The 56,036-nt window shown below is 66.5% G+C and carries 54 protein-coding genes (1 of these 54 running past the window's edge); 9 read left to right on the top strand and 45 right to left on the bottom strand.

The genetic code is table 11. The annotated features are described in order from the left end of the window. The 4 genes in view from HMPREF3174_RS06825 to HMPREF3174_RS06810 are tightly spaced (at most 30 nt apart) and all read right to left on the bottom strand, a layout consistent with a single transcriptional unit that may run on beyond the window. Positions 1-536 carry the 5' portion of a phosphatidate cytidylyltransferase gene (locus HMPREF3174_RS06825; protein ID WP_062612061.1) on the bottom strand. It extends 349 nt beyond the left edge of the window, so only the first 536 of its 885 coding nucleotides appear in the window; the start codon lies at positions 534-536; its stop codon lies off the left edge, out of view. Beyond that, a complete protein-coding gene (gene frr, locus HMPREF3174_RS06820; RefSeq protein WP_062612059.1) occupies positions 536-1,093 on the bottom strand; it encodes a ribosome recycling factor in 558 nt (185 codons plus the stop codon). The genes HMPREF3174_RS06825 and frr overlap by 1 nt, the downstream gene beginning before the upstream one ends. Before the next feature lie 7 nt (positions 1,094-1,100). Further along, a complete protein-coding gene (pyrH, locus tag HMPREF3174_RS06815; RefSeq protein WP_068538427.1) occupies positions 1,101-1,823 on the bottom strand; it encodes a UMP kinase in 723 nt (240 codons plus the stop codon). A 30-nt stretch (positions 1,824-1,853) separates the two neighbouring features. Continuing rightward, a complete protein-coding gene (locus tag HMPREF3174_RS06810; RefSeq protein ID WP_062612055.1) occupies positions 1,854-2,234 on the bottom strand; it encodes an RNA-binding S4 domain-containing protein in 381 nt (126 codons plus the stop codon). A 128-nt stretch (positions 2,235-2,362) separates the two neighbouring features. On the opposite strand from HMPREF3174_RS06810, the gene HMPREF3174_RS06805 reads away from it, so the two are divergent. Further along, entirely contained in the window at positions 2,363-3,916 is a 1,554-nt protein-coding gene (locus tag HMPREF3174_RS06805; RefSeq protein WP_068538428.1) for an MFS transporter, read from the top strand. Positions 3,917-3,920: 4 nt separating this feature from the next. Here the strand turns inward: HMPREF3174_RS06805 and HMPREF3174_RS06800 are convergent, their stop codons facing one another. The 6 genes from HMPREF3174_RS06800 to rpsB form a co-directional block, all read right to left on the bottom strand. Beyond that, on the bottom strand, positions 3,921-4,208 hold the full coding sequence (locus HMPREF3174_RS06800; protein ID WP_062612050.1) for a ferredoxin family protein: 288 nt from the start codon (positions 4,206-4,208) through the stop codon (positions 3,921-3,923). Between the two features lie 9 nt (positions 4,209-4,217). Then, a complete protein-coding gene (locus tag HMPREF3174_RS06795; protein WP_068538429.1) occupies positions 4,218-5,507 on the bottom strand; it encodes an FAD-dependent oxidoreductase in 1,290 nt (429 codons plus the stop codon). A gap of 13 nt (positions 5,508-5,520) precedes the next feature. Continuing rightward, positions 5,521-6,375 (bottom strand): electron transfer flavoprotein subunit alpha/FixB family protein, encoded by an 855-nt coding sequence (locus tag HMPREF3174_RS06790; RefSeq protein ID WP_068538430.1) that lies wholly within the window; start codon positions 6,373-6,375, stop codon positions 5,521-5,523. Then, positions 6,376-7,146 carry an electron transfer flavoprotein subunit beta/FixA family protein gene (locus HMPREF3174_RS06785; RefSeq protein ID WP_246783077.1) on the bottom strand — a complete coding sequence of 257 codons (771 nt, stop codon included), beginning with the start codon at positions 7,144-7,146 and terminating at the stop codon, positions 6,376-6,378. A 129-nt stretch (positions 7,147-7,275) separates the two neighbouring features. Beyond that, the gene (gene tsf, locus HMPREF3174_RS06780; RefSeq protein ID WP_062612047.1) at positions 7,276-8,115 is read right to left on the bottom strand and encodes a translation elongation factor Ts; all 840 of its coding nucleotides are present in this window, start codon (positions 8,113-8,115) and stop codon (positions 7,276-7,278) included. 11 nt (positions 8,116-8,126) lie between these two features. After that, positions 8,127-8,960, bottom strand: coding sequence for a 30S ribosomal protein S2 (gene rpsB / locus HMPREF3174_RS06775; RefSeq protein WP_062612045.1), 834 nt, complete (start codon positions 8,958-8,960; stop codon positions 8,127-8,129). Between the two features lie 318 nt (positions 8,961-9,278). Here rpsB and HMPREF3174_RS06770 point away from each other — a divergent pair, with 318 nt between their 5' ends. Both HMPREF3174_RS06770 and HMPREF3174_RS06765 read left to right on the top strand, forming a co-directional pair. Continuing rightward, positions 9,279-9,977 (top strand): trimeric intracellular cation channel family protein, encoded by a 699-nt coding sequence (locus HMPREF3174_RS06770; protein WP_062612043.1) that lies wholly within the window; start codon positions 9,279-9,281, stop codon positions 9,975-9,977. 242 nt (positions 9,978-10,219) lie between these two features. Further along, positions 10,220-10,828 carry a M23 family metallopeptidase gene (locus HMPREF3174_RS06765; RefSeq protein WP_062612042.1) on the top strand — a complete coding sequence of 203 codons (609 nt, stop codon included), beginning with the start codon at positions 10,220-10,222 and terminating at the stop codon, positions 10,826-10,828. Positions 10,829-10,929: 101 nt separating this feature from the next. On the opposite strand, the gene HMPREF3174_RS06760 is transcribed toward HMPREF3174_RS06765, so the two are convergent. From HMPREF3174_RS06760 to rpsP, 12 genes are all read right to left on the bottom strand, one after another. Then, a complete protein-coding gene (locus tag HMPREF3174_RS06760; RefSeq protein WP_062612037.1) occupies positions 10,930-11,832 on the bottom strand; it encodes a tyrosine recombinase XerC in 903 nt (300 codons plus the stop codon). Then, positions 11,829-12,929, bottom strand: a complete 1,101-nt coding sequence (gene dprA, locus HMPREF3174_RS06755; protein ID WP_083297711.1) for a DNA-processing protein DprA — start codon at positions 12,927-12,929, stop codon at positions 11,829-11,831. Before dprA ends, HMPREF3174_RS06760 begins: the two co-directional genes overlap by 4 nt. Continuing rightward, entirely contained in the window at positions 12,926-14,446 is a 1,521-nt protein-coding gene (locus tag HMPREF3174_RS06750; protein WP_068538433.1) for a YifB family Mg chelatase-like AAA ATPase, read from the bottom strand. The genes dprA and HMPREF3174_RS06750 overlap by 4 nt, the downstream gene beginning before the upstream one ends. After that, a complete protein-coding gene (locus HMPREF3174_RS06745; protein WP_068538434.1) occupies positions 14,443-14,802 on the bottom strand; it encodes a YraN family protein in 360 nt (119 codons plus the stop codon). Before HMPREF3174_RS06745 ends, HMPREF3174_RS06750 begins: the two co-directional genes overlap by 4 nt. 107 nt (positions 14,803-14,909) lie before the next feature. Next, positions 14,910-15,221 carry a DUF2469 domain-containing protein gene (locus HMPREF3174_RS06740; protein WP_068538435.1) on the bottom strand — a complete coding sequence of 104 codons (312 nt, stop codon included), beginning with the start codon at positions 15,219-15,221 and terminating at the stop codon, positions 14,910-14,912. Then, complete coding sequence (locus HMPREF3174_RS06735; RefSeq protein ID WP_068538436.1) at positions 15,218-15,886, bottom strand: ribonuclease HII; 669 nt, start codon at positions 15,884-15,886, stop codon at positions 15,218-15,220. The genes HMPREF3174_RS06740 and HMPREF3174_RS06735 overlap by 4 nt, the downstream gene beginning before the upstream one ends. Beyond that, positions 15,873-16,637 (bottom strand): signal peptidase I, encoded by a 765-nt coding sequence (gene lepB / locus HMPREF3174_RS06730; RefSeq protein ID WP_062612023.1) that lies wholly within the window; start codon positions 16,635-16,637, stop codon positions 15,873-15,875. Before lepB ends, HMPREF3174_RS06735 begins: the two co-directional genes overlap by 14 nt. A gap of 148 nt (positions 16,638-16,785) precedes the next feature. After that, positions 16,786-17,136, bottom strand: a complete 351-nt coding sequence (gene rplS / locus HMPREF3174_RS06725) for a 50S ribosomal protein L19 (protein ID WP_068538437.1) — start codon at positions 17,134-17,136, stop codon at positions 16,786-16,788. A 119-nt stretch (positions 17,137-17,255) separates the two neighbouring features. Then, entirely contained in the window at positions 17,256-18,611 is a 1,356-nt protein-coding gene (gene trmD / locus HMPREF3174_RS06720) for a tRNA (guanosine(37)-N1)-methyltransferase TrmD (protein ID WP_070448281.1), read from the bottom strand. Positions 18,612-18,613: 2 nt separating this feature from the next. Beyond that, positions 18,614-19,153 (bottom strand): ribosome maturation factor RimM, encoded by a 540-nt coding sequence (rimM, locus tag HMPREF3174_RS06715; protein ID WP_062612018.1) that lies wholly within the window; start codon positions 19,151-19,153, stop codon positions 18,614-18,616. An 81-nt stretch (positions 19,154-19,234) separates the two neighbouring features. Further along, a complete protein-coding gene (locus HMPREF3174_RS06710) occupies positions 19,235-19,471 on the bottom strand; it encodes an RNA-binding protein (RefSeq protein WP_062612013.1) in 237 nt (78 codons plus the stop codon). After that, positions 19,471-19,935, bottom strand: coding sequence for a 30S ribosomal protein S16 (rpsP, locus tag HMPREF3174_RS06705; RefSeq protein ID WP_068538439.1), 465 nt, complete (start codon positions 19,933-19,935; stop codon positions 19,471-19,473). The genes HMPREF3174_RS06710 and rpsP overlap by 1 nt, the downstream gene beginning before the upstream one ends. Before the next feature lie 306 nt (positions 19,936-20,241). Between rpsP and HMPREF3174_RS06700 the strand changes: the two genes are divergently transcribed. Further along, the gene (locus HMPREF3174_RS06700; protein WP_062612006.1) at positions 20,242-21,186 is read left to right on the top strand and encodes a cation diffusion facilitator family transporter; all 945 of its coding nucleotides are present in this window, start codon (positions 20,242-20,244) and stop codon (positions 21,184-21,186) included. A 27-nt stretch (positions 21,187-21,213) separates the two neighbouring features. On the opposite strand, the gene HMPREF3174_RS06695 is transcribed toward HMPREF3174_RS06700, so the two are convergent. The 16 genes from HMPREF3174_RS06695 to HMPREF3174_RS06620 all read right to left on the bottom strand — a co-directional run bounded on the left by HMPREF3174_RS06695 (position 21,214) and on the right by HMPREF3174_RS06620 (position 41,670). Continuing rightward, on the bottom strand, positions 21,214-22,278 hold the full coding sequence (locus HMPREF3174_RS06695) for an amidohydrolase family protein (RefSeq protein WP_070448280.1): 1,065 nt from the start codon (positions 22,276-22,278) through the stop codon (positions 21,214-21,216). A gap of 13 nt (positions 22,279-22,291) precedes the next feature. Further along, on the bottom strand, positions 22,292-23,836 hold the full coding sequence (gene ffh / locus HMPREF3174_RS06690) for a signal recognition particle protein (RefSeq protein ID WP_062612004.1): 1,545 nt from the start codon (positions 23,834-23,836) through the stop codon (positions 22,292-22,294). 83 nt (positions 23,837-23,919) lie between these two features. Then, on the bottom strand, positions 23,920-25,125 hold the full coding sequence (gene ftsY, locus HMPREF3174_RS06685) for a signal recognition particle-docking protein FtsY (protein WP_070448279.1): 1,206 nt from the start codon (positions 25,123-25,125) through the stop codon (positions 23,920-23,922). Between the two features lie 145 nt (positions 25,126-25,270). Further along, positions 25,271-26,596 (bottom strand): amidohydrolase, encoded by a 1,326-nt coding sequence (locus HMPREF3174_RS06680; RefSeq protein ID WP_068538530.1) that lies wholly within the window; start codon positions 26,594-26,596, stop codon positions 25,271-25,273. A 53-nt stretch (positions 26,597-26,649) separates the two neighbouring features. Next, positions 26,650-27,180 carry a hypothetical protein gene (locus HMPREF3174_RS06675; RefSeq protein ID WP_143601951.1) on the bottom strand — a complete coding sequence of 177 codons (531 nt, stop codon included), beginning with the start codon at positions 27,178-27,180 and terminating at the stop codon, positions 26,650-26,652. 141 nt (positions 27,181-27,321) lie between these two features. Then, positions 27,322-30,897, bottom strand: a complete 3,576-nt coding sequence (smc, locus tag HMPREF3174_RS06670; protein WP_070448278.1) for a chromosome segregation protein SMC — start codon at positions 30,895-30,897, stop codon at positions 27,322-27,324. 30 nt (positions 30,898-30,927) lie between these two features. Beyond that, positions 30,928-31,794, bottom strand: coding sequence for a hypothetical protein (locus HMPREF3174_RS06665; protein ID WP_148132191.1), 867 nt, complete (start codon positions 31,792-31,794; stop codon positions 30,928-30,930). Next, positions 31,751-32,128, bottom strand: coding sequence for a hypothetical protein (locus tag HMPREF3174_RS06660; protein WP_148132190.1), 378 nt, complete (start codon positions 32,126-32,128; stop codon positions 31,751-31,753). The genes HMPREF3174_RS06665 and HMPREF3174_RS06660 overlap by 44 nt, the downstream gene beginning before the upstream one ends. Before the next feature lie 19 nt (positions 32,129-32,147). Further along, entirely contained in the window at positions 32,148-32,561 is a 414-nt protein-coding gene (gene ndk / locus HMPREF3174_RS06655; protein WP_062611992.1) for a nucleoside-diphosphate kinase, read from the bottom strand. A gap of 46 nt (positions 32,562-32,607) precedes the next feature. Then, positions 32,608-32,913 (bottom strand): hypothetical protein, encoded by a 306-nt coding sequence (locus HMPREF3174_RS09285; RefSeq protein WP_148132189.1) that lies wholly within the window; start codon positions 32,911-32,913, stop codon positions 32,608-32,610. A 281-nt stretch (positions 32,914-33,194) separates the two neighbouring features. After that, positions 33,195-34,343: an AAA family ATPase gene (locus tag HMPREF3174_RS06645; protein ID WP_062611988.1), complete on the bottom strand. Its 1,149-nt coding sequence runs from the start codon at positions 34,341-34,343 to the stop codon at positions 33,195-33,197. A gap of 56 nt (positions 34,344-34,399) precedes the next feature. Then, the gene (locus HMPREF3174_RS06640; protein ID WP_070448275.1) at positions 34,400-35,938 is read right to left on the bottom strand and encodes a bifunctional folylpolyglutamate synthase/dihydrofolate synthase; all 1,539 of its coding nucleotides are present in this window, start codon (positions 35,936-35,938) and stop codon (positions 34,400-34,402) included. Next, positions 35,935-39,135, bottom strand: a complete 3,201-nt coding sequence (gene ileS, locus HMPREF3174_RS06635; RefSeq protein WP_062611984.1) for an isoleucine--tRNA ligase — start codon at positions 39,133-39,135, stop codon at positions 35,935-35,937. The genes HMPREF3174_RS06640 and ileS overlap by 4 nt, the downstream gene beginning before the upstream one ends. A 347-nt stretch (positions 39,136-39,482) precedes the next feature. Continuing rightward, complete coding sequence (locus HMPREF3174_RS06630) at positions 39,483-40,217, bottom strand: SDR family NAD(P)-dependent oxidoreductase (RefSeq protein WP_246783076.1); 735 nt, start codon at positions 40,215-40,217, stop codon at positions 39,483-39,485. 87 nt (positions 40,218-40,304) lie between these two features. Further along, complete coding sequence (locus HMPREF3174_RS06625) at positions 40,305-40,574, bottom strand: hypothetical protein (RefSeq protein ID WP_062611981.1); 270 nt, start codon at positions 40,572-40,574, stop codon at positions 40,305-40,307. Between the two features lie 10 nt (positions 40,575-40,584). Next, positions 40,585-41,670: an alpha/beta hydrolase gene (locus HMPREF3174_RS06620; RefSeq protein ID WP_062611980.1), complete on the bottom strand. Its 1,086-nt coding sequence runs from the start codon at positions 41,668-41,670 to the stop codon at positions 40,585-40,587. 108 nt (positions 41,671-41,778) lie between these two features. Between HMPREF3174_RS06620 and proC the strand changes: the two genes are divergently transcribed. Next, a complete protein-coding gene (gene proC, locus HMPREF3174_RS06615; RefSeq protein WP_068538449.1) occupies positions 41,779-42,579 on the top strand; it encodes a pyrroline-5-carboxylate reductase in 801 nt (266 codons plus the stop codon). An 18-nt stretch (positions 42,580-42,597) separates the two neighbouring features. Here proC and HMPREF3174_RS06610 read toward each other — a convergent pair whose 3' ends face one another. Beyond that, positions 42,598-43,131: a coenzyme F420-0:L-glutamate ligase gene (locus HMPREF3174_RS06610; protein WP_062611978.1), complete on the bottom strand. Its 534-nt coding sequence runs from the start codon at positions 43,129-43,131 to the stop codon at positions 42,598-42,600. Between the two features lie 81 nt (positions 43,132-43,212). Here HMPREF3174_RS06610 and valS point away from each other — a divergent pair, with 81 nt between their 5' ends. Both valS and HMPREF3174_RS06600 read left to right on the top strand, forming a co-directional pair. Next, the gene (valS, locus tag HMPREF3174_RS06605) at positions 43,213-45,843 is read left to right on the top strand and encodes a valine--tRNA ligase (protein ID WP_062611975.1); all 2,631 of its coding nucleotides are present in this window, start codon (positions 43,213-43,215) and stop codon (positions 45,841-45,843) included. Between the two features lie 103 nt (positions 45,844-45,946). Next, on the top strand, positions 45,947-47,773 hold the full coding sequence (locus tag HMPREF3174_RS06600) for an AMP-dependent synthetase/ligase (protein WP_070445458.1): 1,827 nt from the start codon (positions 45,947-45,949) through the stop codon (positions 47,771-47,773). 70 nt (positions 47,774-47,843) lie between these two features. Here HMPREF3174_RS06600 and HMPREF3174_RS06595 read toward each other — a convergent pair whose 3' ends face one another. The 6 genes from HMPREF3174_RS06595 to HMPREF3174_RS06570 form a co-directional block, all read right to left on the bottom strand. Beyond that, the gene (locus tag HMPREF3174_RS06595; RefSeq protein WP_062611972.1) at positions 47,844-48,140 is read right to left on the bottom strand and encodes a chorismate mutase; all 297 of its coding nucleotides are present in this window, start codon (positions 48,138-48,140) and stop codon (positions 47,844-47,846) included. A gap of 23 nt (positions 48,141-48,163) precedes the next feature. Next, on the bottom strand, positions 48,164-49,429 hold the full coding sequence (gene clpX, locus HMPREF3174_RS06590; RefSeq protein WP_070448273.1) for an ATP-dependent Clp protease ATP-binding subunit ClpX: 1,266 nt from the start codon (positions 49,427-49,429) through the stop codon (positions 48,164-48,166). A gap of 124 nt (positions 49,430-49,553) precedes the next feature. Further along, a complete protein-coding gene (locus tag HMPREF3174_RS06585; RefSeq protein WP_070448272.1) occupies positions 49,554-50,225 on the bottom strand; it encodes an ATP-dependent Clp protease proteolytic subunit in 672 nt (223 codons plus the stop codon). 7 nt (positions 50,226-50,232) lie between these two features. Continuing rightward, positions 50,233-50,883: an ATP-dependent Clp protease proteolytic subunit gene (locus tag HMPREF3174_RS06580; RefSeq protein ID WP_371258050.1), complete on the bottom strand. Its 651-nt coding sequence runs from the start codon at positions 50,881-50,883 to the stop codon at positions 50,233-50,235. 157 nt (positions 50,884-51,040) lie between these two features. Then, positions 51,041-52,600, bottom strand: coding sequence for a trigger factor (gene tig / locus HMPREF3174_RS06575; RefSeq protein WP_062611967.1), 1,560 nt, complete (start codon positions 52,598-52,600; stop codon positions 51,041-51,043). Between the two features lie 163 nt (positions 52,601-52,763). Then, positions 52,764-53,717, bottom strand: a complete 954-nt coding sequence (locus HMPREF3174_RS06570; protein ID WP_068538454.1) for an aldo/keto reductase — start codon at positions 53,715-53,717, stop codon at positions 52,764-52,766. A 365-nt stretch (positions 53,718-54,082) separates the two neighbouring features. Here HMPREF3174_RS06570 and mgtE point away from each other — a divergent pair, with 365 nt between their 5' ends. Then, entirely contained in the window at positions 54,083-55,435 is a 1,353-nt protein-coding gene (mgtE, locus tag HMPREF3174_RS06565) for a magnesium transporter (RefSeq protein WP_068538455.1), read from the top strand. A 69-nt stretch (positions 55,436-55,504) separates the two neighbouring features. Continuing rightward, positions 55,505-55,858, top strand: a complete 354-nt coding sequence (locus HMPREF3174_RS06560) for an META domain-containing protein (RefSeq protein WP_062611962.1) — start codon at positions 55,505-55,507, stop codon at positions 55,856-55,858. Positions 55,859-56,036: the final 178 nt, after the last annotated feature.

Raw genomic sequence — 56,036 nt, 5'->3', positions numbered from 1 at the left:
CAGCCACCCGTGTCGTTCGCCACCGGCAACAGGATGAAGGCCGTAATCACCCAAGCCCCGTGCGGCATCGTCGCCATCGCCACCGCGAAGCTGCCCATGAGCCCGATCCAGCCCAGCGAGAAGCAGCCCGCGAGCGCGTCCGTCACGCCCGCGGCGCGCGCATACCCGTTGACCAGCAACGCTAGGACGCAGGTCACCATGTAGATGATGAGCGCGGCCTGAATCCCGTAGAACCAGGTGCCCACCGCCATCGCTGTCTGGCCCGCGATCAGAACGAGGAGCGGGATCTTGAAATTGCGCGCGAGCAGGGCGCCCGCCATCTCCCACTGCGCGATCCCGAGCGCCACCACTACCAGGCCCGCGAAGACCTCGATGCGGATGAAGATCGACGCCGCCACGAGGGCGAGCAGGATGAGCGCAGTGGGGATGGCCGCCTTGAGGTTGCGGCCGGCCCGAGAATGGGACTCCTCGGGTGGCTTGGGTGGACGCGGAGCAAGCCGCGAGAAAATCGCGGCTTGCGGCTGATCTGAGGGCATCAGATCTCCATGAGGTCTTTCTCTTTGCCCTCGAGCAGCGCGTCCACCTGGTCGGTGAAGCGCTTGGTCAGGGCCTCGAGCTCCTTCTCTGCGCGCTCGACCTCGTCCTCTCCGGCCTCGCCGTCCTTCTTGATCTTCTCCAGGACGTCCTTGGCCTTACGACGCGCGGAGCGCACCGAAATCTTCGACTCCTCGGCCTTCGTGCGGGCGAGCTTGACGTACTCCTTGCGGCGCTCCTCGGTGAGGGCCGGCAGGTTGATGCGCAGCACCTGCCCGTCGTCGGTGGGGTTGACGCCCAGGTCGGCGTCGCGAATCGCCTTCTCGATGTCCTTCATCGCAGTGCGATCGTAGGGGGTGATGATGACCGTGCGCGCCTCGGGCACGGTCACCGAGGCGATCTGCTGCATCTGCGTGGGCGAGCCATAGTAGTCGACGATGAGGGAGGTGAACAGTTCGGGGTTCGCGCGCCCGGAGCGGATCTTGGAAAACTCGTTACGCAGGGCGCCCAGAGCCTTCTCCATCATCTCTTCGCCTTCGAGCAGTGCATCTTCAATCATGGTGTCCTCAGTTCTTTGTTACGAGTGTTCCGATATTTTCGCCGCGCAGAGCACGGGTGACGTTTCCAGGTTCCACCATGCCAAAGACGCGCATTGTCATTCCATTATCTTGACACAGCGAGAATGCGGCCGCGTCAACCACACGCAGGCCCTTGCGAAGCGCGTCGTCGTAGGTGAGGTAATCGAGCTTGACGGCCTCCGGATCCGTGCGCGGGTCCGCGCTGTAAACGCCGTCCACTCCGTTCTTGCCCACGAGTAGTTCGTCGCAACGCAGTTCGAGGGCGCGCTGGGCCGAAACGGTGTCGGTAGAGAAGTAGGGCATGCCGGCGCCGGCCCCGAAGATCACCACGCGCCCCTTCTCCAGGTGGCGGATCGCTCGCAGCGGGATGTAGGCCTCCGCGACCTGCGCCATCGTGATCGCGGTCTGCACGCGGGAGGGAACGCCTGCGCTTTCAAGAAAGTCCTGGAGAGCCACGGCGTTGATGACCGTGCCGAGCATGCCCATGTAGTCGGCACGCGCGCGGTCCATCCCCGCCTCCTGCAGTTCAGCCCCGCGGAAGAAGTTTCCGCCACCGACAACGACGCCGACCTGCACCCCGTCGTTCACCGCCGCGGCGATCTCCCCCGCCACTCGCGTCAAGACCGAGGTGTCGAGTCCGACCTCCCCTCCTCCGAAGACCTCTCCGGAAAGTTTAAGCAGGACACGGCGTCGCCTTTGCGAGTCAGACATGGATGAACCTTTCGTCGGGTGATGACCAGTTTACCGCATTCGCCCGTAGTTCGAATCCCGCCCAAACAGCCGGTCCAGTTCGCGACGCTCGCGCTTGGTGGGCCGCCCGGCGCCGGGCTCGCGCGTGGCGATCGGCACGCAGACCTTGGGCCGGGGCAGGGTCAGGTCCGTGTAGGCTTCCCGGGCCACGGGCGCGCCCACGCGCTTGAGGAGCAGCTGCTTGACCTCGAGGATCCGGTCCCAGCCCTGCACGCGGTAGCGCACGACGTCACCCACCTTCACCTTCGTGGCCGCCTTGACCGGCTCGTCGTTGACCCGCACGTGGCCGGCCCGGCACGCGGCGGTGGCCGCCGAACGGGTCTTCGTTTGCCGCACGGCCCACAGCCACTGATCGATGCGCACGCTTTCCATGACAGACAGTGTAGTCGGTGTCGCGCACCACTCCTCGCCGGTGACCCACGCAACTGACCACCCGGGACCTTCCTCACTACGATCAAAACAGAGGTGCTTAGTGCGCCATTTTTGTTTGTGAGGAATCGATGGCAGAAAACGTCAGCAGGCAACCGAACCAACCCGATTCAAACCCCCGCCACATCCGCGTTCCCGGATCAGATCGGGTCTACGACCGCAACAAACTCCTCTTCGTTCTCCTCGTCCCACTCATGATGACCCTGTTGCAGGTCTCCTCCGTCAACAACATCCTCACCTCGATCGGCCACGCCATGAGCGCCTCCGACTCCCAGCTCCAGTGGGTGCTGTCGGGCTACGCGCTCGCCGTCGGCATCATCCTGGTGCCCGCCGGCCGCCTCGGTGACATGTTCGGCCGCTCCTCGGCCTTCGTGGCAGGATTTTCGCTCTTCACCCTGTCCTCGCTGCTCGTGGGCCTGGCCACCGACGCCACGATGCTCAACTTCATGCGCGTCCTCCAGGGTGCCGGCGCGGGCATCCTCTCACCCCAGACCACGGGCCTCATCCAGCGTTACTTCGTGGGCCAAGCCCGCGCGAAGGCCTTCGCCATGTTCGGCCTGGTCGTGTCGATGTCTGTGGCCGCCGGCCCGCTCATGTCCGGCGCACTCGTGGGGATCCTGGGCGAAGCGGCCGGCTGGCGCTGGTCATTCATCATCAACTTCCCCATCGGCATCATCGGCCTCATCCTGGCCTTCCTTTGGCTCCCGTTCGGCAAGGAGCGCCGCCACGTGGGCCCGCACCGCGCCGAGGCCCGCAGCGAGTACATCGAGATGCAAGAAGAGGAGGGCCGCTTCTACGAGCGCCCGAAGATCGACCTCGACTTCCTCGGCATGGTCCTCCTTGCGCTGGCCGTGGTCGGCATCATGCTGCCCTTCATGTCCACCGGCTGGGCGTTCGCCTGGGCGCTCCTTCCCGCCGGTGTCCTCCTGCTCGCGGCCTGGGTGGCCTGGGAGTCGTACTACAAGAAGATCGGGCGCGAGCCGATGGTTAACCTCGAGCTGTTTGGCATCTCCACGTTCTCCTGGGCCACGGCGATTACCGTCTTCCAGTTCCTTGGCATGACGTCGATCTTCGTAGTCCTGGCCCTCTTCCTCCAGCGCGGGCTTGACGTCTCAGCACTCGAGGTCGGCCTGGTCACGCTACCCAACGCGTTGGTCTCCGCCTATGCGGCAGTGTGGGCCGGCAAGCGGGTCCTCCTCAAGGGCCGGGCCGTGCAGGCCATCTCGCTCGCCCTCATGGTGATCGGTGTGCTCGGCATGATGGGCGTGATCTGGGCGATCGGGAAGGGCCTGCCCTTCTGGTGGCTCATGGTCCCCGTCAGCGTGCTCGGCTTCGGCCAGGGCGCGATCGGCTCGACCAACCAGACCCTGTCCATGCTCGACGTGCCCGCCGAGCACGGCGGCACCGCCGGCGGCATCGTTCAGACCGGTCAGCGCATCGCCACCGCAATCGGCATCGCAATGATCACCGCGGTCTTCTTCCAGGGCCAGCACGCTGGTAGCGGCGACACGGCGTGGTACAACGCGATCTACATCGCCTACGCGCTGGTGACCTTCATCCTGCTCATCGCCCTCGCCCTGGCCGTCATCTTCTGGCGCAAGGGCACGGCGGAAATCAAGGCGTAGGGGCTCAGCCCTCGCGGTACTCGATCCCCATCCCGCCCTCGGGGTAAACCCAGCTCAGGGCCCCGGGGGTGGCGACTGCGAGGCACGCCCCGCACTCCAGGCACGCGGCGAACTCGGCCGAGATCGTACCGTCGGCCTCCTCGCGATACACGTGCGCCGGGCAGACCGCGATGATCCGCTTGGCCGTGCCCGTGGAACGCACAAGCTCCTGGTCGATGACGATGTGGCTCTCGCCCGTGTGGTAGACGTTCTTGGCGAGGCGCTCGTTCACGCCGCCCGGATTGAAAGACATCCCTGCCTCCTAAAGCGCTCGCAGCGCACGATAGCCGGTCTTGACCAGGTCACCCACGCGGATCCCCGAGCCCTTGAACGCGTCAAGGGCCACCTTCGCCAGGTGCCGGCGCGGACTGAGATCGTGGTGGTAGGCGCCGTAGAAGACGTCCGCCAGCAGCTCGCCCGCCGGCCCGAACATCAGCTGATCATTGCCGAGAAATTCGGGGGCGTGGCGGTAGGTGTGCATGTCCTTGCCCACGAAGCTCGCCTCGTATTCATCCACGTAGGCCTGCAGGGCCAGGCGCGAGTAATCGCCCGCCTCGATGGCCGCGTGGACCGCCTTCGCGGCGGCCAGCGCCGATCCGGCCGCCAGGTCCATGCCGCGCACGGTCAGGCCCGTGTTGAGGGTGAAGCCGGCGGCGTCGCCGATGAGGACCAGGCCATCGTGAACGATCCCCTCCTGCATCGCCTGCCCGCCCTCGGCCACGAGGTGGCAACCGTACTCGAGCAGCTCCCCGCCCTCGAGGAAGGGCGCAAGGAACGGGTGGGCCAGCAGGTGGTCATGGATGTCGGTGGAGGCCAGACCCGAGTCGGTCAGCCGCTCGAGCATGAGGACCACGCCCATCGAGACCGAGTCCCTGTTGGTGTACATGAAGCCGCCGCCCGGCACGCCCATCGTGGCATCCCCCACGATCGCGTAGGAGGCGCCTTCGTTGCCTACGAGGTTGAAGCGCTCCCGAACGGCATCCTCGCCGATCTGGATAACGGACTTGATGCCGAGTCCCAGGTTCTTCGTGGGCTGCTTCGGACGCACGCCGGCGCCCTGGGCGAGGAAGGAGTTGACGCCGTCGGCGGCGATGACCACCTTCGCCGTCATCTCCTCGCCCGCGGCCTCGATGCCGCAAAAATGCGTGTCGCCGCGCATCAGCCTATCGACCTTGACGCCGCTAATAAGGCTGACGCCGGCCTCCTCGGCCTGCTGCGCAAGCCACGGGTCGAGGTGGGCGCGCAGCACGCTGACGGCATTGACGGGCTCGGCAAGGCGCTGGTCCCAGTAGTCAATATTGACCGCCGAGGTGGCGTTCAAGAAGCTCAGCGTGTTGCGCGTGATGACGCGCTCCACGGGGGCCTCCTGGGCGAAGCCGGGGAAGATCTCCTCCATCACGCGGCTGTAGAACACGCCGCCGGAAAGGTTCTTGGCCCCCGGCTCGGTGCCGCGCTCGACCAGCAGCACCTCGCGCCCCTCGCGGGCGAGCGCCGTGGCGGCCACGGTTCCGGCCACCCCCGCGCCCACAACGATGACGTCGAAATCCTCCATGTCGGCCCCTCCCCTACGCCTTGAGCGCCTCGATCATCTTCGGTAACACCTCGTACAAGTTGCCGACGATCCCGTAGTCGGCCAGCTCGAAAATCGCGGCCGTCTCGTCATTGTTGATGACCACGATCGTCTGCGCGCCGCCGATGCCGGCCGTGTGGTGGATCTGGCCGGAGATCCCCACCGGGATGTAAAGGTCCGGGGAGACCGAGTGGCCCGAGACCCCAAGATACGAATCGCGCTCGAACCAACCGTGGCCTTCAACGAGCGGGCGGGTGCACCCGACCTCGGCGCCCAGCGCGTCCGCGAGCTCGCGTGCGAGCGCCAGGTCCTCCTCGGCCACGAATCCGCGCCCGACCCCCACGATGCGGGTGGCCGCGCCCAAGTTCACCTGCGCGCCCTCGTGGATGTCTTCACTGGCCACGCTCACCGTGTAGCCCTCGCCAGCCACGGTTTCTCCCGCAACCTCGCCCGGCACCGCCTCGCCCTCGCTGACGAGGACCACGGCCGGGCCGGCGAACTCCACGGTCTCCTCGACCATGCCGCCGAAGCGGCTGACCGTGGCGGAGGTGGTCGACAGCTCGCTCACGTTGCGCAGCAGTGGCGCGCCCTTCGCGGCGCACAGCGCACCCGCCAACGAGCGGCCTGCGGGGTTGTTCACCACGAGAATGAGGTCGCCCGCCTGCGCGTCCACCGCGGCCACGACCGCCGGGGCCAGCGCCTCGGCCGGGGCGTCGCCCGTCTCGATCCGGATCACGCGGTCCACCCCGCCCACCGGGGCATCGCCGACGACGACACTGACCTTCTCCCCCTGGGCCAGCTCAACGAGCGTAGAAATCTCAGAAACGGTGGTCACAATCCAGGTAGTCATTTACAGCACCCCGTCCTCACGCAGGGCCGCCACAAGCTCGGCGGCCGTACCAAACATCTTGCCCTGGCGCACGCGCTTGTCCGGGCGCTTGCGGCCCACCACCTCGAGCGGGGCACCCGCGCTCTCCACGTCCGCGGCCGTCAGCACCTCCACGGGCTTCTTGCCGGCCGCGAGGATGTCCTTCATCGACGGCACGGCCGGGGTGGTTGCATCCGAGGTGGTGGCGACGACGGCCGGGCCGGTCAGGCGCAGCGTGCGGCTGCCGCCCTTGATCCGCTGGGTGAGAACGAAAGCATCGCCGTCGACCTCCACCTTCGCCACGTCGAGAATCGCCGGCCAGCCAAGGTACCCCGCGATGAGCGCGGGCGTGACTCCAGCCGCCTCATCCACCGAAGAATCGGCCGTGAGCACCAGCGAGACGTCACCCACCTTGCTCACCAACTGGGCCAGGGCGGCGCCGACCTGGGTGGCAGACCAGGCCGAGACGGCGTCGTCGGCAAGTATCAGCCCGCGGTCAAAGCCGCGCGACATAGCGTTCTTGCGCGCCATCGGGGAGGCAACCTGGGCAGAGCCCACCGAAATACCCACGAGCTGCGTGCCCGCGGCATCAGCGACCCGCCGGCCCATCTCCATCGCCACCGGATCCGACTCCGACACGGCGGCCTTCGCGCGCGTCCAGTCAACCGTGCCGTCGGCAAGCACCTTGGCATCTTGCGGATTAGGCGCGTACTTGTAGGCCACAACAATACTCAACGTCGTTCTCCCCTTCATCAAACCCTCATTATCGCGCGGGTCGCGCGCAGCCGCGCCCGGGGCACGGCTTTTCATCTGCGAGCAAATACTCGACTTAAGCCAGTGTGGGGTGCGATTACCTCGCACCCCACACCAGTGAACTAGCCCTTACTCCTGGCCAACGCGCACGCGCTTAAAGCCCGTGATCGTGGCGCCGGCGGCCTTGGCAACCTCGCCCACCGAGTGCTTCGGATCGCGAGCGTAGGGCTGGTCAAGCAGGCAGACCTGCTTGAAGTAGCCCTTAAGGCGGCCTTCGACGATCTTCGGAACAGCCTGCTCCGGCTTGCCCTCGGCGATCGTCAGCTCGGTGGCGATGCGGCGCTCGTTCTCGAGCTCCTCCTCCGGCACGTCGCCCTCAGCGAGGTAGGCCGGGGACATGGCGGCCACGTGGACGGCGACGTCGTGGGCGATCTCCTTGCCCGCGGCATCGGTGGCGACGATGACGGCCACCTGGGCCGGCAGGTCAACAGCCGTCTTGTGCATGTAGGCCTCGACGTGCTCGCCAGCGAGGTACTCAACCGCACCCACGCCCAGCTTCTCGCCGATGATGCCGATCATGTTGTCCACGGCGTCCTTGACAGTGCCCTCCGGGTGAGCGGCGGCCAGGACCTCATCGGTGGTCTTGGCACCAGCCTCGACGGCGGCGGCGAGGATGCCCTCGGCGAAAGCGATGAACTTCTCGTTCTTCGCCACGAAGTCCGTCTCAGCGTTGACCTCGACGATGAGGCCGAATTGGCCCTCGTCGTTCGTGCCGATGTGGGACAGGACCAGGCCGTTCGAGGCCGTGCGGCCCTCACGCTTGGCGGCGACCTTCAGGCCCTTGAGGCGAAGGATCTCCTCAGCCTTGGCGGTATCGCCCTCAGCCTCGGTCAGCGCCTTCTTGACATCCATCATGCCAGCGCCGGTCTTCTCACGAAGAGCCTTGATATCTGCAACGGTAATTGCCATGTTGATCTTCCTTAGGCGTTGTCGGTCTCAGCCGGGGCCTCAGCGGCCGGGGCCTCGGCGGGGGCTGCTTCAGCCTCGGCCGGAGCCTCAGCCTCGTCACCCTCGAGGAGCTCGCGCTCCCACTCGGGCATGGGGTCCTCATCCTTAGCGCCACCGCCACGGGCCACCAGGCCCTCAGCGACTGCGTCGGCGATCACGCGGGTCAGGATATCGATGGAGCGGATCGCGTCGTCGTTCCCCGGGATGCCGTAGTCGACGTCGTCGGGATCACAGTTCGTGTCGAGGATCGCACAGACGGACATGTTGAGCTTGTGGGCCTCAGCGACCGCCAGGTGCTCCTTGTTCGTGTCAACGATCCAGATGGCCGAGGGAACCTTGCCCATGTCGCGGATACCGCCGAGCGTGCGCTCCAGCTTCTCCTTCTCACGACGCATCATGAGCAGTTCCTTCTTCGTGCGACCAGAGCCGGCCACGTCGTCGAAGTCAACGAGCTCCAGCTCCTTGAGGCGCTGGATACGGGCGTTAACGGTGGAGAAGTTGGTCAGCATGCCGCCCAGCCAACGCTCGTTGACGTAGGGCATACCCACGCGCTCCGCCTGCTCGCGGATCGGGCGCTGGGCCTGACGCTTGGTGCCAACGAAGAGGATGTTGCCGCCGTGGGCCACGGTCTCCTTGACGAACTCGTAGGTGCGGTTGATGTCGTCAACCGTCTTACGAAGATCAATGATGTAGATGCCGTTACGATCGTTGAGGATGAAACGCTTCATCTTGGGGTTCCAGCGACGGGTCTGGTGCCCGAAGTGGACGCCGGCTTCAAGCAGCTGGCGCATGGAAACGACTGCCATGGTCGTCCTTTCTCACAGCGCGGGTGTGCCGCGCTTGGTTTTACGGTTCTTTGCCCACCACACCCTGTGGCAGGCCCTGGTGCCCCATTCCACGCTCCATCGGACCGATGCGCGGAAGGCCTTGCGGCGAGCGAGCACGCGTAGTCTGTCTTTCGACAGCCTTCCTAGTTTATCCAGGGCCCGCACAGTTCTCCAACACTAAAACTTGGCGCGCGCGGTGGCGTTGCCTACATCGCACCCGGGCCATGCCGGGCTGACATTTGGCGTCCCCGCGGGGCACAATGAATCGGATGGTCATTTCTTGCAGGGAGGTGCGGCATGGATCCTGAGGTTCTCTTCCGTATCGTGGACGTCGCGGGCGTCATCGCCTACGGGGTCATCGGCGCATCCCTTGCCCGCAAGCTCGAATACGACATCATCGGCTACCTCACCCTCGGCATCCTGACCGCGCTCGGCGGTGGCATGATCCGCGACTCCCTGCTTGGCGTGGGCTTCCCCGTGGCGCTGACCGACCCGTGGTACCTCGCCGGCGCGATCGGCGCCTCCGCCTTTGCCTACCTCGTGCCGCTGGATGGGCCGTGGGCGCGACGCGGTCTCACCCTCGCCGACGTCCTCGCTCTTGGCTGCTGGTCCGCCACCGGCGCCGCGAAGGGCATCTCCGCCGGGCTCGCCCCGATCCCCTCGATCTTCCTCGGGGTCATCACCGCCACCGCCGGCGGCGTGATGCGCGACGCGCTCGTGCGCCAGACCCCCGCTATCTTCGGCTCCAACCCCCTCTACGCCACCATCTCCATCGCCGCCGCCGGGATCATGGTGATCTTCCAGCAGCACGACATGTACGAGGTGGGGATGGGCCTAGCGATCCTCCTGTGCCTCATCTTCGGGCTCGCCGCCCGCCGCTTTAACTGGATCCTGCCCGTGCGGCAGATGAACCTGCTAGCCGATTCGCGGCGCATCCTGCGCCGCGAGCACGTGACCAACCTGCGCAAGTTTTCCCGACGCAAGGACTCCAAGTAGCGCCAACCACGCCGTGGCGCAAGCTTGCCGGTCGCTCCGACACAACTCGTGAATCTGGTGCCGCCCTGGCGGCGGTAGCGATCGTTAGCCGGTATTTTCACGAGTTTCGTCGGCCGCCCCAATCGGGACGAGTCCCTGAATTGGGAAGAGCGTGTTTCTCCACAGATTCCCTGCCGGGTGGCCCGACCACATCGGGCACATTATCGGCGTGGGGCTTTCGGCGATTTTGAGAGCCTGGTGGCATGAAGAAGTTTCTTGTTGCACTCGCTCTCGTCTCCCTCGGCGGCGTTGCCGCCCTCACCCTACCCTCAGGCCCTGCGCCTGCTGAGCTCTCGGAGAGTGTGGCGCCCTCGGCGAACTCGGCACTCTCGGCTGACTCGGTGGGCTTGGCCGGCACGGTAGACGCGGACAGCTTGGCTGGCTCGGTGGGCTTGGCCGGCTCGGCGCCCACGGTCGAGTATGCCTGGCCCTCGGGCGCCGAGGTGCCGGTGCTCCGGCCGTTTGCGCCCGGGCCAAACAACTGGGACGCTGGGCACCGGGGCGTGGACCTGGCGATCGCCGCCGGCCAACCCGTGTATGCGGCGGCGAGCGGCCGCGTCATCTACGCAGGCAAGCTCAATGACCGCGACCTAGTGTCGATCGGGCACGCCGACGGGATCCGCACCACCTATGAGCCCCTCTCCCCTGCAGTCACACGCGGGGACACGGTCACGCGCGGCCAGCTCATCGGGCACGTGACCGGCGAACACTGCGCACCCTCCTCGTGCCTGCACTGGGGAGCCAAGCGCGCAACGAGCGACTACCTCGACCCGCTATCGCTTCTATGGGGTCCGATCATGCTCGTCGAGTAGCACGCCCACCTGCCGTGAGCGCATCAGGCGAACTTGAGGCGCGGCGGTAGATTGCGGGCGCTCCCGGGGCGGGTGCGCCCGCCGTGTACGCACCCCTTCTGTTAGGCGCGCGGGTGGGCCTGGCCGAAGGCGGCGCGCAGGCGCTCGGCGCTCACATGGGTATAGCGCTGGGTTGTGCCGAGCGAGGAGTGGCCGAGGATCTCTTGGACGTTGCGCAGGTCCGATCCGCCGTCGAGCAGGTGGGTGGCCGCCGAGTGCCGCAGGGCGTGAGGCCCGATGTGCGGCAGGTCCGCAAGGTCGGTGAGCCGGTCGAGGACCGTACGTACCATGCGCGGGTCGATCCTGCGTCCTGCCTTGCCCACGAACACCGCTGGCGTCGGCCCCTTGAGGAACTGGGGGCGTAGCGCCAGCCATTCCGACAGCGCCTCGCGGGCGGGCCTACCGAAGGGGACGATGCGCTCCTTATCTCCCTTACCCACCACCCGCAGCGTCATGTCGGGCTGGATGCTGGACACGTCGAGGCCCACGAGCTCGCTGACACGGATCCCGGAGGCGTAGAGCAGCTCGACCATCGCCCAGTCCCGCACCGTGAGCTCGCCGTCCTCCGCCGCGCGATCCGCGGCGATATCGAGCAGGCGCTTGGCCTGGGCATGACTCAGCACCTGGGGTAGCTTGTTCTCCGCCTTCGGGGAGGTGAGCCGCTGGCCCGCGTCGGAGTCGATGTGCCCGTTCTTGTACAGCCACCGGGTGAAGCTACGGATCGCCGCCGAGTGGCGGGCCATCGAGGCCCTCGAGTGGCCCTCCTGCTGGAGGGAGGCAAGCCAGGAGCGCAGGTCGGCAAGCTCCACGAAGCGCAACGCTCCCGCCACGTCGTCCGAACTGGTGCCGAGGAAGTCGAGGAAGGAGCGTGCCTCGGCGGCATAGGCGGCCACGGTGTGCTCGGACAGCCCGCGCCGCACACCCAGCTCGCGCACGTAGTCGTCCAGAATCGTCTCGATGCTCATGACTTCACCTTAGTGCGCCGGTAGCGCCCGTCGCGCTCTTCCACACGCCCGGCAAGTACCAGCCGGCCGAGCGCCGCCAGGGTCTCGGGCAGGGCCATGCCCGCTGTCGCCGCGATCGACGCCGCGCCCTTACCGCGGACGAGGGGCACGGCATCGAAGGCGCGCTGCTCGCGCATGTCGAAGCCGTCGTCCACCCCGCCGGAGAAGAAGTCGGCGGCCAGTGGCTCTTGGACCCCGATTGGCCCCATGAGCTCGCGCAGGTGGCTCACACTGCCGATCGCAGTGGCGCCGTTGCGAAGCAACTCGATGCAGCCCTGGCTCTGCACGGAATCGATTGGGCCGGGGACAGCGCCGACCGGCCGGCCGATCGCGAGCGCGTGGCGCGCGGTTGACAGAGCACCGGAGCGCACGGGCGCCTCGACCACTACGGTGGCCTGGCCCAGCGCCGCGATGATGCGGTTGCGGGCCAGGAAACGGAAGCGCTGCGGGGCGGCCCCCAGCGGGGATTCGGACACGATCGCGCCGCCCGCCTCCAGGGTCTTAGCGAAGAGCGATTCGTGGGAGCGGGGGTAGACCCGGTCCGCGCCGCCCGCGCTGACAATAAGGGTGGGACGGCCGGCGATGAGGGCACCCTGGTGGGCGGCGGCATCGATGCCGAAGGCCCCGCCGGAGACCACGGTGGCCTCCTCGGAGATCTCGAAGGCGAAGTCGCGGGCCGTGCGCAGGCCGGTGGAGGTGGCCGCGCGTGAGCCGACGATCGCCACTGCCCGCGCCTCCAGCGCCGTTGGATTACCCTTGACCCACAGTAGGAGCGGCGCGTCGGCGCCCAGGTCGTTCAGTTGGCTCGGCCACCGCGAGTCCTCCGGCCCGATCACGCTCACCCCGGTCATCTCCAGCGCCCGCATGTGGAACGGCTCTTGGTGGGCAAGCCGGTGGCGCCAGCGCTCGATCTGCGCGCGCATGCCCGGCTCGAACTCCCCGTCGCGGATAGCCTCGAGTGCCCCGGCCGGGCCGAGGTTCTCGATGAGGGTATGGGCGATGGGGTCAGCTCCCTCGGTCATGCGCGACCATTCGATGCGCGCCTGCAAATCGTTCACGAGTCCATCCTTCCGCTCAACATGAAGGCCGCCGCCACGTCGTCGTCGGTGGGCCTGCCGTGCCCGGCGAGGTCGGCAATCGACCAGGCGAGGCGCAAAATCCTGTCATACCCGCGCAGCGAGAGCAGGCCCGAGGCCAGGCCCTTGTCGATCCGGGCCAGTGTCACGCCCTGGAGCGGGGTGTTGCGCCGCAGCCAGGAGCCGGGCACGTCGGCGTTACGCTCGAGTTCGAGGCCGGCCAGGCGGAAGGCCTGCCGCTCCCGGGCCTCGGCCACGGCGCTCTTCAGCTGCGCGCTCGAGGCGCTTCCGCCCCGGCGCAGGTCTGCCTTCGACGGGCGACGCAGGGTAACGTGGATGTCGATACGGTCGCGCACCGGGCCGCCTAGCGAGGCCTCATACAGCCGGATGTCGCGCGAAGTGCACGTGCACGCCGAGCCCGGGTCGAGCCTGCGCCCGCACCTGCAGGGGTTGGCCGCCGCAATGAGCTGGAAGCGTGCCGGGAAGCGCACGCTCGCCTTCGCCCGCGCCACGTCAATCCACCCCTCCTCGAGCGGCTGGCGCAGGGACTGGATCGCTCGCGGGGCAAACTCGGGAAACTCGTCCATGAAGAGCACGCCGCGGTGCGCGGCTGTGATCGCACCCGGCCGCGGCATCCGCGATCCCCCGCCCACCAAAGCCACCGTGGTGGCCGTGTGGTGGGGCGCGGCGAAAGGCGGATGGACGGGCAGGGACGTGACCCGCTCGCCCGTGAGGGAGGCGATCGCCGCCACCTCCAGCGCGTCAGCCTGGCTGAGGTCCGGGAGGATGCCGGGCATGCGGCGGGCGAGCATCGACTTACCCACCCCGGGCGGGCCGACCATGAGCATGTGATGCCCGCCCGCGGCCGCCACCTGGAGGGCGAGGATCGCCTCCTCCTGCCCGCATACGTCAGCCACGTCCGCCATCGCCTCCGGCACGTCAAGCACCTCGGCACTGAGCTGGGTTGGGGGCGGGACGACGACACCGGGCACCCCGCACATCTCGGCCACCTGGGCCAGGTGGTGCACGCCGATGACCTCCAGCCCGTCCACGAGCATCGCCTCGTCCTGGTTGGCCTGGGGCACGATCGCCACCTGCGCGTCCTTAGCCGCGAGCAGGGCGGGCAGGACCCCGCGCACCGGCCGCACCGAGCCGTCCAGGCCGAGTTCGCCCATGACAACCGCCTCGCGCCCGAAACCGAACCCGATCGAGCCGAGGATCGCCACCGCGATCGACAGGTCAAAGCCGGTACCCGATTTCATGACGTCGGCCGGCGATAGGTTGACCGTGAGGCGCCGATTGGGCCACGTGATCCCGATGGCGTGAAAGCCGGCCCGCAGGCGTTCGCGCGCCTCATTGACCGCCGCGTCGGGAAGCCCCACGATGTGGAAGCTCGGCAACCCGTTGAGCTGGACGGCCTCCACGAGGATTGGCACCGCCTGCACGCCCACCACCGACAGGGTGTTGGCCCGCCCCACCGTTCCTGCGATCGCTTTCATGACTCCACCCCCTTGAGGTGGGTCAGCTCATGCCTATCGCCGGCCAGATCCACCGTCACCACGTCCACGCCAATCTGCGTGCCGAACGAGCGGTGGTCAAGGAGCCACTGCAACAGCAGCCCTTTGATCCGATTGACCTTGAGCGCGGTCACCGCCTCTGCGGGCGTGCCCGCCCGGTGAGTACGCCGTGTCTTGACCTCAACCGCCACGATCGCGTTACGTTGCGGGTCGAAGCCCACGATGTCGATCTCGCCCCCGCGCGTACGCCAGTTGCGGGCGAGGATCGTCCAGCCCTGTTGCGTCAGATATGTTGCCGCGAGGTTCTCGCCCCACGCGCCTAATTCATTGTTCGTCATAGGACGATTTCAGCAGGAATCGCCGGCGCCTGATTTCGCAAAAGCCCCAAATGTGGGTAAAGCTCCCGCAAGGGAAAATGTGGATAATGTTTTTTCGCGAAATAACGCTATTCGAAGTCGAGCCCGCGCGAGAGATCGGGCTTGTTCAGCTCCTCCACGTTGACGTCCTTAAAGGTTACGATCCGCGCGCCGCGGATGAACCTCGAGGGGCGGAAGATGTCCCACACCCACGCGTCCGTGAGCGTCACCTCGAAAAAGACGTCACCGGCGGCCGAGGCGCGAACCTTGACATCGACGTCGTTGGCCAAATAGAAGCGCCGCTCGGTCTCCACCACAAACTGGAACAGGCTCGCCACGTCCCGGTACTCGCGGTAGAGCGCGAGTTCGGCGTCCGCTTCGTAGTTCTCCAGTTCGCTCATCGTCCCTGCTCCAATCCAGGTAGTTTCCAGCTCGTTCGGTGGTGCTCGCTCGCGCCGAGCGCTCCCAGGCCCGCGATGTGGGCCGGCGAGGAGTATCCCTTGTTTCGCTCCCAATCGTAGCCCGGATACTGCGCGCCGAGCCGGGTCATGATCTTATCGCGCTCCACCTTCGCGAGCACGCTCGCCGCGGCCACCACCGCGCAGCGCGCGTCGCCCTTGACCTCCATGTGCACAGGATAGGGCGGAAGTTGCGGCCCGATCGGCAACTCCGACGGCGACCACCAGTCGTGCGTGCCGTCCAAGATCACCGCCGAAATCGGCAGATCCAGCTGGGCGAGCGCCTCCCCGGCGGCATACCGCAGCGCGCCGATGATCCCCCACTGGTTGACGACGTCGGCGCCCGCGTGCCCCACCGCCGCGGCTTCCACCCACTCACGGACCTGGCCCACTGCGCGGGTCCGCGCTATCGGCGTCATGAGCTTCGAATCGCGCAGTCCCGCGGGGAAGTCATCGGGAGTACCCAGGGAGACGACCGCGATGCCCACCGTGGCCGGCCCGGCGAGCGCCCCGCGCCCCACCTCGTCAACCCCCGCCACGTAGCGACCGCCGCGCTCGCTCACCTCGCGCAACAGGGCGAGCTCGACCTCGCGATCAGGGACTATCAACGCCTGCGAACACCTCTCTGGCCGAGGGGATCTTACCCATCCGGTCGAGCGGATACATGGTCAGCCACGCTCGCCCCTCGATGTTCGAGATCGGCACGAAACCAAAGCCGGTGGCTTGCTGGTGGTAGCGCGAATCCTTCGAGCGGTCGCGGTTATCGCCCATGAGCCACACGTGCCCATCAGGAACCACCACGTCGAACTCCGTGTCCGACGGCGAGGATCCGGGCTTGATGTACGTCTCCGTAATCGGCTCGCCGTTGACCGTGATGAGGCCGTCATGACAGCACTCCACGTGATCGCCGGGCAGGCCAATGATGCGCTTGACCAGATGGTCGCCCACGTTCTGTGGGACCACGCCCACGAGTTCGCCCACACTGATGAGCACCTTCTGCACCCCAGAATAGTGCGGCTTCGCCGAGTCGGACAGCCAGTTGCCCGGGTCCACGAACACGACCACGTCACCCCGGTGGAGGTCTTCCTCCGAGTCCGCCAGCTTGTTGACCAGGATCCGATCCCCCGGAATAAGCGTGTTCTCCATCGACTCAGACGGGATGGCGAAGGCCTGCGCGAAGAAGGTCTTGATGATGACCGAGATGAGGAGAGCTACCGCGATGATCGTGGCAAATTCGAGCACGGTGGATCCCAGGCGCTTCTTGGCGCCCACTTCGCCCTTCTCGCTCCGACTCGGTTCAGCACGGTGCTCGGGCGGGTACGACGGCGGCATCGCGTCCGCCTGGTCAAGTTCCTCCATCGCGCTCCTCCTACTGACCACTACACTACGTCACCGGCCGGGCACGTTCGCCGCCGAGCCGGGGTGTCTCCACGTGACTTCGCCGACAGCGTTCGGGCTGTGGATAAAAAAGAAGCACCCTCGCGGGTGCTTCCAGCTTGCGACACCCTTAGGCGTCTGCACGCATCTCGCGGATCTTCGCGGCCTTGCCGTGACGATCGCGCAGGTAGTACAGCTTGGCGCGGCGAACGCGGCCACGGCTGACCACCTCGATTGAGTCAACGTTCGGGGAGTGCAGCGGGAAGCGACGCTCCACGCCAACACCGAAGGACACCTTGCGGACCGTGAAGGTCGCACCAATGCCGTTGCCGCCCTTGCGGTCGATGACAACGCCTTGGAAGACCTGGATACGGTGACGCTGGCCTTCCACAACCTTCACGTTGACCTTGACCGTGTCACCCGCGCGGAAGTCGGGGCGCTCGGTCAGCGATGCTTCGTTAATCTTGTCGATAATGTTCATTATCTTCTCAACCACCCTGCGCGCAGGTCAGAGTGCTTTCCGGGCTTTCGCCCGTTCGTCGGAAAGAACTTGCAGCCGGATCGTGCCCCCTGCGGCAGGCCGCGAATCCCATACAAGCCCTACAATTGTGGCACACGCGCCCGGATCGCCAAAGTGACATCCTTGTTGATCTGCTCACCCACAACGAATTCGCGCGCGCCCACAACCCTGAAGCCGGCCCGCTTGTAGGCCCGGATGGCACGTTTGTTGGCGGTGTTCGTCCCTAGCCAGACGTACGGCTCGCCACCCTCGGCCCGCCGCGCCACCTCGGCCAGGGCCTCGCGCATGAGGATGTCGAACACGCCCGTGCCGCGCCACGGCGTATCGACGTAGAGCTTGGACAGGTACACGAGCTCGCCCTCACGCGGGGTGTCCTCCAGCACGACGTCGACCGGCGCCCCCGCCTCGATCGCCTCGGCCTGGTCCTGTGCGCTCGCCGGGAAGAAGGCCATCGCGTAGCCGGCGAGCTTGCCACCCACGCGGGCCACGAGCACGAGGTAGCGCGGGTCGGCGACGTAGTTCGCGAACCGCTCCGAGCTCAGGTTTTCGGCCACGAAGGCCGCGATGTCGGCGTCGGCCATGCCGGGCGGGCAGGCGTGCGGGAAGAGCCGGCCGGCAAGGGCAGCGACCTCTCCCGCCTCCGCCGGCCCAGCCTCGTTCACGACTACGCGCTGCAGGCCCTCCCCGACCACCCAGCCGAGCCGGGTCAAGGTCGCGCGATCCCTCTTGCCCAAGCCAGCCACGTCGAGCGCGGCGATCATGTCCGGGCGCCGGGCGGCCGTGCGCTCGAGGGCGCGGTCGCGCCGCCAGCGAGCCACCTTCCCGTGGTCGCCGGAGGTGAGGACCTCGGGCACGTCCAGGCCGCGGAAGGAGGTGGGCCGGGTGTAGACCGGGTACTCGAGCAGGCCGGCCACCCCGTGCGATTCCTCGCGCAGCGACTCGGGGTTGCCCACCATCCCCGGCACGAGCCGCGAGACGGCCTCGACCAACGCAATCGCGGCCACCTCTCCCCCGTTGAGTACGTAGTCGCCGAGCGAATACTCGACCACCTCCATGCCCGCCGCACGGTAATGTTCGGCCACCCGGGCGTCGATCCCCTCGTACCGTCCGCACGCGATGACGATTTGGTCAGCCTCCGCCAGCTCCCAGCACGCCTGCTGCGTGAGCATCGCGCCCGAGGGCGTCGGGATCGCAAGTACGGCACGGCCGGGGCCCACGACGTCGTCGATCGCCTTGCCCCACACGTCCGGCTTCATCACCATGCCGGCGCCCCCGCCGAACGGCGAATCGTCCACGGTGCGGTGGACGTCGGCGGTCCAGGTGCGCAAGTCGTGCGCGGCGATATCGATAAGGCCGCGGCTGCGCGCCTTGCCGACAAGCGACAGGTCGAGCACGGAGAAGAACTCGGGGAAGACCGAGATGATGTCAAAGCGCACGCCTACCGCCCCTCGGTCTCCTCGGAGATCACGAGCTCGTCGGGCGAGAAGAGCCCGGGAGGGGCGTCGATGATCACGCAGTTATCCTCGAGGTCCACCTCGGTGACGATCTCCTTGACGAAGGGCACCCGGGTGATGATCCCGTCCGGCTCGCGCACCACCAGCAGGTCCTGAGCGGGCATCGGCTCGAGCCCGACCACGATGCCGAGCTCGTAGCCCTCCGGGTCGAGCACCTCCAGGCCCTTGAGCTCGTGCGGGAACCAGGCATCTTCTTCCGCCTCGTCCTCATCCGACTCGATGACCAGCTTCACCCCGCGCAGCGACTCGGCGCCCGTGCGGTCGGCGTACTCGGCGAAGCGCACGTACTGGGTGCCCTTGTATTCGCGCCGCGCGGTGATCGTCACCGGGCCCATGTCGGCCGGGTCGGTCTCCAGCGTGGTGCCCACGGCGAGCCGCCGCTCCGGATCGTCCGTGCGCACGTCCAACTTCACGTCACCCTTGAGGCCGTTCGCGGCACCAATGATCGCCACCGTCAACTGCATGACTCCCCCTTTTTCTCTTCCTTCAATCTTGCCTGGATAGCAAAGGACCCGCCACACCTGGCGGGTCCTTCACGGAAGTTATCACAGATCGGTTTCGATCACGTCAACGCGTACCGGGCCCTGCGTTGCAAGCGCGCCGATCACGGAGCGCAACGCCTTGGCCGTGCGGCCGTTGCGGCCGATCACACGCCCGAGGTCCTCGGGATTGACTCGGACTTCGAGGAGCTCACCGCGGCGGTTGTTGCGCGAGGTGACCTCGACGTCGTCCGGATTGTCCACGATTCCGCGAACGAGGTGTTCCAAGGCGTCAGCAAGCATTACGCTTCCTCAGCCTCTGCCGGAGCCACGTCAGCCTCGGCCTCAGCCTGTGCAGCCTCCGCTGCGGCGGCCGCCTCGGCCTCCTCGCGAGCCTTCGCCTTGTCGGCGCGGCGCTTCTCGGCCTCGGCCTGGACGGCCTTGGTGGCCTCCTCGCGCTGCGCGGCGATGTCCACAACCTCGGCGGTCTTCAGGGTGGAGCCACCCTCGAGACCCTTGGCTGCCTGCCAATCACCCGTGATCTTCAGCTGAGCCAGCACCGGCTCCGACGGCTGGGCGCCGACCGAGATCCAGTAACGAGCACGCTCCGAGTTGATGTCGATCACCGACGGCTCGGTGTTCGGGTTGTAGTAACCGATCTCCTCAATGACGCGGCCGTCACGCTTCTTGCGAGAATCGACGACGACGACGCGGTAGTGGGCCTCACGGATCTTGCCCATACGCTTCAAACGAATCTTGACTGCCACTTTAGCGGTCACTCCTAGTTCATGTTTGGTGGGTTCCAACCGGAAACGTGGGAAATCATGCGTCTGGTTTTTACCCGGACTGAGACGCCGCCAGGGTGAGAGGGACCCGGTGATGCCTGAGTACAACGAACCATGATGCCAGACTTTGCCCACTTTTTGCACTCCCTGCTCGCTTTCCGCTCGGTGGTAGTGGTCACGTGCCGGGTTTTCAGGAGCCCTAAACACGGCGTTTCATTGTAGCGAAGTGTGCGAAAGGTCCCTCAACTGTTAGTTCCCATCGCCGCTGGCAGGAACGACAATGGAGTCATGACCCAAGACACCCGCCACAGGGAGAACCTCGCGCCGTACGCGTGGCTCTCGATCGGCGTCGCTATCGTGACCATCGCGCTCAAAGCGGGAGCCTACCTCGCCACCGGCTCTGTCTCCCTCCTGTCGGACGCGATGGAGTCAGTGGTCAACCTTGTCGCGGCGGTCATCGCCCTCATTTCGCTCATGCTGGCCGCCAAGCCCGCCAGCTCGCGCTACACCTTCGGGCGCTCGAAGGCCGAGTACTTCTCCACCGCCATCGAGGGCGCCATGATCTTCGGCGCGGCCGCGCTCATTATCTTCGCCGCGATCATGCGCCTCGCTCACTCCAAGCCCGTGGAGAGCCTCGGGATTGGCCTGGTCATCTCCGCCATCGCCGCCCTCATCAACGGCGCCGCCGGCATGTACCTCATTCGCGTGGGCCGTAAGAAGCGCTCGATCACGCTCGAGGCCGATGGGCGCCACCTGCTCACCGACCTCATCACCTCCGCCGGCGTCATCGTCGGCCTTCTCCTCGTCCTGGCAACCGGCTGGTCCATCCTCGATCCCCTCATCGCGATCGCCGTCGCCATCAACATCGTGTGGACGGGCCTCTCGCTCCTGCGCACCTCGCTCTCCGGCCTCATGGACGTCACACTTCCCGACGACGAAAACGCGGCCATCGTCGAGGTCCTGCGAAGCTTCAGCCAGCCGGGCTCGATCAGCTTCCACGGTCTGCAGACCCGCCAGTCCGGCCGCGAGCGCTTCATCAACGTCGACCTCCAGGTGCCGGGGCTGTGGACGGTCAAGCAGGGCCACGACCTCGCGATGGAGGTCGAGCGCGCGATCCAGGCCCGGCTCGACAACACCGACATCGTCATCCACGTCGAACCGATCGAGGACGAGGCCTCGTATGAGGATATCCCCGAGGGCTTCATCCCGCTCGGCGACGAGTACTGGTCCTAGCCCGCCGACCTGACGGGCCGGCGCGGCCTAGATGACGCGCACCCCTGAGGCGAACACGGCCAGCGGCTCGCGTAGCGTCTCGATGTTGACTTCCGGGTCTTCCCGGTACACGACGACGTCGGCCGGCTCCCCTTCCGCCCACACGTCGAAGCCGATCTTGGCTCGCCCATCAAAGGTGGCGGCCGCCATGACGAGGTCGGCCGGCATCCCGTCCTCGACCGCGTCGATGAGTTCGTCAACCAGGTTGACCTCCGCCACGTTCTCCGCCGTGTCGGAGCCCATGAGGAAGTGCGTGTCTGTCTCGACCATGAGGGCCAGGTGCTCGCGGCGCCTCGCGTCCATCCCCAGCATGCGTTCCACGTAGGTGGGGAACTTCGCGCCTTTGGCCGCGAACTCGGGGAAGCGGCGGATCTGGTGAACCGTGGGGGTGATGAGGATCCCCCGCGCGGCGGCCTCCAGCAGGTGGTCACGGGTCATACCCGTGCCGTGCTCGATCCCGTCCACGCCCGCCTCCAGCAGGTCATCCACCGTCTCGGTGGCGAAGGTGTGGGCGGTGACCTTGCCCCCGGCGTCGTGAACGGCGGCCACAGCGTCGATCAGCGCCCTGCACGGCCACAGCGGCGTGGTGTCGCCGACCTCGCGGTCGATCCAGTCGCCTACGATCTTGATCCAACCATCCCCGCGCTCGAACTGGCGCACGGCCTCGGCGGGGAGGCCTGCGGGTTCGACGTCGACAGCGAGGTGGCGTTCGTAACGCTTGAAGCGCGCAATGTGCTGGCCCGAATGCATGACGCGGGCCAGCCCCGGCTCCCACGCGACCTTCGCATCGTGCTGGCCCCCGGCGTCGCGAACAGTGGTGATCCCGTGCCGGGCCAGCACCTGCAGGCGACGGCGCATCTCAGCCACCGGGAGCGGCTCGGGCGTGCGGCGCATGCCGGGGTGGGTGTGGACGTCGAGGAGGCCAGGGTAAGCGAAGCCCGCAATCTCCTCTCCCCCACCGGAGCGCGGGGGCGAAAAGGCGAGGCGGCCGCCGTCGATCCAGGCTTGGCTCGCGTCGGTCCCACGGAGGGTACCGTGAAGATGAACGGTCATGATTCCTCCCCGCCTACTTGAGGAAGCGCGCCAGCTCCTCCATGTCGACCTCGGGCTTGGCCTGCGGGCCGCCGAACGCGCTGCCCTTCTTCGCCTCGGCCTCACGCTGGGCGGCGAGTTCCTGCTGGCGGCGCTTGGCCGGGTTGCCCGAGCGGCCCTTCTTCGAACCGGAGGTGTTGCGCTTCTTCTTGTTCTGCCGCTTCGTGTAGCCACCGCCCATGCCCGGCATGTTCGGCATGCCCGGGATGTTCGGCATCCCGCCGCGCGACATGCTGGTCATGACCTTCTTCGCCTGCTCGAAGCGGTCCACGAGCTGGTTGACTTCCGTGACCGTGGTGCCCGAGCCGTTGGCGATGCGCAGGCGACGCGAGCCGTTGAGGATGCGGGTGTCGGCGCGCTCGGCCGGGGTCATCGACTTGATGATCGCCTCCTGGCGGTCGATCTCCCGCTCGTCGAACTCCTCGAGCGCCTCGCGGTACTGGCCCATGCCGGGCAACATGCCCATGAGCTTCTTCATCGAGCCCATCTTGCGGATCTGGTTGAGCTGCTCGAGGAAGTCGTCAAGCGTGAAGTCGCCGCCGGCCATCTTCGAGGCCAGGTCCTCGGCCTGCTGCTCGCTCCACGTGCGCTCGGCCTGTTCGATGAGGGTGAGCAGGTCACCCATGTCAAGGATACGGGAGGCCATACGGTCCGGGTGGAAGCGTTCGAAGGCGTCCAGCTTCTCGCCCGTGGAGGCGAACAGGACCGGCTGGCCGGTCACCCCGCGCACGGACAGCGCGGCGCCGCCGCGGGCGTCGCCGTCGAGCTTGGAAAGGACCACACCGGTGAAGCCCACCCCGTCACGGAAGGCGAGGGAGGTATTGACCGCGTCCTGGCCGACCATCGCGTCCAGCACGAACAGGATCTCATCAGGGTTGACGGCATCACGGATGTCGCGCGCCTGGGCCATCATCTCTTCGTCCACACCGAGGCGGCCGGCCGTGTCGACCACCACCACGTCGAACGTATTTTCCTTCGCGTAACGAACCGAGTTGCGGGCCACCTCGACCGGGTCGCCGATGCCGTTGCCCGGCTCGGGGGCGAAGACGTGGACACCGGCCTGCTCGCCGACCACCTGGAGCTGGTTGACGGCGTTGGGGCGCTGCAGGTCCGAGGCCACGAGGAGCGGGCGGTGGCCGTTCTCGCGCAGCCAGCGGCCGAGCTTGCCGGCCAGGGTGGTCTTGCCCGCACCCTGGAGGCCGGCGAGCATGATGACCGTGGGCGGCTTGGGGGCCCAGTTCAGCTCGCGGGTTTGACCGCCGAGCACCTCGATGAGCTCCTCGTTGACGATCTTGACCACCTGCTGGGCGGGGTTGAGCGCCTGGCTCGCCACCGCACCCACCGCCTTCTCACGGACCGCGGCGGTGAACTGCCGCACGACGGGCAGGGCCACGTCCGCATCCAGCAGCGCGCGGCGAATGTCGCCGATGACCGCTTCGACGTCCTTCTCCGACAGGCGCCCTGCCTTGCGCAGGTTGCGAAGCGAACCGGTGATCCGATCAGAAAGCGAATTAAACATGCAGACCTCAAACGAAGTAATAGAACGAGCAAAAGTCTACCCCAAGCGCGCCGCCGGCCAGGTGGCGCGCTTGGGGCAGGAGATTAGGCGAGGAGGGAATCGACGAAATCCTCCGGGTTGAAGGGTGCCAGATCGTCGGCGCCCTCCCCCAGACCGACGAACTTCACCGGCACGCCAAGCTCGCGCTGGACCGAGACCACGATCCCACCCTTGGCTGTGCCGTCCAGCTTGGTGAGCACGATGCCGGTGATCCCGGCGACCTCCGCGAACACCTTCGCCTGTGTCATGCCGTTCTGGCCCGTTGTCGCGTCCAGCACCAACAGCACCTCGCGTAGCGGGGCGCCCTTTTCCATGACGCGTCGGATCTTGCCCAGCTCGTCCATGAGGCCCGCCTTGTTCTGCAGGCGGCCGGCGGTGTCGACGATCACGACGTCGGCCCCGGACTCGCGCCCGACCTTGACGGCCTCGAAGGCCACCGACGCCGGGTCTGCACCCTCACGGTCGGATCGCACGACGTCGACGCCAACGCGCTCACCCCACGTGGCAAGCTGGTCGGCGGCAGCCGCGCGGAACGTGTCAGCAGCGCCGAGCACCACGCTCTTGCCGTCGGCCACGAGGAGGCGGGCCAGCTTGCCGGTGGTGGTCGTCTTGCCCGTGCCGTTGACCCCGACCATGAGGATCGAAGCCGGGTGGCGGGCGTCGTCGGCGACGACGGGCTCAAGGTTAAGGGAACGGTCCATGTCCGGGCCGACGAGCGCGAGCAACTCCTCGCGCAGGATCACGCGCACCTCCTCCACGTCGGTGGTACCGCGCACCTTGGTCTGCGTGCGCAGGGTGTCCATGAGCTCGGTGGTGGCGTCCAGGCCGAGGTCGGCCATGAGGAGCGTGTCCTCGAACTCCTCCCAGCCCGCCTCGGACAGGTCGCCGCGCGACAGGATCGACAGGAGCGCGCGCCCGAGCGCGCCCGAGGCGGCAAGGCGCCCGCGCAGGCGCTCCATGCGCGAGCCCACCGATTCAGGAACCTCGACGGCCGGGACCTCGACCTCGGGGACCGCGGGCTCCGCAGGGACCTCGGGCTCGGCCGGCCCAGGTTCGGCCGGAACCTGCGGCGCTACCGGCGCCTCGACGTCGGGCTCAGCCTCGGCCGGCGCCTGCTGCTCGAGCTCGGGGCGCTGCTCCCAGGGCAGCTCCTTCGACGAAGACCTGCGCTGGCGCACAACCAGCGCCGTGCCAAGGGCGAGAATAGCAAGAATGCCAAGGATAAGAATGATGATCTGTTGAGTATCCACGGCTCTAGTCTCGCCTACATCGGGCGATATTCCAAAGAGTGACTCGCTCGGCGGACCGCGCCACCAGGCCCATTGAAAAACCTTGGACGGTTCCGGCGCGATGTCCCCATATAAAGAAGATCTCGCCGAAACCGTCCAAAATACTTTACTCGCCGCGCGGCATGAGGTCGATCGCGGCGCCGGTGAAGATCCGAACCCCGGCCGGTAACACCTTTTCCTCCACGCAGAACTTACGGTTATGCGCGCCGGCGGGCGAAGCGGTGAGCATGCGGATGAAGGTGGCCTTGCCGCCGTTGGCCTGGACCCGATCCATCATGAAGGCGTAGTCCTCCGATCCGGAGGCCTCCATCCAGTTCGGCTGGTGCGCCTTCAGGCCCAGCTCCGCTGCGACGGCGTCGATGCGCTCCATGAGCTCGCGGTCGGAATCGAGCGAGATCGACTCCCCCATCCGCACGATCTCATACTCGAGCTCGTACATCGCGGCCGCCGCCTTGATCACCGCCCTGGCCCGCTTTTCCATGTACTCGTTGGTCTCGGTGGTATCGCCCCGCACCTCAATCTCCAGGTGCGCCTTGTCGGCGATGATGTTGCGCCCACCGTCGATGATCACCTTGCCCACGTTGACCCGGCTGGGCCCGTGCGAGTGGCGGGAGATCGCGTACAGGTTGAGGATCGCGGTAGCCACGGCCGGCACCACGTTGCGCCCCTCCTCGGGCGCGCCCGAGGCGTGAGCCGAGCGGCCGAAGAAGTTCACGTCCATCTTCGTGGTCGCGAGCGCGCCGCCCGCTCCGGAGCAGATGTCCCCGTCCTGGGACTTCTCATCCACGTGCTGGGCGAGCATGAAGTCGACGTCGTCAAGGTGGCCCTTGGCCACGATCGACTTCGCCCCTCGCACGCCCTCCTCCGCGGGCTGGAAGATGATCTTTAGCGTGCCGGACCACGAATCCTTCATCTCGGCCAGTAGCTTGGCGGTGCCCAGACCGATGGTGATGTGGGCGTCGTGGCCGCAGGCATGCATAGTGCCCTCATGCTCGGAGCGGAAGCCCTTGGCGGCCGGCTCGAAATCGTCGTCGTCGGCCTCGTGGATGGGCAGGGCGTCGATGTCGAAACGCATGCCGACCGTGGGCCCCTCCCCGTTGCGCATGATCGCCACCGCGCCCGTGAACTGGTCCTTGATCCTCTCCAGCCACGCGGGGGCGGCGCCCTCGTCGAGCGCGCGCTGGAAGGCCGCGGCGTCGGCGTCGGGACCGGGCAGGCCCATGCGCTCGTCGGCCTCGCACACGTCGGGGCCGTAGAGCACCTCGTAGCCCCAATCGGTGAGGCGCTCCAGGATGATCACGGTGGTGCGGTACTCCTGGAAGCCAAGCTCGGGGTAGCGGTGGAAGTCACGGCGCCACTCCACAAGCTCGTCGGTCATCTGGGCGGCGGCGTCGTTGATGCGACGCGCAATATCGTCGGTGATAGCGGTCATGATGTCCTTATTTCCGTTATGCCCGATGTTATCGGAGCCTCCTTCGGGCGTGATCACCGACGACGACGCACGGCGCCCGGGATCCGACGCGCACCGCGATACAGCGCCCTGCCGAGCCGAGCAGAGCCTCGCGCACCCTGCTTGGCCACCTGTGCCACCGTGCCAGCACCCGCCGAGCACGCCGCCCACACCTTCTGCGCGCGCGTGGACTGGGCCGGCGCCTTGTGGGAAGCGCGCTCCGAGTAGTCCTGCTTGACGTCCCCGGCAGCCTCGAGCGCCTTGATGACGGCAAGCTCGGTGGCGTCAAGGACTTTACGCGGGGCCGAGGAGCCGACCGCGCGGGAGAACTTTTCCTCAATGCCGTCCGGGGAGTAGTAGGGATCGCGCTGATCGCCGCCGAAGGTGGCAAACATATCCGACAGGTGTGTGTCCTTCATGTGAACCACGAACCTGTCCCCGTCCAACTCATTCGAGCGCCACGCCCTGACCGATTCCTCGACCCATTCGCGCCCTTCGGCGGTCTTGCGTCCGCGCGCTAAATAGTAGGCGCCGCCGCCGACGGTCCCCACAACAGCTGCACTCATCAGAATGGTCATCACCCTTTAGTTCTAGACCAGCCCCACCCAAATAGCACGCTTCGCCGTGGGCGTTTCCATCACAATTGGGTCACGGTCCCTGCTGGCAGCCGGGACCAGGGTCCGTACCTGCCCGCCGCCCGTGCGTCGTTAGCTTCCGGCGAGGTCCTTGACCCGCTGGGAGATGACGCTGGTAACGCCGTCTTCGCGCATGGCCACACCGTAAAGAGCGTCGGCGATCTCCATGGTGCGCTTTTGGTGGGTGATGATGAGCAGCTGCGAGTTGTCCTGCAGCTCCTCGAACAGCCCAAGGAGGCGGGAGAGATTCGTGTCGTCGAGCGCGGCCTCCACCTCGTCCATGACGTAGAACGGCGAGGGACGCGCCTTGAAGATCGCGATGAGGAACGCCACGGCCGTCAGCGAGCGCTCCCCACCCGACAGGAGCGAGAGCCGCTTGACCCGCTTGCCCGGCGGGCGGGCCTCGATGTCGACGCCGGTAGCAAGCACATCGTCGGGGTCGGTGAGCACCAGCTGTCCCTTCCCGCCCGGGAAGAGGCTGGCGAAGGTCGTCTCGAATTCGCGGGCCACGTCCGAAAGTGCGCTGGTCATCACCTCGTTCACGCGCTGGTCGATGTCGCGCACGATCCCCAGCAGGTCCGCCCGCGACTGGCGCAGGTCCTCAAGCTGCTCAGTGAGGTAGCGCTGGCGTTCCTCGAGCGCGGCGTGCTCTTCGAGGGCGAGGGGGTTGATCTTGCCCAGGCGTGCCAGGTCGCGTTCGGCCTTGATCAGGCGTTTTTCCTGTTCCTCGCGCACGAACGGCTGCTCCGGCTTCGGCTTCTCGCCCTCCGCCTGCGGCAAGGTGATCATGAGGTGGGGGCCGAACTCGGCCACGAGCGTGTCAGCTGACATGCCCAGGTCATCGATCGCCTTCGCCGCGAGCTGCTCGTACTTGAGGCGCTGTTCGGCGAGCGCGAGTTCGTGGCGGTGGCCCAGGTCGTCGAGTTCGCGCTGTTCCTGGCGCAGCCGCTCGAGGCTAGTGCGTGCCGCGGAGAGTTCGCCCTCGCGTGTGGCGCGCATGCCCTCGGCCTCCTCGCGCTCAGCGCTGAGGGCCGCAAGGTATTCTTGCGCGACGACGAGCGCGGCCGTGGCGTCCTTCGCCACCTGTTCCGCCACCCCGGCCGCCTCCTGGCGCCGGGCTGCCGCGCGCTCCTCCTGGGCGATGCGGGCCTCGACCGAGCGGGCCTGCGCCTGGAGCGCCTCCGACTTGCCGGCGATCGCGCGCAGGCGCTCCTCACGGGTGCGGAGCCTCAGCCGGGCCTCCGTCTCGTCCGAACGCGCCGCCACGGTGAGCTTGTGTGCCGCGTCCCGCTCGGCTGACAGCTCGGCCGCGTGCTTGGCCAGGTCCTCCGGGGCGTCCTCGAGCTGGCCCTGCTGCTCACGCAGGTCGGCAAGTTCGTCGATGTGCCGTTCAAGATCGTGGTCAATCCGGCGCACACGTTCCTCGTTACGCTCGATCTCCTGGTGAGCAGCCGACAGCGATTGGCGCAGCACGCCGAGCTGGGCGCTGACAGCCGCCAGGTGCGAATCGCGGACGCCGAGCTGGGCGGCGATCTGGTCAAAGTCCTCATCGGCGACCGCGGCGGCTGCGTGGGCGCGGGCCAGCTCCTCCTCGGCCCGCGCGAGGGCCTCGGTGGCGGCGGTGGTCTGGGCCCGGGCGTCGTCGTAAGCAGCCTGGCGGGCGAGGATCGCGGCCGCCTGCACCTGCCCGCCCCAGGCGTGGGTGCCGGACAGGACGTCGCCAGCCATGGTCGCCACCGCCGGCGCGCCGGCGTCGAGGAGCTGTTTGGCGGCGGCGAGGTCGACCGCGAGCACCGTGCCGGTCACTAGCGCGCGCAGAGCCACGGCCGAGCCGCCCTCTCCCTCCACGACGTCGGAGGCCAGCCGCGCCTGGTCGGCGGCAAGATTAGTCTGTGCGAGCGCCGCGCGGGCGGCGTCGTCGCGATCGGATCGCGCACCGGACTCGATGAGGAGCTCGAGGTGGCCGGCGTCGGCCTCGCGGGCGGCCCGCAGGGCGTCGACGGCGGCGTCGACGTCGCGCACGATCGCCCCCGTTGCAACGCCCGACAGCGCGGCCTCGGCGGCGGCCTCCCAGCCTCCGGCGATCTTCACCGCATCCCGCACCAGGCCCACCACGCCCGTGCGGTGCTCGTCCAAGAGCCAGGCGGTGGCGTCCTCGGGGGCGAGCGAGAGTTCGAGGGTGTCGGCCTTCGTGCGCCACTCCACCACCGAGGACTGCGCGGCGGCCACGGCCTGACGGGCCTCCTCGACCGCATCATGCGCACCCTGGCGCACGCGCGCCGCCTCTTCGTGGGCGATAGAGAGCGTGTCGTCGCCGTCGGTGTGAGCCACCGCCTGCTCCTCAAGCTCGATGACCTGCTGCTCGGCGGCATCCGCGCGCTTGCCGGCCTCCGCCATCGCGGCGGCCACGCGCTCCTTTTCAGCGGCAAGCGACTCGATGCGCGAACTCGCCGTGGCAATCTTGCCATTCAACCGGGCTGCCAGCTCGCGGCGATCGGCCACAGAGCGGTTGACGGTGGCAAGCTCCTGGTCCAGCTCACGCTCGCGCAATTCGGCGCCCTCCCGCCGAGAGATTACCTCACGCAGCGCGTCCTCGGCAGCGCGGACCTCCTTACCCAGGCTCTCCTCCTCGACCCGGGCCTCCTCCGCCCGCTGCCAGATACGCTCCGGGGCCTCCCCGCGATGCGCCGACGGGCCGGTCTGAAGCAGGGAACGCTCGCGCTCGGTGGCAAGGTTCGCCAGCCCGCGGAAGCGCTCCACGAGCGAGCCGAGCCGCTGCCAGTTCTCCGTCAGCGCCGCGATCTGCGGGCTGGCCGCATCCGCCGCCGCCTGGAGCTCGGACACCTCGTTCGCCGCTCTCGCCACGCGCGCGGCCAACTCGGCCGCGGATTCCTGGAGCTTCTTCTCATTCACCGACTGAGCCTGCAGGCGCGCCTGGGCCTGGGCGACGTCGTCGGCAAGAATGCGAGCCCGCGCGTCGAACGCCTCAGCCTGGATGACCTGGGCGCGCCGGGCCGTGGCCGCCTGGCGGGCGAGCGGGCCGAGCTGGCGGCGCAACTCCCCGGCAAGGTCCTCAATGCGCGTGAGATTGCCCTGCATCGACTCTAGCTTCCGCAGCGCCTTTTCCTTCCGGCGCCGATGCTTGAGCACGCCGGCGGCCTCCTCGATGAAACCGCGGCGGTCCTCAGGCGTGGCCGTCAGCACCTCGTCAAGCTTGCCCTGCCCGATGATGACGTGCATCTCCTTGCCCATGCCCGTGTCCGACAGCAGCTCCTGGATATCGAGCAAGCGGCAGGCCGTGCCGTTGATCGCATACTCCGAACCACCCGTGCGGAACAGGGTGCGCGAGATCGTGACCTCGGAAAACTCAATGGGCAACGCGCCGTCGGTGTTGTCGATCGTGAGCGTGACCTCGGCGCGGCCCAGCGCGGGGCGCTTCGCGGTTCCAGCGAAGATCACGTCGGCCATGTTCCCGCCGCGCAGATTCTTCGCACCCTGCTCGCCCATCACCCACGCGAGCGCATCCACCACATTCGACTTACCCGACCCATTCGGGCCCACCACACAGTTAATACCCGGCTCGAAGCTCATGGTGGTGGTCGTGGCGAAAGACTTAAAGCCACGCAAGGTCAAGGTTTTCAGGTGCACGCGCCCAGTTTATCGTGGACGAGCAAATTTTCAGCTATCCGCGCTCCACGTGATCCCGCCGTCGATGGATACGGCGCGCTCGCGGCTCCCATCCGTGCGCATGAACGTCACCTCGATCCGGCCCGCGGCTACCTCGACGTCCTCTACCGCGCCCGTCGATGGCAACTCCGCAACATAGACCCACTCCTGACCCATACGCTCGACGAAGACGTTGCGGTTAGCGGGGCCGGCCTTGTCCACGACGACGACCGCGTGCTCGGGGTCGACATCGAAGGCCTCCACCTCCCCCACGTCCCACCTGGCCGCCACGGTCGGCAGGGACCAAGGCTCAGGCGACGGTGAGGCGGTGGCCTCCGGGGTGGCCTCGACCTCCGGCACGGTGACAAGCTCGGATTCGGGGATTGGCCGGCGGCGCATGGTGAAAGGCGAGAGGGACTCGTACTCGCCGACGTCGCTCTGCCAGCCCTCCCGGCAGTCCGCCGGGTCGAAACACCAGATGTCGAGGTAAGCGAAGGTGAGCATCGAAGGTGCGATGCCCAGCCATGTGATCCCCGCAAGGGGCAGGGCGAACACCCAGGCTAACATCGCCAGCCCGATCCCCCACGTCCGCCACCTCCAGGCGGCCAGCGCGCCCAGGCACGCGAGCAGCGGGGCCGCCCCGATGACCACGACGATCTTCAGCGGATCCGTGATCCACCAGCCGAGGCGGACGGAGTCCCATTCGCGGCCCGGCAGGGTGATGGCGAGCCACAGAGCGGTGGCGCAGGAAACCCACACCGCCAGCGCAATGAGCGTCACGTGGGTGAACACATGCCATCCGCGCGGCTCGGGTTCACCCTCAGCCGGGATATGGTCAGCCGTATCCACCGTCAACAACCCTCCAGGGGCCGCCATCATTACGCACAAGGATCTCCTTGTAATCCGTATACGTATCGTCGCCGTTCAGCCCCATCTCGGGAGCCTTGTCATTCGTGATGAAGTCGACTGTGAGCACGATGGCCTCATCTCCGTCGTACTGGCTCGCCCAATAATCGGAGTCGAGCTCGCCCGTGTACGTCACCGACCCGAAATCCTCCAGCACCTCTGACAACGCCGTCCAGTGATCAACGACGACGTCCGCCGCCTCGCGCACCTCGTCCTCCGAGTAAGTGGCCGAGGGCGCAAGGTTATACGTGACCTCACTCATCGGGTCGCTGGAGCACCCGCCCAGGAGGGCGAGTCCAGCGACCAAAGCGAACGCGCTACGAGACCTAGTCGAACCAGACGGAGATCTCATGGGCGGCCGACTCCGCACCGTCAGAGGAATGGATGAGGTTGCGGATCTCGCCGTCGCCCCAATCACGCCCGAGGTCGCCACGGATCGTGCCGGGCGCGGCCGCAGTCGGCTCGGTGGCACCGGACAGGGAGCGGACGCCCTCGATCACACGATCGCCCTCAATGACGGCCGCGACGATGGGGCCGGACTTCATGTAGGCGGTCATGCCCGCGTAGAAAGACTTTTCCGTGTGCTCGTGGTAGTGGCGGGCCAGCAGATCATCAGTGGCGGTGAGCATGCGCATCCGCACGATGCGGTAGCCCTTCGCTTCGATACGGCGCAGGATCTCGCCAGTGAGACCACGCTCCACGCCGTCAGGCTTGACAAGGATCAGTGTTTGTTCAGTCATGCTCCTATGATAGTCGCGCCCTCACCATTGCGTGCGAAAAACGGGGCTAGGACAGCAAAAGTGCGCGGCACAGGGCATCGTGCGCCCGGCGTAAACTCTCGGAATTCTTCATCGCATTGTCGATGTCCCACACCTGAGAGAACTCACCATATACCGACTCGAATTCCGGGCCAGGCCGATGGCCGTCTCTCACCAGGCGCTGTTTCATCGTCTTCGTTCCGAAACGAGCGACGGCCCTTAAAAGCTCCTTCTTGGGGCGCTCACTTCGCTGCGCATTGCGCACCTCATTAGTCGGCACTCTAAAGAAAGAAGCGGCGCCCTCATGGTCGGCCAGCATCCACTCCTCGATCATGGGGTCGGCGATTCTGAGGAGAAAGCTGCTTGGGCAGGAACCACCGAGCAAAGCCTGCCGAAGATCAACCGGGCACTTTCCGTCCGAGTCACGTACGACCAACCAAACGCCCCCGTCTGGTACCGACGCCGCTTCACAGTACGCACTGATCTTCTTGTCAAGATTTGCAACGCCATTTTGAATGAAATCGCCACACACCTCCGCTCCCACATACTCCACAAGACGCGCAAGGAAGGCAAGGTCACTCCTCCCCTCACACACAAGGTAGACACGCGCGGCCATCACTGCATCGCTTGGACAAGACCGGTACCGATGCGAGGGTTGATGAGATTGGAGATGGCCTCGGACTTCAGCACTCCGGTATCGACGAAATCTGACTCCGGCGAACACTCCGATAGCAGACTAGCCTGCGTGTTCTCGTCTCCGCGCGTAAGTACCAAGATCTCCTCGCTGGCAACGCCCTCATCGTCGAGCAGGTCGGGCGAGTGAGAGGTCATGACCACCTGCATGTCCTTGCCACGCTGGACGGAGGCGATCATCGACGGGAGTTGCTGAATGATCTCACGGTTAAGCGAGATCTCGGGCTCCTCCAGCAGCAAGATCCCCTCGGATCGAGGCTGGGAAAGCACTGCCCAGAGTAGTGCGATGAGCCGCAACGTGCCGTCGGAAAACTCAGTTTCGAGCTGGTTCGCCGGATTCTTTCGCCAGTTCTTGAAGGCCGCGACCAGGTGTGGGTGCCCGGCCTTGTCGATCTCCAGCTTCAGCGATTCAAAGTTCGGCACCGCCGTCTGAAGCGCCGCTTGGATGCGCTTCAGGCGAGCCAGCCGAGTGCGCTCCTGCGTGGCGTTGATCTCCGCAATGAGCCCGTTCCCCACGGCGTCACTCGATGTCCGGGTGGGACTGGAGTGACGAATGCTCTGCGGGGAGGGATGCGAGTAGCGAATCCCTTCGAAGAACCTCGCCACGTCCCGGAACTTCGTGTTGCTCGCGATCTGCTCCAGGTGGGTCTGAGTGAGCAGGACCGGATCGGCGTTGTCGGCCGCGTTGGGGCGCGAAAGGATAGTCTCGCCCGCTCGCGTCACCACTTCCTTCGCAACGGTCGGCCGGCGCAGGCCCGAGGATTCCCGGCTGATCGCAAGATTGTAGGTCCATTCCTCGCCGCCGTCATCCATGACCACGAGGATTTCAACGTGCCCGTTATTGAAGTTGCGCGCGTTGAGATTGCGGATCGTACTCAAACCGCCACGGTTCTCAATCGCGGAGCTCAGGCCGCCCTGGGGGCTTGCGATGTCACGCAGGAAGCGGAAGACATCCAGGAGGTTTGACTTGCCGGTGGCGTTCGCACCGACGATAATGAGGCGCTGCCCCAGGCGGAAGTCAATCTCGTGGAAATTTCTCCAGTTCTTGACCTGCAGTTTCGTCAGGCGCATTTTCCCTCCCAGGGCCGTCCGTTTCCTCCCATCGTATACGGACGGCCGGCGCATTCCTAGGAGCCATCCACCTTCGGCCGGCCCATGACCGCGCGCGCATTGGCGGCCAGCACGATCGATCCCATGACCACCACGTGCGGGGTGGTGAGCTCCTCGACGTCGGCGCTTTCGGCCACGTCGGCGGCGTACACGATCGCCGTGTCCAGGTTCGGTTCCACGGCCACGCGGTCCTCGCCGAAGACCTCGCGCGCAAGCTCGGCGGTCTCGTCGATCGGCATCGCCCGCTCCGAATCCAGCGCGGTCACCACCACCGAGGAGAAGTGCGGCTCAGCAACCGACAGGATGCCCTCCACGTCCTTGTCCGCCATCGCGGCGAACACGAGGACGCGCGTGCCGGGGAAGTTCTCCTCGAGCGCCCCCACTGTCGCCTCCACGCCAGCGGGGTTGTGTGCGGCGTCGACCAGCACGAGCGGCGACTTGCGCACCACCTCCATGCGCCCCGGCGAGTGCGTGGCCATGAGCGCGTGCTCCACCACGTCCCCGCTCCACGCTCCCCCGCCGAACAGGGCCTCGGCCGCCGCGATCGCCATGGCCGCGTTGCTGGCCTGGTAGTCGCCAAACATTGCGAGCGGCACGTCCTCATACACACCGGCCGGAGTGCGAACCGTGATGATCTGCCCGCCCACCGCGCTCTCCCGGTCAAGCACCTGCAGGTTCTGGCCGTACTGGACGTACTCGGCGCGATTGGCCCGGACGGCGTCGTGAACGAGGTCAAGTACCTCGGGGTCCTGGCGGGCGCTGATGAGGGTGGCGCCCGGCTTGAGGATGCCAAGCTTCTCAGTGGCGATGTCGGTCAGTTCGTAGCCGAGCCATTTTTCGTGGTCGCGGGCGACCGTCATGAGCACGGCCACCTCCGCGTCGATGACGTTCGTGGCGTCCCACTTGCCACCCATGCCCACCTCGACGACGGCGACGTCGACCGGCGCGTCCGCGAACGCGGCATATGCCATCACCGTGAACACCTCGAAGAACGACATCCGCGGGCCGCCCTCAGCGGCGGACTTCTCATCCACCCACGCCACGAACGGGGCCACGTCCTCCCACGCCTGAATGAAAGCGGCGGGCGAAATGGCCTGGCCGTCGATGCTGATGCGCTCACGCACCGAGTTCAGGTGCGGGGAGGTGAAGCGGCCCGTGCGAAGCCCGCGCTCGCGCAGGAGCGACTCGATCATGCGGGCCGTGGACGTCTTGCCGTTCGTGCCGGTGATGTGGACCGCGCGGAAGGACCGCTGCGGGTTACCCATCATGTCCAGGCAGTCGGCCACGCGCTGGATCGAAGGCTGTACCTTGTGCTCCGGGGCGCGGGCCACGATCTGGGCGTAGATCTCCGCGACCTGGCGCTCCAGCTCTACCTGGTCGGCCAGCTGCTCGGTGGGGTCGGGTGCGGGGGCGGCCACGACGTCGTCGAGCACGGACGGGTCCGGGCCCACCACCAGCCGCGAGCGCAGGACAGCCTCGAGGTCGGCGTCGAGCTCGTCGCCCGCCTCCTGACCGGTCAGCGGGTCCGGGCCCTCGTCGAAACGCGATTCGCTCATAGCTTCTCCACGTTCACATCGATGGTGTCGGCGCCGCCGGACACGCTCGCCTCGAGGGCCAGGGTCTCGGCGGTGATCATGTCGAGGTTGGCCTCGACCGCGGCCACCCGCTCATCAGGAACGCGCAGGGTGAGGCGGATGCGGTCAGCCACGTGCAAGCCGTCGGCCTTGCGCTGGTCCTGGACCGCGCGCACGACGTCGCGCGCGTAGCCCTCCGCCTCCAGATCCGGATCAAGCACCGTGTCGAGCACGACGAACGCGCCCGAATCCAGCACCTCGGCCACCGAGCCCTCGGCCGCCTCCACGGCCGTGGTCGCCTCAAACTGGCCGGGCTCGAGCACAATGACCGGGTCGATGAGCATGCGGGCGCGGTCACCCTCCAGCTCCCACGCGCCCTCGCGCGCCGCCTTGAACAGGGCAGACGTGTGACGACGCACGGCGGGTTCCAGCTCGCGCGGCAGCACCGTCAGCTCCTTGCGCACCTCCAGCCCGGACTCCTCCGCCGTCTGGATCTTGACCTCCTTGACGTTGACCTCGGAGGCGATGAGCGAGGCGAACGGGGCCAGGTCCAGGCCGGTGACCACGGTCAGGGAGCGCAGCGGCTGGCGCACGCGCAGCGAGTGGGCCTTGCGTAGCGAGTGGGCGTGCGAGACGACGTCGCGCACCTCGTCCATGACCTTCACCAGATCCGCATCGACGACGTGCTCGGGCCACGTGGGCCAGTCGGTCATGTGGACCGAACGCCCGCCCGTCAGCCCGCGCCAAATCTCCTCCGCCACCAGCGGCAGGAGTGGGGCCGAGACCCGCATGAGAGTCTCAAGCGCGGTGTAGAGCGTATCGAAGGCGCCCTCGTCCTCGTTCCAGAAGCGGTCGCGGGACGTGCGCACGTACCAATTCGTCAGCAGGTCAATGAACCCGCGCACCTCCTGCGTTGCCGCCGGAATGTCCAGCCCGTCGAGGTCGGCCTTGACGGCGTCGGCCAGCAGCTTCGTACGCGAAAGGAGGTAGCGGTCCATGACGTCCAGGCTCGCGAGCGCCTCGGCGTCGTCGACGTCGATCGGCGACGCCACGTAGCCCTCGCCCTTGTTGCACGTGCCCGCGTAGAGAGCGAAGAAGTACCACGTGTTCCACAGCGGGAGGATGACGTGGCGCATCGCCTCACGGATGCTCTCCTCGTTGACCACCAGGTTGCCGCCGCGCAGCACCGGGGAGCTCATGAGCATCCAGCGCACGGCGTCCGAACCGTACTGGTCGTACATCTCCATCGGGTCCGGGTAGTTGCGTAGCGACTTGGAGGCCTTGCGCCCGTCGTTGCCCAGCACGATGCCGTGCGAGATGCAGGAGGTGAAGGCCGGGCGGTCGAACAGGGCCGTAGACAGCACATGCATGACGTAGAACCAGCCGCGGGTCTGGCCGATGTATTCGACGATGAAGTCGCCCGGGAAGTGGGACTCGAACCAGTCCTGATTTTCGAACGGGTAATGTTTCTGGGCATACGGCATCGAACCCGAATCGAACCAGACGTCGAGGATGTCCGGGATGCGGCGCATCGTGGACTTGCCCGTCGGGTCGTCCGGGTTGGGGCGGGTCAGCTCGTCAATGTAGGGCCGGTGCAGGTTCGGCTCCCCGTCCGGGCCCACCGGCAGGCGGTCAAAGTCGGCTTCGAGCTCGGCGAATGATCCGTAGACGTCGATGCGCGGGTAGGCCGGATCATCCGACTTCCACACCGGGATCGGGGTGCCCCAGTAGCGGTTGCGGGAGATCGACCAGTCGCGGGCGCCGGCCAGCCAGTTGCCGAAGATTCCGTCCTTGATGTGCTCCGGCTGCCACGTGATCTGCTGGTTGAGCTCCACCATGCGGTCGCGAAACTGGGTGACGGCAACGAACCAGGAGGTCACGGGCTTGTAGATGAGGGGCTTGCGGCAGCGCCAGCAGTGCGGGTAGGAGTGCACGTAGGACTGCTCGCGCACCAGCACCGAGCGGCGCTCGGCCGGGATGCGCTCCTGGGAGCCCGTGCCGTCGCGCAGGTCATTCATGATCGGGCGGTTGGCCTCGAACACATTGACCCCGGCGTAGTCCGTGATGTTGGGGAAGAACTTGCCCGCCGTGTCTACGGTCTCGATCACCTTGATGTCCGCCTCAGCGAGCACGAACATGTCGTCCTCACCGTAGGGGGCGATGTGAACCAGGCCCGTACCGTCCTCAGTGGAGACGTACTCAGCGGTGCGGATCTGCCAGGCGTTCGGGCCCGGCTTCTCATCCTCGCGCGTGTAGTAGTCGAAGATCGGGTAGTACTTCTTGCCCTGCAGGTCGGAGCCCTTGTACTCGGCCACCACCTGCGGATCCTCGCCCAGCTCCTTGGCATAGGCTCGAAGGCGCGCCTTTGCCAGCAGCACGTCCTGGCCAGCCAGCGGGCCATCCGCGGGACGCACGGTCACGTAGTCGATCTGCGGGCCCACCGCGATCGCCAGGTTGGACGGGAGGGTCCACGGCGTCGTCGTCCAAATGAGGGCCAGCTCGCCCGACTCGAGGCGCAAGCCCACCGTCACCGTCTGATCCTGGCGGTCCTGGTAGACGTCGTCGTCCATCTTCAGCTCATGGTTCGACAGCGGGGTCTGGTCATTCCAGCAGTACGGCAGCACGCGGTAACCCTCGTAGACCAAGCCCTTGTCCCACAGCGTCTTAAACGACCAGATCACCGACTCCATGAACGTGGGGTCGAGCGTCTTGTAACCGTTGTCGAAGTCCACCCAGCGCGCCTGGCGGGTGACGTACTCCTTCCACTCCTTGGTGTAGGTCAGCACCGAGGTGCGGCAGGCGTCATTGAACTTCTCGATGCCCATCGTCTCGATCTCGGACTTGTCCTCGATCCCGAGCACCTTCTCCGCCTCCAGTTCGGCGGGTAGCCCGTGGGTGTCCCAGCCGAACTCGCGGTCCACGCGCTTACCCTGCTGGGTCTGGTAGCGGGCGATGACGTCCTTGACGTAGCCCGTGAGGAGGTGGCCATAGTGCGGCAGGCCGTTGGCGAACGGCGGGCCATCATAGAAGACGAATTCGTCCCCCGTACGCTGATCGATCGAGGCCTGGAACGTGTCATCCTTCTCCCAGTAGGCGAGGATGTCTTCCTCAAGCTGCGGGAAATTCGGGGAGGCCACGGCGTCGCCGTCGCGATGCAGGGGGTACTTTCGGCTGGTCATTTCTCTCCTCACGTGGGCCGCGTCCGCCGACGCGCCCCAGTTCTTCTGGAAGTTATCGGCGAGGGCGACTTGCGCCGCGGTACCACCTCGCTTGCGTAGCCACGCTACGCCGCTTATTGGAGACGATGACGGGTCCACCCGTCCGGTTCTACTGAGCCCCTCGGCCAGCTGCGCCAATTGGGCAGCTTAGCCAGCGGCCGTTCTTCCGGAAGCTCCCCGGTGATAGCCGGATCAAAGCCACGACCAATAATATCCGCGAGCCCCCGCAGGGCGCCATGTCACGCTTGAGGGGCGGACGTGATCTTGGCCGCGTTCGGGCGGTGCGGCCGACGACGGCGACAACTGCCCTACGAGCGCGCGACCACCGTATTCGAGGCCTGCGCGAGTGGGCGGATGATCATGGAATCGACGTTGACGTGCGCCGGGAGGCTGACCGACCAGCGAATCGCCTCAGCCACATCCTCCGCGGTCAACGGCTTGTCCACGCCCTCGTACACCTTGTCGGCGGCGGCCTGGTCGCCGTGGTAGCGATTGAGGGAGAACTCCTCGGTGTGGACCATGCCGGGCGCGATCTCGATGATCCGGACCGGCTTGCCCACCAGCTCCAGACGCAAGGTAGCCGGGATCATGCGCTCGGCGTGCTTGGCGGCGGTGTACCCCGCGCCGCCCGGGTAGGTGCCGTGCGCGGCGGTGGAGGTGATGTACAGCAGGGTGCCGCCGTTTTCCTTCATGTGGGGCAGCACCAGCTGGGTGACCTTGAGGCTCGCCAGCACGTTGAGCTCGTACATGCGCTGCCACTCGTCGAGATTGCCCTCGGCCACCGGATCGGTGCCGAGCGCTCCCCCAGCATTGTTGATAAGCACGCCCACCGGGCCGTGGGCGGCCAGGTAGCGCCCGATCACGTCCACGCCGTCGGCCAGCAGGTCCGCCACTAGGTACTCGCAGCCGGTCTCCTCGGCCAGGGTGCGCAGCCGGTCCTCGCGGCGCGCGGTAGCAATGACACGCACCCCGTCCTTGGCGAACGCGCGCACGGCCGCGGCTCCAATTCCCGACGAGGCTCCCGTCACCAGCGCTGTTGTCATGTGAGCTCCTTCCCTCACCTCCAGCCTACCGCGCATGGGCGCCTCGCCGGCTGGCAGTTGGAGTTGGCTCGGCCGGCCTCGACTCACCTACCCCGCAAGCTGCCCGATCTGGTCCGCGAGCTCGGCGAACGAGGTGTAGAAGCCGCCGAGCCGGTTGCCCAGCATGAAGAGGGCCAGCACCGGCAGCACGGTTGCGCCGGTGTAGAGCACGGCGTCGAGCACCCTGGCCCGGCGCCGCGGCCGCTCACTCCGGTTCAGCCGCCACAGGAGGTAGACGAGGCACGCGAGCCCCACCGCGATCACCACGGCCAGCAGTTTGAGACTGGTGAGCCCAAAGGGCGTTCCGGGTCCCCACACAGCATTCTCCTTACTTTGTTCCGTGCTGAACGCTTGCCAGCCAGGCCACGACGTCGGGAAACTCGGTCACCCACACGGCCCAGCCGTGCCCGCCGCGTGTGAGGGCGTGGTGGTAGATCTTGGACGGGTCGGGCGCGGCGTCGACCACGGCTTGGGCGTCCTCGGCGGTACCGGGATCCTCGGTGGAGGAGACGAACATGAGGTTGCCCTGCCGGGGCACGTCCTTGATGAGTTCGGACAAGCGCTGGCTGTCGACCACCCCGAGCGTGGTGGGGAAGGAATCCGGCAGCGGGCGATCGATCCCGTGCAGCCACACGGCGCTCCCATACACCTCCGGGTGAAGGATCCCCATCCTCGCGGCGCAATACGCACCCATCGACGGCCCGACCACGCTCCAGCCGTTCGCGTCGTCGGTGACATTGAAGTTGGCCCGGATCGCGGCGGGCAGGTCCCTTGCGTACCATGTCTCCGCCTTGTCCCCGCCGGCGACGTCCGCGCAGGTAGCGACCCTGCCCCCGAAATTCATATCCGAGGTGATGAGGAGAGTGGGCGCGATCTCGCCGGCGTCAATGGCCCGCTGCAGTTCTTCGGGGGCGCCGATCGCGGGCGCGATGGCCGAGGCATTGCCGGGCGTGCCGGGCAGGAGGAGCATGACGTTGTATTTTACGCCGGGCTCCGGGTAGCCGCGCGGCACCCAGGCGCGCATCTCAGCGGTGACCGCCGATTCGGGGCCCGTCATCTCCGCGGCGACCATCCCCGGGTCGGAGGAATCCTGCCAGGACAGCACGTAGCGCGGGTCGGTCGTGGGTTCGGTGGCGCTCGGCTCGGGCGCCACGGGCTCTACCTTGCCCTTGGCGGACTGGCCGCTGACGAACCCCGCTACCTCCGACACGTTGCGGAAGAAGCCGAACTGGTAGTTGATGGCGGCAGCGAACGTGACAAGGACGCACAGTTGCACGACGACGACCGTGGCCGCCCGCCCAACCGCGCGAAGCGCGCCGGTTCCGGGGCGGGAGATGAGGGCGAAACCAAGCCCACCAAGGATGATGGCGAGGGCGGCGATACCGAGCACAACCCAGCCGTTGAGAAGATTCATAACATACAGATTAATCCCGCCGATTCTCACCGGTGTCAACCCGTAGGTCGGTGCCCTGCCGGCGACGGCTATCCGTAGTAATCTGCGAGGGAGGAACGGGAGGTTTTTATGCTCGGATTTATTGGAACTGGCAACATGGGCGGGGCGATTTTGCGCGGGGTGCTCACCGCCGGCGTCGTCGAAGCAGAAAATGTGATTTTCACCCGCGCAAACGCGAAGGCGGGGCGCGCTCAGGCCGCCGAGACCGGGGCGTGTTTCGCTGCCACTGCGCGCGAGGTCTACGAGGGCGCCGACACGGTGATCCTCGCCGTCAAGCCCCACATGGTCCCCGGCGTCCTGGCCGAGCTGGGCGAGCCCGCGGGCAAGGTCATTGTGTCGGTGGCCGCGGGCCTGAGCCTGGACACGCTCGCCGCCCACGCCCCGGCCGGCTCCCCCATCGTCCGCGTGATGCCGAATGTTAACAGCCAGATCGGTGCCGGGATGAGCGCGCTGTGTGCGGGCGAGGGCGTGAGCGAGGCCCAGCTAGCCCAGGTCGAGAAGATCTTCGCCGCCGTGGGCCTCACCGCCCGCATCGCCGAGAAGGACTTCGCCGCGTTCTCCGCCATCGCCGGGTGCTCGCCGGCCTGGACGTACACCTACATCGACGCCCTCGCCCGCGGCGCTCTCGCGGCGGGCATGCGCCTGGATGAGGCGCGGCGGATCGCGGCCCAGGCGGTGCTCGGCTCGGCGCACCTCGTGCTCGACCAGCTCGGCACGCACACGCCCTCCGAGTTGCGCGACCAGGTCACCTCCCCGGGCGGCACCACGATCGCGGGCCTGATCGCCATGGAGGCCTCGGGCTTTACCCCGGCCGTCATTGACGCCGTCAACGCCGCCATCGCCCGCGACCGCGAGCTCGGCCAGGCCTAGCGCCCCGGACTTTTCCGGCTAGTCCTCCCACGTCAGCACGTCGGCCACCCCGCGCACGACGACGACCGGGCAGTCCGGCGCGATCATCACCCCTGCGGCCGCGGCCACGGCGTCGATGACTGCCTCCCCACCTTGTCGCTTCGCGTCGATGCCGGCGGCGGCGAGGGCGATATCGAGCACGCCCCTGCCCGGCTCGCAGCTCCTGCCCGAGCCGGAGATGATGACGCCCGGGCGCCCACCGAAGCGCGCGGCGAGCCCGCGACGGATCTGGCCCGCCTCGCGCTTGACGTCGACCGGCGCCTTGAGCCCGAGCTGATCGGGGATGCCGGCGCGGGTGCGGAAGCCGTCGGGATCCTCGCCCGCCCGGTGCCAGCGTCCCTGGGCTTTGGCCACGATCTTGCCGGCGATCACCACGATGTCGTCCCCGCGCAGGCCAACGGAGGCATCAGGCCACGTCAGCGCCGCCAGGTGGGGCGCGATGACGGCGGCGACGTCGTCGCCGCTGGTGAGAGTCGGGATACCGGGCACGGCCACGGCCTGCAGTGAAGTCATGCCCGAACTATAGCGTTCCCGCCGCCTAACCTCACACCGCCGAACGTGACCGGGCCTTGTCGATCGTGAAAGAATGTGGACATGACTGAAACACTGCGCACATCCGCCCACGTGCCGGCCAAGGCGAGCTTGGACGGCCTCGAAAGCCGTTGGGGCAAGGCCTGGGACGAGGAGGGCACGTACTCCTTTGACACGGAGACCACCCGGGAGGCGGTCTACTCGATCGACACCCCGCCGCCCACGGTATCGGGCTCGCTGCACGTGGGTCACGTCTTTTCTTACACGCACACGGACGTGCTCGCCCGCTACAAGCGCATGCGCGGCATGAACGTGTTCTACCCGATGGGCTGGGACGACAACGGCCTGCCCACCGAGCGCCGCGTACAGAACTATTACGGCGTGCGTTGCGATCCGTCGTTGCCGTACGAGGAGGGCTTCGTGCCCCCGCACGACGGCGGGGACGGCAAGTCGATCAAGTACGCGGACCAGAAGCCGATCTCGCGGCGCAACTTCATTGAGCTGTGCTGGAAGCTGACCGAGGATGACGAGAAGCAGTTCGAGGCGCTGTGGCGTTACCTGGGCCTGTCGGTGGATTGGAAGCAGAACTACCAGACGATCGGCATGAAGGCCCAGAAGGTGGCGCAGGCCGCCTTCATCCGCAACGTCCAGCGCGGGGAGGCCTACCAGGCGCAGGCACCGGGCCTGTGGGACGTCACGTTCCAAACCGCGGTGGCCCAGGCAGAGCTGGAGGCGCGCGAGTACCCTGGCGCCTACCATTCGTTGCAGTTCCATACGCCGGACGGGGACGTGACGATCGAGACCACCCGCCCCGAGCTGTTGCCCGCGTGCGTGGCCATCATCGCCCATCCCGACGACGAGCGCTACCAGCACTTGTTTGGCAAGACGGCGACCACCCCGGTTTTCGGTGTGGAGGTGCCGATCCTGCCCCACCCGATGGCGGAGATTGACAAGGGTTCGGGCATCGTCATGTGCTGTACGTTCGGCGACCTGACCGACGTGCAGTGGTGGCGCGAGCTGGGCCTGCCGATGCGCACGGTGCTCGGCAAGGACGGGCGGCTCGTGCGCGAGACCCCGGGGTGGATCACCACGGGCCAGGGCCGCGAGGTCTTCGCGGCGATGGCGGGCGCCACCACATTCACCGCCCGCAAAGTTTTGGTGGAGAAGCTTGCCGAGACGGGCGAGATGATCGGCGAGCCCAAGCCCACCACCCGCATGACGAACTTCTTCGAGAAGGGCGACAAACCGCTAGAGATTGTCCCCTCCCGCCAGTGGTATATCCGCAACGGCGGCCGGTCCTACGAGGATGCGAACGGCAAGGAGCTGCGCGAGAACCTGCTCGAGCGCGGCGAGCAGCTGCACTTCCACCCCGACTTCATGAAGGTGCGCTACAACAACTGGGTGGAGGGCCTCAACACCGACTGGCTAATTTCCCGCCAACGTTTCTTCGGCGTGCCGCTTCCCGTGTGGTACCGGGTAAGCGAGGCGGGCGACGTCGACTATGATTCGGTTCTGCTTCCCACCGAGGACATGCTCCCGGTCGACCCGTCGTCGGACACTCCCCCAGGATTCGACGAGTCCCAGCGCGGGGAGCCGGGCGGCTTCGTGGGCGAGGTGGACATCATGGACACGTGGGCCACCTCCTCGATGTCGCCGCAAGTGGCGGGCGGCTGGCTGACGGACGAGAAGCTGTTTAGCCAGGTCTACCCGATGGACCTGCGCCCGCAGGGCCAGGACATCATCCGCACGTGGCTGTTTTCCACGGTGGTGCGCGCCCACCTTGAGTTCGGCGGCCTGCCGTGGAAGCACGCGGCGATCTCGGGCTGGATCCTCGATCCGGACCGGAAGAAGATGTCGAAGTCGAAGGGCAATGTGGTCACCCCGATGGGCCTACTGGAGTCGCACGGCTCGGACGCGGTGCGCTACTGGGCGGCCTCCGCCCGCCTCGGCACCGACGCGGCGTTCGACGAGCAGCAGATGAAGATCGGCCGCCGCCTGGCAATGAAGGTCCTCAATGCCTCGAAGTTCGCGCTTGGCATGGGCGGCGAGGGCACCGTTGACCTCGACCTTTCCGCCGTCATCGAGCCGCTCGACCGCGCGATGCTGGCGATGGTTTCCGGCGTCGTCGAGCGGGCCACCGCCGCGCTCGAGTCCTACGACCACACGCGGGCCCTGGAGCTGACCGAGACCTGCTTCTGGACGTTCTGCGATGACTACCTGGAGCTCGTGAAGGATCGCGCCTACGATCGCGACGGCGCCTACGCGGATGCCGAGCAGGCCAACCGGGTGCGTTCGGCGCGTGTGGCGCTCAATTTGACGGTCGACACGTTCCTGCGCCTGCTGGCCCCGGTACTGCCCTACGCCACGGAAGAGGTGTGGTCCTGGTACCGCGAGGGTTCTGTCCATCGCGCCTCCTGGCCCACACCCGAGGCGCTCGCGGCCGAGGGCAATCCGGAGCTCGTAGGCCTGGCAGGTTCCGCGCTCGCCGCGCTGCGCAAGGTTAAGTCCGAGCAGAAGGTTTCCCAGCGCACGGCATTCGCCGCCGTCACGCTCCAGATCCCTGCGGGCACGGCCGAGTCGGTGGAACTGGTGCGCGCCGAGCTGGTCGCAGCCGCGCATGTGAAAGGCGATCTGACCATCATCGAGGCCGACGTGGCTGAACCGGAGGTGACCTCCTTCGAATTTGTCGCCTAACACGACCCTAGTGGCGGATATCATGGCTGGGTAAGCCTGATATCCGTCACTTTGTATTTCGGTTACGGTACCGTAGCTTTAGCGTCAAGACGAAGGAGATTCGGTGAGCGAATACATCGAAGAAGAGGGCGTGTCGTTCGTCCCCGGTAAGATGGAAGTCACGGACCAGATGACCGTGCCCGCGCTGATTCGGCGTCGTGCACTGGAGATGCCGAAGAAGACGGCCTTCTACCGCAAGTCCACGATGGGCAACCAGTGGATCGGGGTGGCCTGGTCGCAGTTCTACGACGAGATTCGGGCCCTTGCGCGCGGCTTCATCGCCCTCGGCCTGAAGCCCGGCGATCGCGTGGCAATCATGTCGCACACCTCCGACCAGTGGTCCCTGTTTGATTTGGCGATCCAGTTCGCGGGCGGCTACGCCGTGCCGATCTACGAAACCTCCGTGCTCGACCAGGCCGAGTGGATCATTAACGACGCCGGCTGCCGGTTCGCCGTCGTCGAGAACCAGGCGATGGAGACCATGATGAGCCCGCTGCTGGGCGGGGACATACTGGAGAAGATCTTTGTCATGGCCGACGACGCCCAGGGCCGCATCTCCGCACTGGGCTCTCTTCACGACGACGACGAGATCGACCGCCGCATCGACACACAGGCGGCCGATGATGTGTGGACGATCATTTACACGTCGGGCACCACGGGCCGGCCGAAGGGTGTGGTGCTCACCCACCGCAACCTTCTGCACGTGGTCATCAACGGCCCGGTGGACGAGGGCCTAATGGACATCGTGGCCCGCAAGGGTTCCCGCACCCTCCTCTTCCTTCCGATGGCGCACGTCTTCGCCCGCTTCATCAACGTGCTCGCGCTCTACGCGGGCACCGAGATCGGCTACAGCCCGGACACGCGCAACCTGGTGGCGGACATGCAGTCTTTCAAGCCCACCTACGTGCTCGCCGTGCCGCGCGTCTTTGAAAAGATCTACAACGCAGCAGACGCGAAGGCGGGCAAGGGCGTCAAGCTTAAGATGTTCCGCACCGCGGCGAAGGTAGCAATCGCCTACGCCCGTGCACTCGAGACCCCGGACGGCCCGTCGGCCCAGCTCAAGGCCCAGCAGCGTTTCTTCGACAAGCTCGTCTACTCCAAGCTGCGCGAGATCATGGGCGGTAAGGTCAAGTACGCGATCTCCGGCGGCGCCCCGCTCGGCAACCGGCTGGCGGCCTTCTTCACGGGCGCCGGCATCCAGGTGCTCGAGGGCTACGGGCTGTCCGAAACGGCCGCCCCCACCACGGTCAACCGCGTGAACAAGTCCCGCCTCGGTTCAGTGGGCCCGGCCTACCCGGGCTGCTACGTTAAGGCGGCAGAAGACGGGGAGATCCTCGTCAAGGGCGACCACATCTTCAAGAGCTACCACAACAACCCTGAGGCCACCGCCGCGGCCTTCACGGAGGACGGCTGGTTCCGCACGGGCGACATCGGGCGCGTGGACGAGGAAGAGTTCGTGTGGGTGACCGGGCGCAAGAAGGAGCTGATCGTCACCGCGGGGGGCAAAAACGTGGCCCCGGCTGAACTGGAAGACCGCCTGCGTTCCCACCCGCTCATCTCCCAGGTGGTGGTGGTCGGCGACCAAAAGCCGTTCATCGCCGCCCTCGTCACCCTCGACGCCGAGGCGCTGCCGCAGTGGCTGTCCAACCGTGGCCTTCCGGCGATGTCGGTGACCGAGGCGATCAACGACCCGCAGGTTGTCGCCGCGATCGACCGCGCGGTCAAGCGCACGAACGAACACGTCTCGCGCGCCGAATCGATCCGCAAGTTCAAGATCCTGCCCGGCGACTTCACGGTGGAAAACGGCTACCTAACCCCGTCGCTCAAGGTCAAGCGCACCGCGGTCATTCGCGATTTTGACGCGGCGATCGCGGAGATCTACACCAAGTAGAACCCCAGGGAACTGAAGCGGCGGCGGGCTGACAAGCCCGCCGCCGTCTATTTCGCAGCGTGGAAGTTTCTTAGGCATCCTTCTTTTCGGCCGCGATCCGCTCGTGGTGGCGGATGACCTCGGCCACGATGAACTTGAGGAATTTCTCGGCGAACACCGGATCGAGGTCCGCCTCCTCGGCCAGTCGCCGCAGGCGCTCCACTTGGCGCTTTTCCCGCTCCGTGTCCGAAGGCGGCAGGTTGTGCTCGGCCTTGAGCAGGCCCACCTGCTGCGTGCACCGGAACCGTTCGGCGAGGATATGGACGAGCGCGGCGTCAAGGTTGTCGATCGTCTTGCGGTAGACGCCCAGCTGTTCCGGGATATCCATGGCTACTCCTTCGTCTCCAGGCCCTACGCTGTCCTGTTCTTCCGGCTAGTGACCACCAGGGCCTCCCCCGTGCCGTCCACCACGTCGGAGTCGATGAGGACCTTCTCCACGTCGTCGCGCGAAGGGATATCAAACATGAGCTCGCGCAGGATGTTCTCCATGATGGAGCGAAGGCCGCGCGCACCCGTTCCGCGTTCGATCGCCTCGGCCGCGATCTTCGCCACGGCGTCGTCCGTAAACTCGAGCTTGACCCCGTCGAGCTCGAACATCTTCTGGTACTGCTTGACCAGCGCGTTGCGCGGGGTGGTGAGGATCTGGACGAGGTCGGCCACCGTCAGGTCGTTGACCGTGGCGAGCACCGGAAGCCGGCCCACAAGCTCGGGGATGAGGCCAAACTTGTGCAGGTCCTCCGGCGTGGTCTGGCGCAGCAGCGCCCCGGCCTCCTCCGCCTCATGCAGCGCTGAGCCAAAGCCGATGCCGCGCTTGCCCGTGCGCGAGGAGACGATGTCCTCCATACCGGCGAACGCGCCCGCCACGATGAACAGTACGTTCGACGTGTCGATCTCGATGAACTCCTGCTGGGGGTGCTTGCGCCCGCCCTGCGGCGGCACCGCCGCCACCGTGCCCTCAATGATCTTCAGCAACGCCTGCTGCACGCCCTCCCCGGACACGTCGCGGGTGATCGAGGGGTTTTCCGACTTGCGCGAAATCTTATCGATCTCGTCAATGTAAATGATGCCCTGCTCGGCACGCGCCACGTCGCCGTCGGCGGCCTGGATGAGCTTGAGCAGGATGTTCTCCACGTCCTCACCCACGTACCCCGCCTCGGTCAACGCCGTGGCGTCGGCAATCGCGAAGGGCACGTTGAGGATCTTCGCCAGAGTCTGCGCCAGATACGTCTTGCCCGTGCCCGTGGGGCCAATAAGAAGAATGTTGGACTTGCCGATCTCGACGTGGTCATCCTTCTTCGACTCCGGCACGGAGGACAGGGAGCGGATGCGCTTGTAATGGTTGTAGACGGCGACGGCAAGCGTGCGCTTGGCCGCATCCTGGCCGATCACGTACTCGTTGAGGAAGTCATTAATCTCGCGCGGGGTGGGCAGGTCCGCCTGTTGCTGGGCGCCCTCCTCCGAATTGCCGAACTCCTCGGCGATGATCTCATTGCACAGCTCAATGCACTCGTTGCAGATATAGACGCCCGAGCCCGTGATCAGCTTACGGACCTGGCGCTGGCTCTTTTGGCAAAACGAACACTTGAGCATGTCGGCCGCGTCTGCGGTACGAGTCATCGTGCAACCTCTTTCCTCTATCCCCTCAATTCCACACTAAAAAGGCCCACATCTCCAGTGTGGCGCGCCATGAATTGACGGGGGCGGCGCAGTGCACCACCCCCGTCCGTAACGATCGGCCCGCCTAGCCGTCCTGGCGCGTGACCTTGCGGGAGACCAGCACCTGATCAACGATGCCGTAATCCTTAGCCTGCTCGGCCGTGAGGATCTTGTCGCGTGAGATGTCCTTCTCGATCGTGGCCGCATCCTGGCCCGTGTGGCGGGCGAGGGGATCGATCAGCCACTGGTTCATGCGGTCCATCTCCTCGGCAATGATCGCGATGTCCGAGGCCTGGCCCTGGGCGCCTTGCATCGCCGGCTCGTGGATGAGCACGCGGGCGTTCGGCAGCGCGAGGCGGCGGCCCGGCGATCCGCCGGCCAGCAGGACGGCTGCGGCGGAGGCCGCCTGGCCCAGGCACACCGTCTGGATTTCGGGCTTGACGTACTGCATCGTGTCGTAGATCGCGGTCAGTGCCGTGAACGAGCCGCCCGGGGAATTGATGTACATCGTGATCGGCGACTCCGGATCCTGGGACTCCAGGACGAGGAGCTGGGCCATGACATCGTCAGCCGAGGCGTCATCCACCTGCACGCCGAGGAAGATGATGCGATCCTCAAACAGCTTCGCGTACGGGTCCTGGCGCTTGTATCCATAGGGCGTGCGCTCCTCAAAGCTGGGCAGGACATAGCGATTGGACGGCATCTGCGGTGCCGTGCCCCCAGCGAGCTGGGAAGAAAGGGAAAGTCCGTGCATCATGCGCTCCTTAGTTATCCGACTCGGTAGAGGCCCCGCGGTCCACGCCACCGCCGCCAACCACGGCCGACGAGCTTTCGATAATGTGGTCAACGAACCCGTACTCGAGTGCCTCCTGGGCGGTGAACCAGCGATCCCGGTCAGAATCCTCGAGGATCTGCTCCACCGACTTGCCGGTGTGCTTCGCGTTCAGCGCCGAGAGCTCTTCCTTCATCTGGAGAATGAGGTCAGCGTTGATGCGGATCTCGGTGGCCGTGCCCTGCACGCCGCCAAGCGGCTGGTGCATGAGGACGCGAGTGTGCGGGGTGATGTAGCGCTTGCCCTTCGCCCCCGCCGTCAGCAGGAACTGGCCCATCGACGCCGCCAGGCCCATGCCCACGGTCGCCACATCGGGCTTGATGTACTGCATCGTGTCAAAGATCGCCATGCCCGCCGTGACGGAGCCGCCCGGCGAGTTGATGTAGAGGTAGATGTCCTTATCCGGATCCTCGGCGGCCAGCAGCAGGAGCTGGGCGGAAATCATGTTCGCAAGCTCGTCCGTCACCTGATCACCCAGCCAGATGATCCTTTCCTTTAGGAGCCGATTAAAAATCGAATCTCCAAGCGCAAGGCCTTGGCCTGCCCCACCTGATTGTGGCATGACGCCCCTCCTTCGCCCCATGGGCGGATGTAGTACTGCGCGCCCGTGGCGGCGCGTTTTTCTCAATCGATCCTAACGACTCCCCCGCGCCCGGCCATTCCCGAAGCACCGACTTTTCGCTGTTGGCACATAGGAAGGGGCGGGAGCAGCCACCGCCGCTCCCGCCCCCACGTTTGGCTTAAGCCTCGAGCTTAGAGATGAGGGTCTTGCGAGCCTTGCCGTTCTTCTCGGCTTCGAGCACGCGGGCCTTTTCGGCATCATCCGCGCCCTCAACGTAGGCCAGGACCTCGTCCACCTTGTGCTCGGCCGGATCGAACGCGCCAGCGTTCTCAGCCGCCGGAGCTTCCGCCTTCTTGGCCTTCTTCTCAGCCTTGTCAGCCTTTTCGGCCTTCGCAGCCTTGGCCGGGGCCTTCTTGGCGGGCTTGGCAGTGAACTCGGGGACCACCTCGTTCTCCGGGCGATCGCCAAGGATCGCGTCCACGTCCACCGCGTTGCCGTTCGCGTCCTTGACCTGGGCGAGGCGCAGGGCAGCCATGATCGCCTTGTTACGGGCGAGCTCGCCAGCGAAGGCGTTGAGCTGGCCGGTGGAGACGGCGGCCTGGATGAACTGGTTCGGGTCCATGCCGTACATCTGGGCCTGGGTCACCAGGAACTCAACCAGCTCTTCCTGGCCCACATTGACCTTGAACGCCTGGGCGTACGTGTCGAGCAGGAGCTGGGAGCGCAGCGACTCCTCGATCTCACCGCGGACCTCTTCGCCGTGCGGGTCGCCTTCCTCCTTACCCTCGCTGCGCAGGTGGTTGGCGATCTCCTCCTCGATCGTGCCCTCGGGCAGTGGGAAGTCGGAGGCCTCGATAAGCTGGTCAACCAGAGCCTGGTAGGCGCCCGAAAGCTGGGAGTCGGCCTTGGTCTTCTGCGCGGTCTCACGCAACGAATCCTTGAGCTCGGCGATCGTGTCAAACTCGGAGGCAATCTGCGCGAAGTCGTCGTCGGCGTCGGGAAGCACGGACTCCTTGACCGAGTGAACCGTGATAGTCACCTCGGCCTCTTCGCCCTCGTGCTCGCCGCCAGCAAGCTTGGCGGTGAACTCGACCGTGGAGTCGGCGGTGGCGCCGGTGAGCGCCGCGTCCTGGCCCTCGAGCATGTTGCCGTCACCGATGCGGTAGGACACGCCAGCGACGTCGTCCACCTCCTCCTCGCCGATCTTGGCCACGAGGTCGATGTTGACGTAGTCGCCCTCAGCGGCCGGGCGGTCGACCGTGGTGAGGGTAGCGAAGCGCTCGCGCAGGGCCTCGAGCTCGGCCTCCACGTCCGCGTCCGTGACCTCAACCGCCGGGACCTCCACCGTGAAGTCGGCCGGGTTCGGCATCCAGATCTCCGGGCGGATGTCCACCTCAACCGTGAACTTCAGGGCCGACGTGTCATCCTTGCCCTTCATCTCCGGGACCTCGTTGATCTCCACCTCGGGGCGCGACATCGGGACGATTCCGGTCTCCTTGACGGCGACCTGGTAGTACTTGTCCAGGTTGTCGTTGATGGCCTGCTCGATGATGTAGCCGCGGCCAATCTTGGACTCGACCACGCGGCGCGGCGCCTTACCCGCACGGAAGCCGGGGATCGACACCTGCTTGGACAGCTCCTTGGCGGCCTTGTCGTAATCCGCGTCAAATTCCTCGGCAGGGACCTCCACGCTCAGCTTGGCGCGGGTCTCGCTGATGTTCTCTACGATCTGCTTCACAGTACTCCACTCGAGTTAGGGACGATACGTCCATTTATAGCTACACGTGTGCCCATGGCACACACCACCGTTCATCATAGTTCACCGGCGCGCTCTTCCCCTCATTCCTCGCCATGAAAGGAACCACAAACTGGCGCGTTTCCGCGCCCTTTGCGCGTTCGGCCTAAAACAGCGCCACCTTGGTGGCCGGCGGGAAGATCTGGTCGAGGGCCGCCAGGTCCGCGTCAGACAGCGTGAGGCTCACGGCCTTCGCGTTCGACTCGATCTGCTCGGGCTTGGTGGCCCCGGCGATGATGGAGGCCACCGGCTCCTGGTGAGCAAGCCACGCAATAGCGACGTCGGCCTGGGCCAGCCCCCGCTCGTCGCAAAAACCGCGGAAGCGGCGCAGCTGGTCCATGTCAGCCGCCTCGAGCTTGGGGTCGCCCGCCTTTAGCCGCCCACCCTCGGGCGCGCTGTCGGTGTACTTGCCCGTCAGCAGCCCGGCTGCCAGAGGGAAGTAGGGCACCACGCCCAGGCCGTAGTAGCGGGCCGCGGGCAGGATCTCCTGCTCGGCGCGCCGGTCTATGAGGTTGTAGTGGTTCTGGGTGGCCACGAGCTTGCCGCGGCTAGCGAGCTCCGCGGTGGCCGCCGTCTGCCAGCCGGCCATGTTGGACACGGCGTAGTAACGGATCTTACCCGCGTCCACCGCCCCCTCCAGCGCGTCCACGGTCTCTTCCAGGGGCGTGAGCGGGTCGGGCGAATGGTAGTAATACAGGTCGATGTAGTCGGTACCGAGCCGGCGCAGCGAATCCTCCAGCCGGGCGAGCATGTAGCGGCGCGAGCCGCGCGCACTGTGCGGCACATCTTCCTTCAGCCGCATGCCGAACTTCGTGGCGATCACGGCCTCATCGCGCCGCGTGCCAAGCGCCTTACCCAGCAGCTCCTCGGACAGACCCGTCCGCTTTCCATAGACATTGGCCGAATCAAAATACGTGATCCCGGCGTCCAGTGCCGCGTTCACGACGGCGGCCGCACCCTTCGCGTCCTCGCTCATCGTCCCCGCCCGGCCCAGGTTGTTCGCTCCGTAACCGAGCACCGAGACCGTCAGTCCGGATTCGCCCATCCGCCTGTATTCCATGATTCCTCCACTTGATCAGCTTTCCCACCAGTCTACGGGCGGCCTCCGACAAGTTTCGACGTTCATGGCTGACAGCGAAGCCCGCACCGCGGACGCGACTGGGGCTTCGGCGTCGTGAGCCAACGCTGTGAGGTGCGACCTGCGCGATAGCAAGGCGCCACAATAGTGACTACACTGGAGGGCGCCTATTGCCGACCGCTGAAAGTGAGGTGAGGACCCGTGAACAGTGACAGTTCTCGTCACCGATGGAAGACCACGCCCTCCCTGCCAGGCGGCCGCCTGCCCATGCGCGCCTAAATTGCGCGCTTATGGCACCAGAGGGCGTGGTGAATTGAGCCAATGTTGGCCCACAGTTAGGAATCACCATGACCCGTCACGTTGATGTCACCACTGTCCTTGAGACCATCCAGCCCGAGCTCTCCACCGGCGAGTTCGCCAAAGTCATCGCACACATCTCCCCCGCCAGCCCCGCCCAGACCGCCGACATCCTCGAGCGCCTTCCCGAAGACCAGCAGCCCATCTTCTACCGGCTCCTGCCCAAGGATCGCGCGACCGCCGTCTTCGACATCCTGAGACCGCGCCAGCAGTCCGACCTCATCAAGGGATTGCAAAACAAGGAAGTCGTGGAGATCTTCGACGGCCTTGACCCCGACGACCGCGCCCTCCTCCTCGACGAGCTCCCCGCCAACCTCTCCACCCGCCTCCTCCAGGGCCTCTCCGGCGAGAAGCGCCGCCACACCACCAACCTGCTCGGCTACCCGAAGGATTCGATCGGCCGGCGCATGTCTCCGCACGTCGTCTCCACCCGCGAAACATACACCGCGGGCGAGACCCTCGCGCGGATCCAGAATCACCTCGAAGACGCCGAAACGGTCTACACGATCCCGGTGGTTGACGACGCGCGGCGCGTGGTCGGCGTCGTCGGCCTGCGTCAGCTGTTGGGCGCGAAGACGGAGGACAAGATCGGCGACCTCATGTCCACCGTCCACCCCGCGAGCGCCTACGCCTCCGCGGAGGAAACCGCGCGCCTGTGCATCGAGCTTCGCCTGCTCGCCATGCCGATCGTTGACCGGGAGGGGCGCCTGCTCGGTATTCTCACAGTTGACGACGCCGGCCGCATCATCGAGCACGCCGAGACCGAAGACACGGCCCTCTCCGGCGGTGTGGAGCCCCTCGGGCGGCCCTATTTTTCCACGCCGGTGCGTTCACTCGTGCGTTCGCGCATCGTGTGGCTGCTCGTCCTGGCGATCGGCGCCACGCTCACGGTCCACGTGCTCTCCCTCTTCGAGGCAACGCTCGCGCAAGTCACGGCCCTGGCCCTGTTCGTGCCGCTATTGATCGGCACGGGCGGCAACACAGGCAACCAGGCGGCCACCACGGTGACGCGCGCGATCGCGCTCGGCGACGTCGGCAACTCGGACCTGGTGCGGGTGCTCGGCCGCGAATTCTCCGTAGGGCTCACGCTCGGCGCGCTACTCGGCACGCTCGGGGCCCTCATCACGGGCGCGATCTTCGGGGTATCGATCGGCATCACGATCGGGCTCACGCTCCTTGGCATCTGTACGATCGCGGCGAGCATCGGCGGCGTCATGCCCATGATCGCCAAAAAGCTGGGCGTGGATCCGGCCGTGTTCTCCAACCCGTTCATCTCCACGTTCGTGGACGCCAGCGGCCTGATCGTCTACTTCCTCATCGCGAAGGCGGTGCTGGGGCTCTAACACTCCGGGAACTCAAGCGTGAGACAATCGGCGGGTAGTATTCGGGTAGCTTGACGGAAGGAGATCACGATGAGGCGAGGACGCAGGCTGGGATTCATCATCGGCGCGGCACTGCTGATGGCGGGCTGTTCGACGCAAGGCGGCGCCTCGGCAGTCGGCACGTGGACGGACGCCGAGAACGAGGCCGTCTACCTCGAGTTGGCTGACGACGGCACCCTCTCCGGTAGCGACGGCTGCAACGACATGGGCGGCCACTGGAGCGCGGCGGCGGATAAGATCCAGTTCACCGAGGTATTCGCCACGCTCAAGTACTGCGAGGGCGTGGACACGTGGCTCGCAGACGTGTCGAGTGCGACCGTGGACGGCGACGAGATGTCGGTCTACAACGACGCTGGGGAAGCCATCGGCACACTCCACAGATAGCGGTCGGCGGAACTCGTGAACCAGAGGTGTGCCAGGGGCGTATAGGAATCGGTAGCCGGTATATTTACGAGTTGTGTCGGGCTGGCCGCCAGACATGGGTGCGGCCCCGGAGATTCCGGGGCCGCACTGATAGGCCGGCGTGCCGGTGGGTGGCAGCCTAGGCTACCACCCACCGTGT

It is taken from the genome of Trueperella sp. HMSC08H06, assembly GCF_001808465.1.
Lineage (GTDB): Bacteria > Actinomycetota > Actinomycetes > Actinomycetales > Actinomycetaceae > Trueperella > Trueperella bernardiae.
This window is presented reverse-complemented; position numbering and strand designations above follow the sequence as displayed.

Coding starts and splice junctions, on each gene's coding strand:
- HMPREF3174_RS06610 (WP_062611978.1), bottom strand. CDS start 43,131: ATGACTTCACTGCAGGCCGTGGCCGTGCCCGGTATCCCGACTCTCACC.
- pyrH (WP_068538427.1), bottom strand. CDS start 1,823: ATGTCTGACTCGCAAAGGCGACGCCGTGTCCTGCTTAAACTTTCCGGA.
- HMPREF3174_RS06745 (WP_068538434.1), bottom strand. CDS start 14,802: ATGACGAACAATGAATTAGGCGCGTGGGGCGAGAACCTCGCGGCAACA.
- HMPREF3174_RS09285 (WP_148132189.1), bottom strand. CDS start 32,913: ATGATCGAGGAGTGGATGCTGGCCGACCATGAGGGCGCCGCTTCTTTC.
- HMPREF3174_RS06770 (WP_062612043.1), top strand. CDS start 9,279: ATGGATCCTGAGGTTCTCTTCCGTATCGTGGACGTCGCGGGCGTCATC.
- ndk (WP_062611992.1), bottom strand. CDS start 32,561: ATGACTGAACAAACACTGATCCTTGTCAAGCCTGACGGCGTGGAGCGT.
- clpX (WP_070448273.1), bottom strand. CDS start 49,429: ATGACTCGTACCGCAGACGCGGCCGACATGCTCAAGTGTTCGTTTTGC.
- ileS (WP_062611984.1), bottom strand. CDS start 39,135: ATGACCAGCCGAAAGTACCCCCTGCATCGCGACGGCGACGCCGTGGCC.
- rplS (WP_068538437.1), bottom strand. CDS start 17,136: ATGAACATTATCGACAAGATTAACGAAGCATCGCTGACCGAGCGCCCC.
- HMPREF3174_RS06675 (WP_143601951.1), bottom strand. CDS start 27,180: ATGAGTGCAGCTGTTGTGGGGACCGTCGGCGGCGGCGCCTACTATTTA.
- lepB (WP_062612023.1), bottom strand. CDS start 16,637: ATGGAGGAACTTGACCAGGCGGACGCGATGCCGCCGTCGTACCCGCCC.
- HMPREF3174_RS06680 (WP_068538530.1), bottom strand. CDS start 26,596: ATGACCGCTATCACCGACGATATTGCGCGTCGCATCAACGACGCCGCC.
- HMPREF3174_RS06795 (WP_068538429.1), bottom strand. CDS start 5,507: ATGGAGGATTTCGACGTCATCGTTGTGGGCGCGGGGGTGGCCGGAACC.
- HMPREF3174_RS06570 (WP_068538454.1), bottom strand. CDS start 53,717: ATGGAATACAGGCGGATGGGCGAATCCGGACTGACGGTCTCGGTGCTC.
- frr (WP_062612059.1), bottom strand. CDS start 1,093: ATGATTGAAGATGCACTGCTCGAAGGCGAAGAGATGATGGAGAAGGCT.
- ffh (WP_062612004.1), bottom strand. CDS start 23,836: ATGTTTAATTCGCTTTCTGATCGGATCACCGGTTCGCTTCGCAACCTG.
- HMPREF3174_RS06665 (WP_148132191.1), bottom strand. CDS start 31,794: ATGATGGCGGCCCCTGGAGGGTTGTTGACGGTGGATACGGCTGACCAT.
- HMPREF3174_RS06580 (WP_371258050.1), bottom strand. CDS start 50,883: ATGGGGCGAAGGAGGGGCGTCATGCCACAATCAGGTGGGGCAGGCCAA.
- rpsB (WP_062612045.1), bottom strand. CDS start 8,960: ATGGCAGTCGTTTCCATGCGCCAGCTGCTTGAAGCCGGCGTCCACTTC.
- HMPREF3174_RS06645 (WP_062611988.1), bottom strand. CDS start 34,343: ATGCGCCTGACGAAACTGCAGGTCAAGAACTGGAGAAATTTCCACGAG.
- HMPREF3174_RS06710 (WP_062612013.1), bottom strand. CDS start 19,471: ATGCTTGCTGACGCCTTGGAACACCTCGTTCGCGGAATCGTGGACAAT.
- proC (WP_068538449.1), top strand. CDS start 41,779: ATGCTCGGATTTATTGGAACTGGCAACATGGGCGGGGCGATTTTGCGC.
- HMPREF3174_RS06805 (WP_068538428.1), top strand. CDS start 2,363: ATGGCAGAAAACGTCAGCAGGCAACCGAACCAACCCGATTCAAACCCC.
- rimM (WP_062612018.1), bottom strand. CDS start 19,153: ATGCAGTTGACGGTGGCGATCATTGGTGCCGCGAACGGCCTCAAGGGT.
- HMPREF3174_RS06585 (WP_070448272.1), bottom strand. CDS start 50,225: ATGATGCACGGACTTTCCCTTTCTTCCCAGCTCGCTGGGGGCACGGCA.
- HMPREF3174_RS06765 (WP_062612042.1), top strand. CDS start 10,220: ATGAAGAAGTTTCTTGTTGCACTCGCTCTCGTCTCCCTCGGCGGCGTT.
- HMPREF3174_RS06695 (WP_070448280.1), bottom strand. CDS start 22,278: ATGACCGTTCATCTTCACGGTACCCTCCGTGGGACCGACGCGAGCCAA.
- valS (WP_062611975.1), top strand. CDS start 43,213: ATGACTGAAACACTGCGCACATCCGCCCACGTGCCGGCCAAGGCGAGC.
- HMPREF3174_RS06800 (WP_062612050.1), bottom strand. CDS start 4,208: ATGTCTTTCAATCCGGGCGGCGTGAACGAGCGCCTCGCCAAGAACGTC.
- HMPREF3174_RS06560 (WP_062611962.1), top strand. CDS start 55,505: ATGAGGCGAGGACGCAGGCTGGGATTCATCATCGGCGCGGCACTGCTG.
- HMPREF3174_RS06810 (WP_062612055.1), bottom strand. CDS start 2,234: ATGGAAAGCGTGCGCATCGATCAGTGGCTGTGGGCCGTGCGGCAAACG.
- HMPREF3174_RS06595 (WP_062611972.1), bottom strand. CDS start 48,140: ATGGATATCCCGGAACAGCTGGGCGTCTACCGCAAGACGATCGACAAC.
- HMPREF3174_RS06630 (WP_246783076.1), bottom strand. CDS start 40,217: ATGACAACAGCGCTGGTGACGGGAGCCTCGTCGGGAATTGGAGCCGCG.
- HMPREF3174_RS06740 (WP_068538435.1), bottom strand. CDS start 15,221: ATGAGCGAACTGGAGAACTACGAAGCGGACGCCGAACTCGCGCTCTAC.
- HMPREF3174_RS06620 (WP_062611980.1), bottom strand. CDS start 41,670: ATGAATCTTCTCAACGGCTGGGTTGTGCTCGGTATCGCCGCCCTCGCC.
- HMPREF3174_RS06750 (WP_068538433.1), bottom strand. CDS start 14,446: ATGAAAGCGATCGCAGGAACGGTGGGGCGGGCCAACACCCTGTCGGTG.
- HMPREF3174_RS06700 (WP_062612006.1), top strand. CDS start 20,242: ATGACCCAAGACACCCGCCACAGGGAGAACCTCGCGCCGTACGCGTGG.
- HMPREF3174_RS06790 (WP_068538430.1), bottom strand. CDS start 6,375: ATGACTACCTGGATTGTGACCACCGTTTCTGAGATTTCTACGCTCGTT.
- mgtE (WP_068538455.1), top strand. CDS start 54,083: ATGACCCGTCACGTTGATGTCACCACTGTCCTTGAGACCATCCAGCCC.
- tsf (WP_062612047.1), bottom strand. CDS start 8,115: ATGGCAATTACCGTTGCAGATATCAAGGCTCTTCGTGAGAAGACCGGC.
- HMPREF3174_RS06785 (WP_246783077.1), bottom strand. CDS start 7,146: ATGAAGGGGAGAACGACGTTGAGTATTGTTGTGGCCTACAAGTACGCG.
- HMPREF3174_RS06760 (WP_062612037.1), bottom strand. CDS start 11,832: ATGAGCATCGAGACGATTCTGGACGACTACGTGCGCGAGCTGGGTGTG.
- HMPREF3174_RS06640 (WP_070448275.1), bottom strand. CDS start 35,938: ATGAGCGAATCGCGTTTCGACGAGGGCCCGGACCCGCTGACCGGTCAG.